Genomic DNA, 57671 nt, shown 5'->3' on the forward strand with positions numbered 1-57671 from the left:
GAGGATGCGAAACATGGCGAGAACGGTTGGAATGGATGCGTTGGAACAAAAGATTGAAAAGGCCCAATTGGATGTGGTAAAGGCAAAGGCGAAGTACGATGCGGCGCTTGCAACATTAAAAGATTTGATGGACAAACGCGATGGGTTAAAGCGTGATGAACTTATCGCTGCTATTATGAAAAGTGATAAATCCTACGACCAAATCCTTCAATTTATACAACCAACTGATCAAGAAAAAGGATAGGCTGGAAACAACAAAAAACTCCTGCATCGAGACCTGTGCAGGAGTTTTAGTCACATTTTTTCTGGAAGTTGACATTTATCCATTTTCTTTTTGTTGTTCAACTTAAACTGTTTCTACCATAAAATAGGAGGTGAGAATAATGTGGATGGAAATAATTGGAAATTTGTTGTCGCTTGATACTATAATTGGTATGTTTGTTGGCGTCATTGGTGGCATAGTGATAGGTGCATTACCAGGTTTAAATGCAACAATGGCTGTTTCACTTCTATTACCAATTACATTTGCAATGAAACCATATGCTGGATTCGTTATGCTGATGGCCATTTATACTTCGGCTTTCTATGGTGGATCCATATCAGCGATATTACTTCATACGCCCGGGACACCTGCTTCTGCTGCTACCGCAATGGATGGTTATGAGCTTACATTGCAGGGAAGAGGACTAGAAGCAATAGGTATGGCCACTGTTGCTTCTATGTTCGGTGGTGCGTTAAGCGGAGTCGCGCTGTTAACAATATCACCTCTTTTATCTAAAGTATCTTTACTTTTTAGTGCACCGGAATATTTTTTAATAGCTATATTTGGACTAACAGTCATAGGCGGATTATCAGGAGGTTCGATGATTAAAGGATTCCTGATGGGTGCATTTGGCTTGTTTTTAGGAACAATAGGCATTGATACCATAACGGGTCAATTACGTTTCACCTATGGAAGCGATGCACTCTCAATGGGAATTTCATTAGTACCAGCTATGATTGGCCTTTTCTCAATATCACAAGTTATGATTCAAAGTGAAGACTATAAGAATACAATTAACCGTGTGAAAAAGTCTGATGTTAATGTAAATTTGAAAGGAAAATTTCTTCCTACCTTTAGAGAATTCGTTCATCTGCTACCTAATATGATTCGTTCATCCATTATTGGTATATTTGTAGGTATATTGCCTGGGGCAGGTGGTGATATTGGTGCTTGGTTAAGCTATAGTGAAGCAAAAAAAGCATCAAAAAATTCTGATTTATTTGGGAAGGGTTCATTGGAAGCGATTTGTGCTTCTGAGGCTGGTAACAATGCAGTTACAGGAGGAAGTGTTATTCCGTTGCTTACGCTGGGAATTCCAGGAAGCGCGGTTGCTTCTGTCCTATTAGGAGGTTTCTTAGTACATGGAATGGTTCCTGGAAATCAAATGTTTACAAGAATGGCTAGTGTAACATATACAATAATTGTAGGCTTCATTATCGCAAATATATTAATGGGAATAGTCGGAATTTTGATAGCTAAACATGTAGTTAAAGTTACTAAATTGTCAACTTCTCTGCTATCTCCTCTTATTGTCGTATTATCAACAATCGGAGCTTATGCAATAAATGGTAGTATTTTTGATGTGTATACAATGCTCGTGTTTGGCTTTATTGGTTATTTAATGAGGAAATTTGACTTACCATCAGCTCCAGCAATACTTGGATTATTACTTGGTCCAATTGCTGAAAATGGTTTTATGAATTCAATTGCAATGGCTAAAGGGAATGTATTAATGTACTATTTAAGTAGACCAGTAAGCTTAATACTTATCGCTATGACGGTATTTGCAATAATTTGGCCGTGGGTTAGCTTATTAATAAAAGGCAAAAAAATGCTTCCAGAATTAATCGAAAATTAACTTGAAAGCTCACTCAAACACTAATAACTAGATGAAACCCAAAATATGCTTAAAAAGCTCAGAATGATTCCAGTTTACCACCAGAATCCATTTTGAGCTTTTTAATGCTTTCAATTAGTAAGCGTCAATCATAGAACACATATTTTGAGAAAATAGATTTTGATGTTATCAATCTTGAAAGGGGTTGGTTACTATCAGCAGAAATGAGAATCAACAGATTTGGAAAAACGAGTCTCTGAACAGGGTTTCAGCGTCCTAACACAGCAATGTTGTGAAGAGAACAATGTTAATCTCCTTGAAGTTTGCCACGATAGAATTTCAATTAGTCATCCCCTGTATAAGCCACTAGCCAGTCATCTTGACAAAACTAGTGGCTCTTTTATTTACCCCTCAACCTCCGTCCCATCCTTAAAACAAAACCTCAATTCTCCATCCTGCTTAACTACCACCTTCTCAAGTATCAAAGTCCAGAGCCTCTCATCAAACTCATCAAGTACCCCATCACAGCCCTCAAGATCCCGAATAAACCCTTTTAGCGTATGGCTCCGGCTCTGCCTCTCACTTTTCTGTTCTTCTAATTCCCTAACCCTTTCGCTAGCCTTCACATGCCGCGCAACGTAAGCCTCATGCTGCTTTTCCCACTCGTCTTGACTCATGGCTTTATGAGCATTTTCGTAAATCGCTTTATTCGATTCTTCAACGACGACTGCAATCTCGTCATGCAGTTTATCGATTTCCTCGTCGATCTTACTGTTGTCGGCAAGATGTTCAATCGCGATTTCACAGTTCCTGATGAGTTCTTCCTTAACGCCGAAGAGGGTGTTAAAGGCTTTCACAAATTTTTCTTTAACTTCATCTTCTGTCACATATGGGGTAGAGCACCTTTCTACCCCTTTATACTTATCATTACACTGCCAGATGACCTTACGGTGCGTGGTATTCGAGGCCCAGACCTTAGGGCCATAGTAACCACCACACTCAGAGCAGACAAGCTTAGCAGAAAGTGGGTTTTGACAGCCGTTTGGCCTGCCAAGCTTCTTGCGTCTTTGGAGCTCAACCTGCACTGCTTCAAACTCATCCGGTGAGATGATGGCAGGGTGGCTGTTCTGGACGTAGTACTGGGGGACTTCGCCTTCGTTGATTTTGATTTTTTTGGTAAGAAAGTCCACCGTTATTTTTTTCTGGAAACATCCACAACAATTGATAAAATGCACCCTCCCATCCTAATGTTCAACGATTTGAAGGAAGGGGAGGGTGCAATTTTGATTTGAGGGGTGCAAAATGGGAATTGCGCCCAGTTGGGCTTTTTTTTGATTTTTATGGTCGAAATTCTGGCTTTAGTCGACTGTTCGTGTCCTAACTAATTACATTATTCTATATTATGCTCAAAATCTGGACGATTATAGGCTTAAGTTCCATATAACTTGACTTATTACCTTACCTGAGCGATTACTACGTGTAGCGGTATGGTAATTTTTTATGCTTACAAGGAGGTGAAATGTCGTGAAGAAACCTGTTGTCACAGAGATTACTAAAAAGAAAATGCCATTGCCGCTTCCGAGCCTGACTAGGGTTTGTGCATATGTACGAGTTTCAACACCGAGTGAAGAACAGTTAGATTCTTTGCGCAATCAGACAGAGTATTACCATCGAAGGTTTGCTAATTCACAATTCTATTCATTTGTAGGCGTTTACTCTGACGCTGGCATTTCAGGCGGTAATGTCAATCGCCCAGGTTTTCAAGAAATGCTCACAAAGGCGAGAACAGGAGAGATCGATCTCATCTTCACGAAATCCATATCGCGGTTTGCGCGAAATACACTGGTGCTGCTTGAGGCCGTTCGTGAGCTTAAAGACATTGGCGTTGGTGTAATTTTCGAAGAACAAAACATCAACACTCTCAGTTCAGAAGGGGAGATGATGCTAACTATCATTGGCGCATTTGCTGAAGAAGAGCTCAAATCGACAATTCAGAACAATAAATTGTCATGGAGAAATAGATTTAAGCGCGGAAATGTAAAAATAAGTGCAAATCGACTCGTAGGGTATCGCAATAATGATAAAGGTCAGCTCGAAATTGATGAACATCAAGCATGGATAATCCGTGAAGTGTATGAAAGATATTTATGTGGTAAATCAATTAACGACATTGTGAGAGAATTTCGCGAAGAAGGGATTCCTACCTTTAGTAAAAACATTTGGGGGAAAGACAAAATTAAAAGAATACTATCCAATGAAAAGTATTGTGGTGATCTTTTAATGCAAAAGTCATTCATTAATGAGAATGGAAAGGAAGTAAAGAATAAAGGACAACTCCCCAAGTACTTTGTGAAGGACCATCATCCAGCAATCATATCCAGGGAGGACTGGGAAAAGGTTCAGGAGATGAGAAAAGCGCGAAGCAACCGGTATCCATTCTCAAAACTCCTCAAATGCCCGCATTGTGGGTTTTCTCTCTACCATACGACAAATCACAGGGGATTAGTTTACTGGAGCTGTGGCAGGTTTCGAGATTATACAAAATCCGCTTGCATTGGTATTAATGTACCAGAGAAAAAAATACTTGAGATTCACAAGGTAACGCCAATTACAGAACCCATGGTTATTATGGAGGTGAAATCACAAGATGGTTCAAAAGGTAAGTCCAAAAAAAATTACTGTCTTATACCCGTTAACGAATATAGAAAGGAAGAAGGAGAGCGTCAAGAAACGCGTAGCTGCATATTGTAGAGTTTCGTCACATAGTGACGAACAACTAGATAGCTACTTCGCTCAGATATCTTATTACGAGTCTATGATAAAAAGCAATTCGGCATACGACTTTGCAGGGATTTATGCCGATGAGGGGATTTCCGGCACGAGTATCAAGAATAGAGATTCTTTTATGCGGATGCTCCAGGATGCAAGAGATGGTCAAATTGACATGATCATTACCAAAAACATTTCGAGGTTTGGAAGAAATACAATAGACTGTTTAAAGTGTATAAGGGAGCTAAGAAGTCTCAATGTGGATGTCTATTTCGAGAAAGAGAATCTGCATTCTTTAGCAAAAGAAGGCGAACTGCTCCTTTCGCTTCTGGCAGCACTCGCGCAGCAGGAAATCATTTCTCACTCGGAGAACGTCAAATGGGGTAAACGTAGAAAGTTTGAAAAGGGAGATATCGGATCAATTGCATGGGACAATATAACTGGGTACTCAAAGAACAAATCAGGAGAGGTTATCATTGTTGAAGACCAAGCAGTAATTATACGAAGAATCTATAAAGAATTTCTTGCAGGAAATGGCACCAATAGAATTGCTGATAAGCTTAATGAAGAAAAAATACCGCTGATACGAGGTAAAAAATGGATGACGTCACATATTCAAGTGCTGCTGACTCATGAGAAGTATTCAGGTGATACTTTATTTCAGCGCCAAATAACACCTGATCCTATGAATAAAAGGCAAGTGAAGAATCAGGGCCAGGTACCTCAATATTATTGTAAAGACAGTCATCCTGCTATTGTCGATAAAGAAATTTGGGATTGTGTACAATTAGAAATTGAGTTGCGCAAAAGATATTGTGAAGAGCATTCTGTGAACCGATATCAAAGTTTCAAATACAAAGATACACTACCACTTACAGGGAAAATAATATGTGGACATTGCAATCATTCATTTGTTATCAAGGTTTCAAATCGATTGATAGATAAAGGAACAGCTTATTATGAGTGTTCAATGAATAGAACCGGATATCGTCAGCCGAAGAAAGCAGGGTGCGACTGTATTAATCAAACTAGACTAAACCGTGATGATCCAAAGCAAATCTTCATAGATGCCTGGAACCATCTCGTAGAAAATAAAGAGCTGTATGAGGCCGAATGGCTAGGGGTTATTGAACGGAGTGATATTTTAAAGGCTTATCGAGCCAAAGAGCTTATGAGGCTGGTAGGGGAGATAGGGATTATTGACATGATGTCCTACGAATTAATGATTCAAACTTTAAGTCATATTGAGATTGAGACAGATGGTAGACTGAGGGTGGTTTTCCTCTGTGGAACCAAAATCTGCTCCTGATTCTGGCTGATTTATTATATTTTGCCATAGTGTGACATCAAAATTCTAATGCACAAGCTATTATTTAGATTCCAACAATTATTGATTCTCTTATTTATTGGATAAGTTACACGATCATTATTCGCGTTTTATAATACTTTAAATCTGCCATCTGCTGAGATATAAACGCAGTCAGCTTGACAAGGCGTTAATAAACGATGCCATATTTTTTTATTCTATATTGCAAACTCTGTCTTTTAATGCCTAAAGAACATGACGTTTTAGTAATATTGAAGCCGTGAAGCTCCAGTGCTTTTCGTGTTATGTAGCTTTCATATTCATCCAATAAAACTTGCAATGGTGTGTGAAGTAGTACAGAGTCACTTAATGTAAAAGTAACATGATCACTTTCTTCGTTTGTATAAACCGGAAAATTATTAAATGCTTCTCTAAAATTTTGTGGCAAATGATTTATCTCAATTGTTTTTTCGTCAACTACATTTAACACATAATCAAGTATGTGGAAAAGTTCTCGAATGTTACCAGGCCATTTGTAATGTTTGAACATGTTTAGTACATCAGGTGAAATTTCTTTGATAGGTTTGGCATAGTGTGTTGATTGCTGGTTGATATAATATCGTACTAACTCTTCGACGTCTTCGCTGTGTTCTCGTAACGGAGGTAAATTGATAACGACTGTTGACAAACGATAAAATAAATCCTTTCGTAATGTACTTGTGTTAAGTAATCTAAAAGGGTCCTGATTACAGGAGGAAATGATTCGTACATTAGTTGATTGGTCAGTATTACTACCCAATTTTCTAAAAGTCCCTTCTTGTATTACACGTAAAATTTTTGACTGCATTCCGATGCTCATTGAATTAAGTTCATCCAAGAACAACGTACCGCCATTTGCTTGCTCAAAGTATCCGATTTGCTCAGTACCGTCAGTATATGCCCCTTTTTTTGCTCCGAAGAGCAGACTTTCAATTAAGGTTTCCGGAATAGCAGCGCAATTAATGGCTAATAGTTTGTTGTGATTTCGATTACTAGCATTGTGTATACTTTGAGCAAATATTTCTTTTCCGGTTCCTGTTTCTCCAACAAGCATGATATTACAATCTTGTTGTGCCACTTTTTTTGCTAACTCAACAGCATCAGTAATTTTTTTGCCCTTCCCGATAATACTCATGAATGATTGAGTGTTTTTTTTCGTTTGTGAAGAATTTTCAATGGTGTTTCTCGGTGCGGATCGCATAAGAGTTAGGGCTTCTTCAAGCTTTTTAATTGAAGCAATTATATGTTGATAATCATATTCAATAGTGACTGAACCAATTAATTCATTTTGATGAAACACTGGATAAGCAGTATTAATTGTCGTAATGTTTATACCAGATTTTGTTTTAAAGTTATAAAAGCGATTAATAACCGGTGCAGCATTTTTCAAACAAGTCATAACAGTGCTCAATTCAGGTGAATAATCATAAAGATCAAGAAGATGCAAACCTTCAGTCTGGAGATCTTCGGGTATTTCGGAAATTTTTCTGCTTTCAATATTGAAATAAACTGAACATGCATTTTTATCGTAAATTTGCACTCCGTAGTTAATACGATCAAGAGCGCCTTTTAAAAGGGATAAATGATCATTATCTTGCTTCAATAAGAGATTAATACTATCACGAGAAGTTTTTATCTTTTGAAATTTAAAACGTTCGCTTTTCCAATATAAATATGTTGTGTCCTTTTGTAAACGAAATTCAAAAATATCATGTAGTGAATGGTTAATATATTCCATCCAGTAAGATGAATAGAGTTTTTCAAGGTATTTGTTTTCCCATTGAAAATCTAAAATTTTTTCATTCTCATTCATAATTATATTTAGATCAAATAGCAACTTGAACACCACCCGTTTGATTTAACAATCATTTTGATTCTAACATAGTAATATATATTAATCAAAAATAATGCAAAATGATTTTGCAATGCGCATAATCATTTTGCGGTAAAAGCATTTGTTGTCTCTGGAACAACAGAATTAATATGATCCAAAATTGAGAAAATTCTAATTTATAACAAATATAAGGTTAGTAAGAAGTTTGGCACGAAGATTGCTTATATAATTTACGTGTCCGGACTTCAAAAATTTTCATATACTTAAGTGATCCTGACGAGGGTCAAAAATTTACAAGTTTTAAAGTTATCTTAAGCTATTGATCAATGTCAAAGAACATTAAAAATTTGTTAAGTTGAAGTTACTAAAACAGAAGATAATCAAAATGAGTGGAGGTATGAAAAAATGTTCAAATTCACTGAAAAATATCGAATAGGAGTAATCGCCGCCCCCGTAATCCTATTTACTACTCTTATAATAATTGGACTATTTAATCAAGAATTATTTATTAGTACTTTGTGGGGAATATTTGCATACGTAATGAATAACTTTGGATTCACATTAAACATAGGTTGTTTAATTTTTGTATTGTTTCTACTTGGAATTTGTTTTCATCCAGTAAGTAAGATCAGATTTGGGGGCAAAGAAGCTAAACCTGAGTTAACTAGATGGAATTATTGGGCGATAGCATTATGTGCAGGAATTGGAACTGGCATTATGTTTTATGGGGCCGTCGAACCACTTATGCATACATATTCAGTTCCTCAAGGTATAGTCGCTGTTCCGGGATCAGATGAGGCAATAATGTTTGCAATAACAAGATCATTTTATCATTGGTCTATTACACCTTATGCAATTTATGCCATAGCAGGATTGGCAATTAGTTATGCAGTTTACAATATGAATAAACCGTTTAAAGTTAGTTCAGGACTTTATCCGTTACTTGGAGAAAGAGCAATGTCTCCACTTGTAGCAGGTACAGTCGACGCACTTACATTGATAGCAATTGTAGGTGGTGTTTCAGGCGCGCTGGGAGCAGGTATCATGCAGATAGGCAAAGGTCTACAGTATACTATTGGGCTTCAACCTAGTTACACTGTTTGGGCAGTTATAGCGATTGTAATAATTGTAAGTTATACCATATCAAGTGCATCGGGTTTGAATAAAGGAATCAAATGGCTGAGTGATAAGAATGCGTGGATATTTATTGGACTTTTATTAATAGTAATTGCTTTTGGACCCACAAAGTATATTTCGGACCTAACATTGCAAGGATTTGGGAAGTTTGTCGATGAATTTATTAGTATTTCGACATTTACATCACCTAGGAATACTGATATGTGGCCTCAATGGTGGGATATGTATTTTCTTGCAGATTGGTTAGCGTTCGGACCTATTGTGGGATTGTTTTTAGCTAGAATTAGCTATGGTAGAACGATTAGAGAATTCATTTTGATAAACCTCATCCTACCTGCTGGATTTGGGATCATATGGTTTGGCGCGTTCGGTGGATTCGTCTTAGATCTTCAGTTAACAGGTGTGTTTGATGCATACACCTTCCTAAACACAGAAGGAATGGAAAGTATCATGTTAAAAATATTTGAATTTCTTCCTATGGCAGCATTGTTACGACCAATAATAATTTTAACAATAGCATTATCATTTGTTACATTAGCTGACTCAATGACATCTTCTGTTGCATTAATGTCTTTAAAAGATGGTACCGGAGTCAAAGAAGCACCCTTATCGATCAAAGTTTTTTGGGGTGTATTTATTGGATTGACAGCATATATTTTTATACTTAATGGCGGTATTGACGGAACAAAGGTCGTTATGGCTTTATCAGGATTCCCAATACTAATTATTGAATTTTTGATGATGACTGGTATAATTTATAAATTAATTTATAAGTCTGATTATGATAAGTCAGAATTTGAAAAAGAAAACGTGCTTTCGTGTAATGAAGTGGAAAAAGTGGGATGAATATCTTTGGAATATTTAAAACATACAATGAGCACTACTAAAAAAACATACATTAGGAGGAAATTGTGAGAGAGTTAGAAAGCGAAGTAGAAACATTGATTTTAGACGGAAAAATTAATATTGAAGCTTTTCTTGATGTTTGCAGGAGGAATAAGAAAGTTGAATTTTCAAATAATTATTGTGAGCGCGTAAATAAAGCCAGTAGTCTAGTCGAAAAATGGACCGAGGAAGAACGTGTAATTTATGGAACCACTACAGGATTTGGGATTCTTTGCAAAGAGGCAATATCAAAAGAAAATGCTTCAGAACTTTCTAAAAGAGTTGTTTTAAGTTGTGCTACATCGGTTGGTGATCCCTTAACTATTGAACAAGTTAGAGGAATTATGCTTATGGTTTTGCTGAATGTTGGTACAGGATATACAGGAGCAAGATTAAGTACAATTGATATGTATCGTAAGTTTTTGAATATTCATCTAACACCTTATGTTCCAAAAGAAGGTTCAGTAGGCTATTTAACTGTAGAAGCTCATCTAGCTCTAAATTTAATTGGAGAAGGTAAAACTTATTACAAGGGTAAATTAATGAGTGCAAAGAGAGCATTAAAACTGGCAGGGTTAAAACCTATAAAACTTTCCGCTAAAGAAGGATTGGTTTTAACATCATCAACAACTGCTGTTACAGCATTAGGCCTGATTGCGTTGTACGACATGATTAATTCAGCCAAAGCAGCTATTGTAATTAGTTCAATGTCTCTTGAAGTATTAAAAGGAACAACAAGAGCATTCGATGAGAGATTAATGAGTGTTCGTCCCCATGAAGAGCAAGAAAAAGTAGCTAAAAATATAAGAAAGATTCTTGAGGATTCGCAAATATGTAGGAAGTATGTTGATTACAGAATTCAAGATGCTCTTTCTTTGAGAAGCATTTCACAGCTTCATGGATCAGTGATAAAAACTTTAAAAGATGCACATAGAACTTTAAATGTAGAAATGAATTCATGCTGTGATAACCCAATAATTTGGCCTGAGGGAGACGATGGAGAATCTATTTCAGGGTGTAATTGTGATTCATCCTATGTTGGACTTGAACTGGATTCGGCAAGTATAGGGGCGACCATGATTGCAAAAATGTCAGAAAGAAGAAGTTACAGATTGCTTGATAGTAATCTTTCTGAATTTCCATGGTTTTTAATAAAAAATCCAGGACTTAATTGTGGAATGATGATGACACAATATACACAAGCTGGTTTGTTGAATGATATGAAAATGATGTGTCAGCCATCCTGTATTGATAATATTCCAACATGTGGCGGTCAAGAAGACTATGTTGCGATGGGATATAATTCATCAAAAAAAGCTTTAAAAATTTCTGAATTTCTTGATTATATATTAGCTATTGAATTACTATCAGTTTATCAAGCACATCAATTTATGGATATTGAGGTAGAACCTGGAACTGTGTCAAAGACAATCTTATTAGAGCTTGGAAAAGTGGTTCCGATAATTGATGAAGATACATTCTTAAATCCATACATTGAAGAAATTAAAAAGATTATCAACTCTGGTAAGCTAGTTGAAATTGTTGAAAGTGTTGTTGGAACATTAGAATTTTAGTTGCTAAGTGTTTATTCTTGATTTTTTAAAAGGGCTTGCTGAATGAAGTTGTAACTATTTGAAAAACTAACTTTGAGGCAAGTTTTGATTAATAAATACTGACTTTAGGACTTAGAACACGGTTTTTCCATTATGAAACCTCCATCAATTGTGACCTTTCAATCTGATGGAGGTTTTTTTTGAAATAGATATTTTCTATACGTCCTCTAATGATCAGTTATTTATATCTCGTTATCTGCATGTCAGAAAACACCAATTGTATTTAAATCCATTTGAGGTATAATTTTCAGATAAATTCTTGGATCAAACCCCGTCCATTCAATCATTTTAAGGATTCTTGGATTAATGTTGGCTGGAAAATATCAGCCCTGTGGTGTGATCATGACAAGGACATCTTCGAGGATCTCAAAGATACGTTTTATCGACGGTCTGGTATTTTTCTTGTTTCCGGGATCGAGCACATATTCGTTTTTCTCTTCCAAGGCCTTTCTCACGCGAAACTGTAAATAGCAGGCGATCATCAGCACTAAAATGAAGACATAGCCCATTGCCTCAACCCGTTCTCTTCGGTTGAGAAGAGTCTGTCCCAGATAAACGGGACTTTTAAGAAATCTAAAGGCTTCCTCTACACTGTTCTGATGTTTGTATTCCCTTAGAACTTCAACATTCGAAAGCACCTTTTCATCAAGCACGGATGTAATCAGAACAAACGTTGAATCTTCTTTTAGCTTCTGCTGGTACAAGGCTTCGTCAGGCCCTAAAATCTCAATGACGGCATGGTAGGTCACTTCCACCGAGCCCTCGTCGGTTTGCTCTGGACGGCCTCGTTTTGAATAGGACTTGAACTTACGCGTTTCAACATGACCACCACACTTAAAGCCCTTATTTTCAACCTCGCGCTTGAGTGCCTGAAGGGCACCAAGTGCATCTGGTTCGCAGGCAAACGGTTCTTTCTCAAGCTTTGCAGTTTTCTTGGTCATCGAAGTTAGAGCTTTTTCAATACTGCGCTTTTGTGTATTCTCTTTTCGTGTTTCAAGAGCACTTGAGTGAACGACAATAAATCGATAGGTGTAACCATCGAACTCCCTGACAAACCCGGCAACCTGATAGTCTGCTGAAGTTTCTTTGGCAGCCATTTTAACGGCACTCAAAAAGCTATTTTTCTCAAAAGCTTCTCTTTTGAGCTCTTCAGCAATTCCGAAAGTTTCAGGCAATCTCGAAATAAATTTGAGACCTGCAAGTTGTTTTAAGCTTTCATAAGAGGCGACTGTAGCGCTATCTCCAATAAATGTTACCTCGCGATAGCCTTTCCCCTAAAAAAACTACTCATTAACTTGATGGCGCTTGGATTCCATTGGTTGTCAGAATGATTGCCGGCTATGATGTCGCCCATAACCACCAGTCCGTTTTGTTGATCGGCACAGCCAATCTTATATTGTTTTAAATCTGGCTGTTTGTCTTTGGAATAACCATAGGTGATATGAAAGTTGCCTTCCGCGTCATCTTCATAAACACCTTGAACGGATTTTGAGGTAGTATCGAGGTGAACACTTTCAAGGCTCAGATCATGCATTTTGAGCATCTCCATGGAGATCTTGCTGACGAGATGGCCCATTCTAATGTCGCTAAATTTGTCATGGGCTCGAGCGTACGCATCATCACTTAGCCATTTTTCTTCCAAGCCTAACTCGGGATAAATGAAATCAAGATCATCCTGAGTCCAGAATTCGTGCATCTTCTACAGGGGCTTTCTGCATGACAAGGTACTGATGACCAGCGATTCGATTAAGAACCCTGGCGAAACCTTTGTATTTTCAAGCCTCCAGTTGACTTCAGCGTTGACTGTTTCCATGATTTTTGCCATTCGGCAGAGTTTATATATGATGGGTAAATTGGACATGTTGACCGCTGTAATCTGTTGGTTCAGCAGCATGGGCTCACGCTCCTAAAATGGTTTTACCAACAGAATCAATCGGCACCATCCAGAACCTTTCGTCAAACTCAATTAATCCCCCTTGTTTAAGTCTCAAAATCTCAAATAAATTCTATAAGTGTATAACTTCAACTTTGTCTGTCTCGCCTCAATTTTTCAGTTTGAATAGGGATAGCACGATTTGATGCCTTTGTATGCTTTTCAATTTAAAATTAAGGTAAATATTTCCATTGTAATTGACTCATAGCGTTAGTGCGTTTTTTGAGATTGTATTTCGTCAAGCTTCGACAACTGATGAAATTCTTGATGAAGATCATCTGTATCGGTATCTATTTTAGTGCAATCATTAAGTTGTTCAAATGCTATCTAACAGTTCTGTATGATCACTTCTCTAACTCCAAAAAAGGCTTAAATGCAATTACAAATTTTTCATTACCTTCATCCTCCGACACCTGTAGTGTAGAGCATCAGCTTTATCCTGTTTACCTATCATTACATTACCAGACGAATTTTCGGTAGTTGGTTTGTAACTATAGGAGTTAGAGCAAAATTGACACTTCACTCATCGCATATGAAATTTGCAACAAATGGACTTTGGGAATGTAAATTATAGCAATTATAGAAAATCCAAACTTACCTATTTATTAAGTTCATTTAACAAGTTCTTTAATATTGAAAATTAATGAGTTAGATGTGTGTATGATTTTTGTACATGGTGTAGAAAATTTTACGGATATTTTCATATTGTTTGGATAGCAAGGTGTAATAAAATTATACATTACACCGCTTTTCATTTTTAACTGCATTTTTACTATAGAATAATATAAAATACTTCATCAGTAATTTCAACACTTTCAAGAATATTAGCTAATTAAGTTCAAAGTTGGCACCTCTCTTGCTTATATAGTTAGGTAGGCAATACAAGCATCTTAAAATATATATGATTAAACAAAGGAGGAACTTTCAATGGCAAATACAGAAATTCTTTTTTCGGTAAAGGCACAGCGCGGGGATACGCTTCGTTGCAAAGGCTGGAAGCAGGAAACTATACTCAGAATGCTTGAAAACAATATGGAGAACGCTGAAATTCCTGAGCTTCTCGTCATTTACGGCGGAAACGGCAAGTGCGCGAGAAACTGGGAGTCCTATCATGCGATCGTCCAGTCTCTCAAAGAGTTGGAGGACAATGAAACTTTAGTCGTTCAGTCCGGAATGCCGGTTGCGATCTTTAAAACGCACAAGCTTGCGCCGCGCGTCGTTATGGCGACCACCAATATCATGAAAGCCACTTGGGAAACTTTTTACGACCTTCAGGACAAAAACCTCACCATGTTTGCTAACTATACGGCGGCTCCTTGGGAATACATCGGGACACAAGGGGTTATTCAGGGGACCTTTGAGACCTTGTCCGCCATTGCAATTAAGCGATTCGACAATGATCTCGTCGGAAGGATTTATCTAACAGCCGGCGCGGGCGGCATGGGCGGAAACCAAAGCTGGGCCATGAAGATGCACGGCGGCGTCGCGATCATAGTCGACGCAGACGAGCGCGTCATTCAGCGAAGAATAGACAAGAACTACATGGATATAATGGTGCATTCCTTTGATGAGGCGAGAAAAATCGCGGAAGAGCATGCCGCGGCTAAGAAGCCGTTATCGATTGGTGTCGTGGGCAATGCGGCGGAGATCTTCTGGGAGGCCTATGAAAAGGGCTTCCAGCCGGACATTGTCAGCGAAATGTGCCCGTGCCATGATCCAATTTCCTATATCCCGTCCGGTTATACGGGTGAGCAAGCAGACGAGTATCGTGCCCGCGACAGAAAAGCTTACCTCGCGGATGCTCGGGCGTCCATGCAAAAGCAGCTGCGCGCTATGATCGCGTTCTCCAAGAAGGGCGTCGAAGTTTTCGAGTATGGCACCAGCATCCGCAAGGAGTGTATGGATGCAGGCATGTCGTCTGAGGAAGCGAAGCAGATTCCGGGCTTTGTCTCTGAATACATTCGCCCGCTCTTCTGCGAAGGCCGCGGTCCGTTTCGATGGATCTGCACCTCCGGTGAAGCCTCCGACCTCGCCCGCCTCGACGACCTTGCCCTTGAAATTTGCGCCGGCGATCCTCTCGTAGAGCGCTGGATCAAGCTGGCCAGAAAGAACTTGCCTATTGAAGCGCTCCCTGCAAGAATCTGCTACATGGGCTTCGGTCAGCGTAAACGCTTTGGACTTGCAGTCAACGACCTCATCAAGAAAGACGAAGTCAAGGGTCCTGTGGCGTTCTCCAGAGATAACCTCGATTCAGGATCCATTGTAAACCCTACCTTTGAGTCAGAAAATATGCTGGACGGCGGTGATCTGATCTCCGATTGGCCTTACCTAAACGGCCTCCTCAACTGCGCGGCGGGCTGCGACCTCATCGCCATCCAGGCGAACTACTCCATGGGTGAAGCGGTTCACACCGGCGTCACCATGATTGCAGATGGCACGGAAGAGGCAGACCTCCGTCTTGAGGCTTCCTTAACAGTCGACTCAGGAATAGGTGTCATTCGTCACGCTCAGGCGGGTTATCAGACTGCTAAGGACGTTTGCAGTGGCAGAGGCAAGTTGACCACGGACAGCATTAAAGTGCCACTCTGGTGGGAACCAGCGGACAAAGTTACATTTGGTCCGTCTGGGATGCCGCCGAGATAGTCTGAATAAAGCAACTTAAACAATGATATGCTGATCTCGTTGGTTCATTAATCATGACCGACGATGTGCATGCATCGTCGGTCTATTTATTGAAATGCAATGATACATGTAGCCATAAATAAATATATATAACAAAAAATGACATAATTTAAGATGGTTAGAAATGAGCAATCAAATTGAAACATGTAGATAAGCAAGTCAGATTTTTGAAAATTGCTACTCAAATAATGACCTGCGCAGGTAGCAGCCTAAGCTTCCTTGATGTGCTAACAAATGGTTTGAACGTCATCGTAAATGATCAGTTCGCAGGTGTGGGTAGGGGTAGCGATTGCCAGGAGGCATTTGAATTTATCAGCGGGTAGGACTGCTAATATGTGGTTAAACGATCTGTCTGGAAAAGTCCTAGCACATGGCTTTGTCAACTGCTAAATATATTAGGCTCCTGGTGTTTAACGTATTGATAAGTAAGTCACCAACCTCCGTTGAGATATAGTATCATTGGCATGTCTTAGAATTCTATTAGGCCTTGAAAGTCTGTGGACATAGTCATGCGAGTCTTTGAAGCTATCCTTGTGGAAATTGCTGGACTGCATCTGAAGCGTCTTCTTGGGTTTGGTGTCACATCAGCAAAAATCAAAATCTTTTTTGGTTTCTCAAATGAATATGATCTCAAGCAGCTCAGGGTCATCAGAAAACAAAGTGGGATTCAACTAGTCGTTTCCACGCGGCGTTTCAAGCAACTTATTGATGGCAATTGGATACGACTAAAACGGTTAACGAGGAGATTTTACATTGAGATAGGTCGATCCGGCCTCCAGCAGCTTGCGACGTCTGGTGTGAAGAGGCTTATTATACAATTTCGGAATCAGTATAATCTTTAGAAGCGAAATGGATCACAGTATGAAATCTAAATCTACACTTATGCTTACTCCCTCTTTGGCGGCTCTAAGCTGACTGTTAATATGACATGTATTCTGTAGTACTCATGAATCACACCACCTTCGATATCATCGATATTGTGCAGTAATTAGTTATCCTATGTGTGTTGCATCATTGAATGGACTTCATCGTTCAACATACTATGCTCATGGATCAAGGTCAGATGATGAAGACAGGATACTTGCGATGGAGATCATCACATTCAGGCAAATATATTGAGTCTACAGATTGGAGATTTGTACTCGATTGTTGCTGTCATGGCATGACGCCGGAGGAAGGGATTTTGGCCGTAACTATAGGCTGAGCTATCGCACTTGGGCTCAAAAAAGGAGGACTTTGTAGCATTGAAGTGGGCTAACGCGCTAGACTTTCAAATCTGGAGATTGTGTCGTTACAAAGATAATATCTACCGTCAGGGTGACAATTTTATTGAGAAGTTGATCAAAAACGGTCAATCGATGGTTAGTCGAATGAAAACAGAAAGGTGAGACAACACTGAATCAGAACGAAATACATAAATATTGAGCTCTGGAGTTAATCCTTGATGCGATATACGTCACTGTTGGCAGCGGTTCTGTATACCCTATTTAAGTAGCCGTAGCAATAGGACTTACTGGTATAGTGGCCAGACTTTAGAAGCAAAAGGACTTCGAGTTCAGCTCAGAGGAAAACTTGGAAGTGGCCGAGCGCTGTGCCCGTCATACAGAGGTCTTTGGAAAATATGGGAGCGTTCGCCATGATCAAAGAGGCATATGGGGTGCCAATAGGCTCTGTTGGGGAAAAGAAGGTCCACGCTAAATAAATCAATGATGTGGCGGTTCAGGTGGCACTGACACACTATGAAATCGCTTTCAGGTTCTGCCGCTTTTCATAGACACTGAACGTATAAAGCGGCAAGAGTTAAATTATCCAGTTGAACTGCAAATCATTAGAATAGTATAGGAGGTCATATCCCGTGAAAGTACTTTTAGCAGAAGTTAATGTAAGTGAAGGAAGAAACCTCGCTCTTATTAGAGAAATGAAGTCTGCATTGATGGAGGGGGCAGTGCTTCGAATTATGGAAATTAATTCAGACAAAGATCACAACCGGACTGTCTTTACGTTCAGTGGTGAGCCTGAAGAAGTACTTGAGGGAACCAAACGTCTGGCGAAGAAAGCGATTGAATTGATTGACATGTCAAATCACACTGGCGCGCATCCGAGAATGGGGGCTGTGGACGTGGTGCCATTCATTCCGGCACGAGATATCACCCAGGAAGAGGCTCTGGAAGTCGCGAAGGCGTTTGGCGCGTTTCTGGGCGGATTGGGTGTGCCGGTGTATTACTATGAAGACGCCGCAACAAAGCCAGAGCGCAAAAGCCTGGTGGACATTCGCCGTGGCGAATACGAATCCTTCGCTGTAAAAATGACAAAAGAAGAGTGGCGTCCAGATGAAGGACCATTCGAATTTGTGGCAAAGAGCGGCGCTACAGTTACAGGTGTGAGATTCCCTCTCGTAGCACTTAATATCAACCTCAGAACGGATGATTTGTCGGTAGGCAAACAGATTGTTAAAGCGGTCCGGGCGGTAACTGGCGGCTATCAGAATGTCAGAGCCATCGCGCTGGAAATTCCTGATAAGAAGATGGTTCAGATTTCTATGAACTTGACACAATATCAGAAGACACCAATACACCGCGTCTTTGAAACAATAAAATCCGAGACGGAAAGTAGGGGCATTTTAATCGCGGATACAGAGATAGTAGGACCGGTTCCGGTCATGGCACTGGAAGACCTGATGAAATTCTATCTCAGATGTTACAGTTTCAACATGGAGCAGCTATATTAGATTAATAATTCGGTTGGATGTCAGGAAAGAATATGGCTTAATAAAATGTGGATGGTAATTACGTCAATTTTGAAGATGTCGATTATATCACCTAATTTAGCTGAAGATGTCAAAGGGATAATTTTAAGTATTGTGAATTTGTCGAGTAATTTATCACGCATAGTTAGGCCAATTATGTTCTGAAGAATGTGCAGAACTATGTGGACTTGTACAACCGAGTCACCGGAGTGTCCATCAACAGGTATTAGCTGATTCGGCAATCAGATCGGGTGTATATCCTCCAACGAGTCTTCAACATCTACATGGACAAACCCCTGATGTCATGCCGTACTGGTCTGTGTTGAATGAGTCTGAAGGGAAGATAGTGAAGGTGATGATCACCATTGTCAGGGAGGAGCAGCGGGATTAAAACGAAAAGCTGATTGATGCAGTGTAAAAGTGCCAGGGATAGATGTCTGAAGGCGTGCCAATGATGAAGATCTCATGGAGATTGGCATGGATCTTCCTGAAGTGCTTCAATTTGTCTTGGTTATTATAAATACTATAAACTCAAATGAATCGATCGTATTTTGAATAAATACATAATTGGGGGCTTGGCAAAGGCATCACTCCTAAATCTCCTTTGAGCAACTATTGATTATGATTGAGATCGATGTAATTATTTGCTTAAGATATTTTGTCAATAATTCTATTGTTTGTCAGTAAATCGACCTAATTTAAATCAAGTAGTCATCCCCTTTTAAGCCATTAGTCGGTCAAAATGAAAAGATAAAGGAGGAATGAGCAGTACAATTTATAATCAAGCTGATCTAATGGCTTTTTTTCTTTACCCCTCAACCTCCGTCCCATCCTTAAAACAAAATCTCAACCCCCCATCCTCCTTTACCACCACCTTCTCAAGTATCAAAGTCCATAACCTCTCATCAAACTCATCAAGTACCCTACCACAGCTTTCAATATCCCTAATAAACCCTTTTAGCGTATGGCTCCGGCTCTGCCTCTCACTCTTCATTTCTTCAAGTTCCGTAACCCTCTCAGTCGCCTTCTCATGGCGCACTACATAACCCTCGTGCTGCTTTTTCCACTCGTCTTGACTCATGGCTTTATGAGCATTTTCGTAAACCGCTTTATTTGATTCTTCGACTACGACAGCGATCTCGTCATGCAGTTTATCGATTTCCTCGTCGATCTTCGTATTGTCGGAGAGAACTTCAATCGCAATTTCGCAGTTCCTGATGAGTTCTTCTTTGACTCCGAAGAGGGTGTTAAAGGCCGTTACAAATTTTTCTTTCACTTCATCTTCCGTCACATGCGGGGTAGAGCACCTTTCTACCCCTTTATACTTGTCATTACAACGCCAGATGACCTTACGATGCTTGGTGTTCGAGGCCCAGACCTTTGGGCCGTAGTAGCCACCACATTCAGAGCAGACGAGCTTAGCAGAGAGCGGGTTTTGACATCCGTTTGGCCGGCCTAGCTTCTTTCGCCTCTGGAGTTCAACCTGCACTGCTTCAAACTCATCTGGTGAGATGATGGCAGGATGGCTGTTCTGGACGTAGTACTGTGGTACTTCACCTTCGTTGATTTTGATCTTTTTGGTTAAAAAGTCAATAGTTACCTTTTTCTGTAAAAGGGCATCGCCAGAATACTTCTCATTGGTTAGGATGGACTCAACCGTTCCAACTTGCCATCTTTTCTTGCCAGCAGGGGAGAGGATCTCTTTGGCAGTCAGGTGACGTGCGATGTAGGAACACGTTTTTCCTTCTATAAATAAGCGGTAGATCATCCGCACTACTACCGCCTGGCTTTCTACAATTTTAGGTGTACCGTCTTCGCCTTTTTCATAGCCGAGGAAATGTTTATAAGGCATGCTGACTTTACCATCGGCGAAACGCTTGCGGTGGCCCCATGCCACGTTCTCACTTAAATTTTTTGATTCTTCTTGGAAACACCCACAACAATTGATAAAATGCACCCTCCCATCCTAATGTTCAACGATTTGAAGGAAGTGGAGGGTGCATTTTTGTTTTCAGGGGTGCAAAATGGGAATTGTGCCCAGTTGGGCTTAATTTTGATTTTTATGGCCGAAATTCAGTCTTTAGTCGATGATTCGTGTCCTAACTAATTACATTATTCTATATCATGCTCAAAATCTGGACGATTACGGGCTTAAGTTCCATATAACTTGACTTATTACCTTACCTGAGCGATTACTACGTGTAGCGGTATGGTAATTTTTTATTTTTGAGGGAGGTGAGAAGTCGTGAGGAAACCTATCATCACAGAGATTACTAAAAAGAAAATGCCATTGCCGCTTCTGAGCCTGACTAGGGTTTGTGCTTATGTACGTGTATCCACCGGACATGATCCGCAGCTTAAGTCACTTGAGAACCAGACTGAATATTATCAAAACAAATTCTTGAACTCGCCGTACTATTCCTTTGTTGGAGTGTTTTCTGATGCTGGCATTTCAGGAAGCAAATCGAGCCGTCCGGGTTTTCAGGAAATGCTCACTCGGGCAAGAGCTGGCGAGATTGATCTGATCTTTACAAAATCCATTTCGCGATTTGCTCGAAGTACGCTGATGCTGCTTGAAGTAGTACGTGAACTGAGAGATATCGGTGTTGGTGTTATCTTCGAAGAACAAAACATTAATACTCTCAGTTCAGAAGGGGAAATGATGCTGACGATCCTTGTTGCCATCGCAGAAGAAGAAAGGAAGGCCGTACGATCAAATGTTGCATGGGCCATGCAGAATAAATTTAAGCGTGGTGAGGTCCTGGTCGATACCAATCGTCTACTTGGTTATGACAAGGATGAAAATGGGCGGCTCATTATCAACGAAGATGAAGCTGAGATTGTGAGGCTGATCTTTAAACTCTACCTTCAGGGCTTATCCGGCCTTAAAATTGCAAAAATGCTAAACGATGCAGACATTCCAAGTTACCTAGGGAATCCGTGGATAAACGGTAGAATATTAAGCATCGTCGGCAACGAAAAATATGTCGGAGATATGCTGCAGCAAAAGGGCTATGTCAAAGAGTCGGGTCTTCAGGTACTTAACTGGGGCGAGATGCCAAAGTACTTTGTGAAGGATTCCCATCCTGGCATCATCTCCCGAGAAGATTGGGATAAGGTTCAGGAAGCAAGGAAGAGGCGAAGACGAAAGGAATATCCTCTAACCAGTATGATCAAATGTCCATACTGCGGGGCATCACTGACGCACTGCACGGATTATAAGAAGCGGCCACTTTGGCACTGCCATAACTACTTAAGTAAAGGAAAATCATTTTGTAAAGGCACTAACATCTGGGACTCAGATCTTCAGGAACTGACAAAAGATTTAAGTTTAACTGAGCCATTAGTGCTCCTGGAGGTGGATTATGAAGAAGGTAGAAATATCAGTGCCAAAAAAGATTTCCGTCTTGTACCCACTTCAGAGTATCGCAGGTCCCACGGATTATAAGAAAAAAACGATCAGAGTCGTAGCCTACTGCCGCGTATCGACGGGAAGTGAGGTCCAGCTGGTCAGCTACCGGGCGCAGGTTAAGTACTACGAGTCCTACATTCGTGAAAGACCGGAATACATCTTTTCTGGGATTTATGCCGATGAAGGGATATCAGGAACGGATCTTAACAAGCGCGATGAATTTAAACAAATGATGCAGGACGCAAGGGATAGAAAATTTGACATGATCATCACAAAAAGCCTATCACGTTTTGGGCGCAATACCCTGGACTGCCTAAACTGTCTTCGTGAACTGAAGAGCCTCGGCATTGATGTGTTCTTTGAAAGCGAGAATTTTCGCCTACTTGGGACAAATAGTGAACTGCTCATTTCTCTCATGTCTGCTTTTCATCAGGCAGAAAGTGAAAACCTCTCAGAGAATATCAAATGGGGGCTTCATAAGAAATATGCTGCAGGTCATATAAGGAGCATCCCAAGTGGAAAATTTCTCGGATACGATAAGGATAAACATGGCGATCTTGTGATTAACGAAGATCAGGCAGAACTGGTCAAACGAATTTATCAGGAGTTTCTTGATGGCTACAGTCCTTACCATATTGCTAAACGCTTTACGAATGAGTCACTTCTAATGGCTTACGGTGGTAAGCAGTGGTGCGTGAGTCATATCACTAAGGTACTAAAAAATGAAAAGTTCAAGGGGGACACCATGTTTCAGAAGACCTTTAATACCTGCTACTTAACAAAAAAACGCGCGAAGAATAAGGGAGAACTGAATAAGTATTACCTTGAAAATTCCCATCCGGCCATTATTGATAAAGAGACCTGGGAACTGGTGCAGATGGAGTTTGCTCGGCGTGATGAATTTCTGAAAGCACATAATTTTAAGAATTATCATAGTCAGGGCTTAAATCCTTTTGAGAACAAGATTTTCTGCGGGACATGTGGCTCAGCGTTTTGTCGATATGAATCTAAAAGGGTAGGTGAAGATAATAGACCATACCTAAGGTGTAAGAGTTTTAACGGGAGGAAGTGGACCGACATTGAAGGGCGGATGTTCACACCTAAGCCTCTGCACCGAAAATCACGGGAGGCTTATAACATTAATCGAAGAAAAGATCCATTGCCACGACAGATGTACTGTACAGATATTCAGATTGATGTCGATAGTCCAGAAACAGCATTCATTACCGCCTGGAACTACATGGTGGAGAATAAAGTGAGTTTCGAAGATGAATGGAAAAGTATCGTGGAATGGGGAGATAAGCTACTTGCATACCGAGCTAAGGAGTTGATGAGACTGGTAGAGGAAGTTGGATTAATTGAAGAGGCTGCATATGAACTTGTGATTAAGACCCTTTCGCATATGGAGGTAGGTGTTGATGGTGAGATTAACGTGATATTTTTCTCGGGAATTGGATTAGAGGTAGTGACTAAATAAACTAGGAAGGATATGGTGATGGTAACTTTAAAGCCGTTTATAAATACCTTGATTAACGAATTTGAATGTTTAAAACCACAAATAAAAGGTGAGGAGAATTGTTATGAAAGCGACTGCTAATGTAAGGAAAATTCATGAACCTATCAGTGAGACCCTTAAAGTTTATGATAATGAGCGAAAGGATGGAGTTGAGCTTATCCCCGAGGGAGATACTATTATCATACGAAGGTTCACTCAAACATGCGCACTTTGTAACGCGACTAGGGACATTAAGCCTTTTAGTGGGAAATTGATTTGTCAGGACTGTATTGACGTGATTAAGGAGATAGCAGGCCAATGAGGTATGCTTAATATGAGACTCATTAAAATTGAAAATGATAAATGCACCGCTATGTGATATCCACTCTTGCTTAAGAGAAATTGCATAGTGGTGCTTTTCTGTTTTAGATTACATTGTGAAACTGACAAAATTAATGCAAATGTGACTTATCCTATCTCAACAAGAGATCGCACCTTGGTATTTTTTGATTTTTATATCAATTACAGTAATACCGAGAATTGAAAAATTACAAAAAATAAATGTAAATGTTGATGATCCTGACCATTATCTGCGAGCAAAGAAAGAATAAAAATTCGGTCTAAATCTATATTCACCGATATCAACAAAAGAATTTCTCAGGTGGTCTTCATTTGAGCTTCTTCAGAATATGAGATTATAAAAGTGTACAATGTTATTTCCGATTCTGTCGAATGGCACTGACTAGTTTTGCGTATTAAGAGATTAAATATTCAGAAACCATTGGAGTAGTTAATCATCGTTTAATTGCGAAGGGATAGATAACAAAAATTAAAAACGTAATAATTCCGTGTTATAATCGTTAGTACAGTCCAGCTGATACATTTTGGAACACCAATGATTGCTATTCTGACGCAGGAGGTATTTAATTGAAAGAAAATGATATAGAGATAAATGGTTTAAACCTTAATGCTACGATGATTTCATTACTGGATTTGTTGGATGATTGCATATACATAGCGGATAAGTATGGAATAATTGTTTTCTATAACAGGGCAAGCGAAGAGTTGGACAATCTTAGAAAAGATTTTGTTATAGGCAGGCATATTACAGAATGCTTTAAATTAGATGAGTATTCAAGTTTGATTCTGAAGGTAATTCGAAAAAAACGACCGTTTGAAAATGTATACCAGGACTATACTACTGTTTCAGGTAACCGTGTCACAACTGTCAGTAATGCGTATCCTTTATTAGAAAACAATGAATTAATCGGTGTATTAGCGGTTACCAAGAATATATCGAAGTTTAATAATTTGTACAGCATTATGGAAAGGAATAAACATGAAGACTATAAAATTGACGATTTTGCTCCACTTTTTACATTTGACCAAATTATTGGTCATAGTAAAGCCATAATGGATTGCAAAAATACCGCATTAAAATCAGCAAATTCGAATGCTTCGATTTTGATTTATGGTGATACAGGAACAGGAAAAGAGCTGCTTGCACAAAGCATTCATAACGCAAGCAACAACAAAGGATCATTTGTTTCGATTAATTGCGCGGCTATACCTGAAAATTTACTAGAAGGAATTTTGTTTGGCACAGCAAAAGGAGCTTTTACTGGTTCAATAGATCAATCTGGTCTTTTTGAAGAGGCATCTGGAGGAACCCTTTTTTTAGATGAGCTCAATTCAATGGGATTAAACCTGCAGGCAAAATTACTAAGAGTTTTGGAAACACATAAAATCAGACGGGTTGGAGAAGTAAAAGAAAGAAGTGTGCATCCCAGAATCATTAGCGCATTGAATATTTCGCCCATAAGGGCTATCAAAAATGAGATTCTAAGACAAGATCTTTTTTATCGATTGGGTGTTGTAAGTATAAGAATCCCATCCTTAGCGGAACGTATGAATGATATAGAAGAACTAATTGATCATTTTATCAAGAAATTTAACCATAGTTTTATACGAAATGTTAAAGGTGTTTCACCTGAAGTTATGGAATTATTTAAGAGGTATAATTGGCCGGGCAATGTACGTGAGCTTGAGCATACTATTGAATATGCCATGACATTATTTGGACAAGAAAATGAGATTACAATAGAATGTTTACCCTGTACCATATTTGAACAATTAGACGGTGAGATCAATGAAGAACCGCATTACTACAAGGATGGGAATAACTCATACAGAAAAGATTACTCAAAAAAAGATCTAAAGATGATTTTAGAAGATAAAGAGAAAGAGATAATCCTAAAATGCTTAAAAGACTCTGAAGGCAATGTCAGTGCAGCTGCAAAAGAACTAGGACTTAACAGACAAAGTTTGGATTATAAAATCAAAAAATACAATGTAAACTTGAATCATAAAACTGTTGATAAATAGTGCTTGCTGAACGGATCTCAGCTCACTTCCGGCAGTTGGGGATTTTGCTTGAGTTACAAAAAAATACTTAATCAAAATTAGATACAAAAGGACTTAAGCCTATGCGCAAAGTTCATTATCAGAAACACCTCTGTAGTATCTGCTGTTTGAATAAAAATTGGATAAGTTAAATTTAGTTTTCTTTAGGAAGTGATCTATAATAAATAGGGCTTGCTGAATTATGCTTGTAAACTTTAGGATTACTGATTTAGAGGCGAATTTGCGATATGATATTAGAACAGAATAATAATTTTATGTAGTTTGGTATGATGGCAGTAAGGGCATACAGGGATATTGATTGTGTTATTGCATTATATTAGGACGTGACCGTTATGGGGGAGAAAAAAAATACCCCTTAAGTTCCATCTATTATTTGGGAAATATTTGAAAGCAAAATATCTGGACGAAATATCCAGAAATTTTGCTTTTTTTAATTTGTTAATAACAGTATATTTCATTATATAAAAGTTGAAATTGAGTCTATTGAATGGTCACGGCGTATTTCTGTGATTGAGATTTGTTTGGCATGAGTTTTGCGTAGATATACAATAGGTGAGACATGGCCTAGAAATATTTCATTAAACTAATAAAGGAGAGGAAAAACCAATGATGTTTACTAAGGAAGAATATCAAAACAGATTTCAACGAATCAAGGATGAATTAAAGAATTACGAACACGATGCAGTCATAATCAGTAATGAAGATAATATTTACTGGTTAAGTGGATTTTTTGGCTTTGCTACCTTCAGGCCATTGTTCTTAGTTGTACACAAGGATATTGATGAGCCCTTCTTCATTACACCAAAACTGGAGTATGAAGCAGCTTTGGAGAGTACATGGATAAGTGATATTTCATTTTATATTGAATGGAAAGAAAAGGGAGCATTTTTAGATATTATCTCTTTATTGAAAAGCAAGATTGAGGAAAAAAAATTATCTTTTAGTAAAATTTTTGTCGAAACAGCAACAATGCCAGCATATCTTTATAACTCACTTAAACAAAACTTCAAAGGAATAGAAATGGATAATGATCTTATTTTGAGAAAGATTAGGATGATTAAATCACCTGAAGAGATTATGATTATGAGAAAAGTAGCTCAAGTGGTCATAGCGGAAGTAGAGGCTGCAACTAAAATTGCAAGAATAGGTGTGGAAGAGTGGCAAATAAGCATGGCAGCTCAAAATGCAGGATATGAAAAAGCTGCTGAACTGTTACAAAATTATCCATTAATGACTCCGCTTTTCGCAGGGGTTCAAATGCTCCAGAGTGGTAGCAGATCTCATATAGTGCATGGAAGAGCCACAACTAAGAAAATCCAAGAAAACGATGTTATAATGATGTGTTTTTGTGAATATGCTCAATTTGCTGGATATCGTATGGGGTTTACGCGCCAGTTAATTGCAGGAATACCAACACCTGAATTTACAGATGTGTTTAATATTGCAAAACAATCACATGATGCCGCATTAACACAAATTAAACCGGGTGTAACCGGTGCAGAGTTAGATATCATAGCACGAAAAGTTATAGTAGAGGCAGGTTATGGAGAATATATCACACATCGTACAGGAAGGGGGGTAGGGGCTTCTTATGTAGAAGGGCCAGAGGTAAAAGAAGGTGATGCTATTGCATTGCAACCAGGAATGATTATAACAGTTGAGCCAGGCATATACGTACCGGGAGTCGGGGGTGCGCGAATTGAAGATACGGTGTTGATTACGGAAAATGGTTATGAGATTCTTACGAAATTTCCTGATGAATTAAAAAGAATTTAAGTAATTTATGATCTGATATTTGCATCAAATGAATATGTTATTACTTGAAATGACTAATGCACTAAATTTTAAAGGCGGTTTTTCAGATCAAACCTCGTTCTTTCATTCATTTCAAGAATTTTTAGATTGATATTTACTGAAGATATCAACCTTTTATCAAGACGCAGGAGAATGACACATTCTATAGAAAATAAAGTTATTATGAGAGCATATGAACATACATCTATTCGAACCAGAAAAGATAGATATGATGAAAATGGAGTGTGATATATGTTTTATAATATGCTATAAAGATTGGAACCGGTATAGGCCGCCATTATGAGAAAAGCCGATACTTGATTGAAATTTTTAAAATGTGCAAAATTACACTTGTTTAAATTGAAGGAATCTTAAGTAATTAAATTTTGTTTTGAGAGGAGACAGTATATTGATCAAAGTAAAAGATTTGAAGCAGTATGAAACTGATATGATCACTTGGCGCAGAGACTTTCATATGCATCCAGAAAAAGGATTTGATGAAGTTAGAACATCAGGGATTGTAGCTGACTTATTGGAGAGCTGGGGTCTTGAAGTTGTAAAAAATTTTTGTATGACGGCCGTCATTGGCATCCTGGACACAAAAAAACCAGGAAAAGTTATTGGAATAAGAGCAGATATGGATGCATTAAGCATGCAAGATCAAAAGGATGTTTCTTATAGATCAATAAATGCTGGGTTATGCCATTCTTGTGGACATGATGGACATACATCGATTTTACTTGGGATAGCGAAATATTTATCTGAACATCAAGAAGGGCTCACGGGCAAGGTAAAGTTTGTTTTTCAACCAGCAGAAGAAGGTCCACCACCTGGGGGAGCAAAACTCATCATGCAAAATGGAATCTTGGACGATGTGGATATTATGATTGGTTCACATATTCACCCAAGTTACAAAACAGGAAAGATTATCGTCAAATATGATGAGATGTTAGCAAGCGGAGATTTTTTTGATGTTATCATTACTGGAAAAGGGGGACATGGTGCTTATCCTCATGAGTGCAACGATGTAATTAGTACGGCTTTGTTGGTAATAACGGCTTTAAACAATATTATAAGCAGAGAAATAGATACGGTAAAACCAGGTGTCCTATCAGTATGTAATATCCAGGCAGGTGAAGCAAAGGCCAACAATGTAATACCTCAGTCGATATCTTTTGGAGGGACATTTAGGACTCTTGATGAGGGGGTTAGAGAGCATATAATAGACAAGATAGACAAGATTTTGAAAAATATTTGCTCAATGAACAATTGCACTTATGAATTCAACAATCAATTTATGTTTCCAATTTTAAGAAATAGCAATGAAGTGGTTGAAATAGTTAAAAACGTTGCAATTGATACGATTGGCTCGGATAATGTAGAAGTGATGGAGAATGTTGATATGGGATGTGAAGATTTTGCATATTACTCAACTAAAATTCCATCATGCTATTTCTATTTTGGAGTAAGGAATGAAGCAAAGAATTGTACCGCTACATTTCATCACCCTGATTTTAATATGGATGAAGATAGTATGATTATTGTACAAGCTGTTATTATCAACACACTGTTAAAATTAATAGAATAATAATTGGTTGGGGAGGCTTAAAATGAGTTTTTTACAGATCGCTAATAGTCCCATATTGTGGGGGATTACCTTTATTGCTGTGACATTAGTTTTGTTTCAAGCAACAATTTTTCTCAAGAAAAGTTATAAAGCTGGTAAAGAACTTGGATTCACAAAAGAACAATTAAATCTTGCATTTCGGACTGGAATAATTGCGTCGATAGGTCCTTCAATGGTTATTGTGGTAGGCATGGTTGCACTTTTAGTTACAGTAGGGGGACCAACAGCACTAATGCGGCTTGCTTATATTGGCAGTGTATCTTATGAACTGATGTCTGTCGGATTTGCAGCAGATGCTTATGGTGTTGGGCGAACTGCCGCAGAAATGACTCCGCAAGTTTTTGTTACTGCTCTATGGTGTATGGCAATTGGCTGTATTGGTTGGGTATTGGTTACCGTTCTTTTTACCGATAAAATGGAGATTATTAGAGATAAGATGGCAGGCGGAGAGTCAAAACTTATCCCAGTTATCTCCTCGGCAGCTATGCTTGGTGCGTATGGCTATTTCAATGCTGGTTATGTTATAAGTATGAACAACAATACTATTGCTATCATGACTGGTTTTTTTACAATGTTAGGGATCACACTTTTATATCGGAAGACGAAAAATAGAATACTCAACGAATGGGGATTGACAATAGCAATGCTGTTAGGTATGGCTTTTGCAGTAATATTTTAGAGAGGAGAAAAAAATGGTTGAAACTGAAATGAAAAGCGTCGGAACTAATGTCGTAACTAATGATGAATATTATAAAAATATATACTTACCTCAAATCAGCAAACTGGGGAAAAAAACCGGCTGGCTTGGAGTATTATTAATATTTGCTCCTGTCTTAGCTGTAACATTTTTCTTTAGAATAGTCCCAGAAATGGATTTGTTAATCATAGCTATAACCGCTCAATTGTCAGTTAATGCAATATGGTGGATTATTGAACCAATCTCGTTTTATCCAATTTTAGGTGTGCCGGGTACATATATGGCCTTTTTATCTGGAAATATCTCGAATTTGAGGATACCTTGTGCGGCAGCCGCTCAAAGAGCCCTTAACATCGAACCAGGTTCTGAAAAGGCAACGATTGTATCTACAATTGGAGTTGCTGCTTCCGTATATGTTAATGTCATATTACTTATTATTGCTGTTGTAATTGGTAGCAGCATATTAGAGCAAATGCCAGATGCTGTAAAAATCAGTCTTAACTTTCTCTTACCGGCTTTGTTTGGAGCAATCTTTGCGCAATTTGCGATTGATGACAAAAAGACGGGTGCTTTCGCTATGATAATTGCGATTGGATCCCTACTTATGTATAACCAGGGAATGTTTGATTGGTTGCCTTTAGATCCATTTATTGCAGTTATCTTGACTCCGATATTTGGCACGATTCTGGTGGCCAGAATTATGTACAAAAGAAGTCAATAAACAATTTATTAGGCTCAATACATTGTCTGGATTTAAAAAAGTTTTAGTAACTGAAATTAAGGGTCATGAATTTTTTTAACAGTTATACCAAAGACGTCAATACATTAATGATGAATAACAATAAACATAATTTACAACCGAAGGAAGATTTTAATATGAATAGAAAAAAAGTATTAATTATCAATAATGAGAGGGATCCAGATGATTTTGGCTGGATTCCTAGATTAAAAAGTGCTATTGAGGCTATAGAATCCGTACACTTTATAATGCAGCATTTCTCAAGTGTTTCTATTGATAATATTGAAATAATAGAACCCGACTGCATCATTATTTACGGAAGAGTGACACATCACTGGGATTTAGAAGAAATCATGCAATCGTACCTTTCAGAATTAGAAATGATTCAAGCGTTACAAAAGCCGACCCTAGGAATTTGTGCAGGGTTGGAGTTAATGGCAATAGCGTTTGGCGGAGAAATCGGTCGAATGTCAGAAAATGGTATGGGGGATGTTCTTGAGGAAGGGTATATTCGGAAGACAATATTAAAGAAAAATCCGTTATTTGAAGGATTGGAAGGAACTTTTTGCTGTAGAGAATTACACAGAGAAGAGGTGAAAGTATTACCAGCAGAATTTGAGTTGTTAGCTACTAGTGAAATGTGTAGAGTGCAAGGAATTAAGCACAAAGACAAACCAATGTATGGTGTTCAATTCCATCCGGAATGGTATAATTCTGATTATCCGGATGGTAGCATAATATTGCACAACTTCTTAAAAATTTGCCATGTAGTTTAAACAAGCATGATACAAAGGGAATTATTGCCATTGCACAAAAAAACAATTCGAAATCACACTTGGAACACCACCGACAGTTAAAATAAATTATGGGTATCATTTTAGTGAACGGTTAAAGTAAGACTCCCATTGGTGCATTAAGCCCGCTATTTAGACCGACTTCAGATCTCTTCTGAACCACAGATTGAGATCCTCTTTACACAGAAGCTCGTAGGGTAGAAAAGCCTTTTTAGAGAGCTGCGCCGTATCTTACACCATCGATGGGAACATGATGGATGTCTTGTACGAGCGTTGTTGTAGGTTGGATGTCCATAAAGACAGTATTGAGCTTGTGTTCTTTTGGGTCAATAATTGCATGGATTTAAAATAGTACTTCGCCATGAGACAATAGGTTTAAACAAAGTGGCGCGCACTTATCAATTAACATAAATGAAACCGTTTGAGCGTCAAGTCTTTGTTTGAGGATCAGGGTATTCGAAAAGTGCAGTGCTACTATTGGTTAAAAATCATTCGTGAGGAATCACTTGACCAATGGGCCACGCTGGCCATCAACCTTAGTTAGACTATCAATTGGTCAACCCCATTTAGCCATTAGTAAGTCATCTTGATGAAGCTAATGGCTTTTTTTCTACCCCTCAACCTCCGTCCCATCCTTAAAACAAAACCTCAAGCCCCCATCCTCCAGCACCATAACCTTCTGAGTCGTCAAAGTCCAGAGCCTTTCATCAAACTCATCAAGTACCCGACCACAGCCTTCAATATCCCGAATAAATCCTTTAAGCGTATGGCTCCGGCTCTGCCTCTCACTTTTTATTTCTTCTAACGCCGTAACCCTCTCAGTCGCCTTCTCATGGCGCGCCACGTATCCGTCATGCTGCTTTTCCCACTCAACTTGACTTATGGCTTTATGGGCATTTTCGTAAATAGCTTTTTTAGATTCATCAACGACGGCCGCGATTTCCTCATGTAGTTTATCAATTTCCTCGTCGATCTTCGTGTTGTCGGCAAGGTGTTCGATCGCGATTTCGCAGTTCTTGATAAGCTCTTCCTTAACTTCGAAGAGGGTGTTAAAGGCTATAACAAATTTTTCTTTAACTTCATCTTCTGTGACATACGGGGTAGAGCATGTGTCTACCCCTTTATATTTGTCATTACACTGCCAGATGACCTTACGATGCTTGGTGTTCGAAGCCCAGACCTTTGGGCCGAAGTACCCACCACATTCAAAGCAGACTAGCTTAGCAGAAAGTGGGTTTTGACAGCCGTTTGGCCTGCCGAGCTTTTTTCGCCTCTGGAGTTCAACCTGCACGGCTTCAAACTCATCTGGTGAGATGATGGCGGGGTGGCTGTTCTGGACGTAGTATCGTGGGGCTTCGCCTTCATTGATTTTGACTTTTTTGGTAAGAAAGTCCACCGTTATTTTTTTCTGAAGTATGGCATCTCCAGAATACTTCTCATTGGTTAGAATAGACTCAACCGTTCCAACCTGCCATCTTTTCTTGCCAGCGGGGGAGAGGATCTCCTGAGCTGTCAGGTGGCGTGCAATGTAGGAGCATGTTTTTCCTTCTATAAATAAGCGGTAGATCATCCGCACTACTACCGCCTGGCTTTCTACAATTTTAGGTGTACCGTCTTCGCCTTTTTCATAGCCCAGGAAATGTTTATAAGGCATGCTGACTTTACCATCGGCGAAACGCTTGCGGTGGCCCCATGCCACGTTTTCACTTAAATTTTTTGATTCTTCTTGGGCCAAACTGGAAAATATGGATAATAATAACTCTCCTTTGCTATCAAAGGTGTAAATGTTCTCTTTTTCAAAATAAACCTCAACGCCTTTATCTTTGAGTTTACGTATCGTTGATAAGCTGTCTACAGTGTTTCGAGCAAATCGGCTAATGGATTTAGTGATGATGAGATCGATCTTTCCTGCGACGGCGTCATCAACCATTCTATTAAATCCTGCTCTACCTTTTGTACTAACACCGCTGATACCTTCATCCGTATAAATGTCGATAAACTCAAGATCTGGCCGCTTATCGATGTATTCATTGTAATAATCCACCTGGGCTCGATAGGAGTTGAGCTGTTCTTCGCTATCAGTAGAGACTCTGGCGTATGCTGCGGTTCGTCTTTTTGATGGGTTGTTTAAAGGGTTTGCAGTATTCTTATGAATCGTTGCAGGATAAATGATAACACTCGATGCCACATTAATGCCTCCTTGCTTTTATGCGCGCAGCTTCACGCATCTGGGTTGTCCAGCTTTCGCTTCGGGATTTTTTGTGCCAGATCTTCTCTACCTCATGGTCATCCCGAAAGATAAAGACTAACCTTTGATCTGTATGGACCCGGATCTCGGATATTTCATCTTTGAAACGCTTCTCATCAAAATCCGTTTGGTTTAAGACCTCAGCACTCATCTCGTAGAGTACGGAATCCGGTATTTGCCGAGCCGGGCAGACGTCTTTACCCTTATTCAAATAGGTTGAGCATTTCCAGACGACGCTGCCATGGAGTGCTTTTCTTTTATACTTTTTACCACAGTGACCACAGATGATCATACCGCTAAAGGGGTATCGATTGCGGTTGCCGGTGATCACCCTTGAAAGGCTGCGCCTAATGTCTAGTATTTCTTTAGCCATTTCAAAAGTGGCTTCATCGATAATGGCAGGGTGGGTATCGCGAGCGACATACTTTGGAAGTTCACCTTTGTTGATGACGAGCTTCTTCTCAAGATGGTCTTTTACGAACTTTTTCATGAGCACGGCATGCCCCGTGTATTTTTCGTTTTTGATGATAGCCATGACACTATCAGCTGTCCACTTATCACTGCGAAGAGGGGGGATACCCATTTTCGTCAGTTTCTTTGCGATCGTGCCGCCACCCATGCCGTTAATGTAATCATCAAAAATCATGCGTACCGTTGTGGCTTGTTCAGGATCAATCTCGACGTTACCATTTGAAATCTGGTATCCGTACATAAACCTTAGACCTGCCAGTTCACCTTTTTCGAACTTCTTTCGAATCCGCCATTTGCAGTTTTCACTCACAGAAAAACTCTCGGCTTCAGCATAAGCTCCGAAAATGGTCAGAACGAGTTCTCCATCGTCACTTAGCGTATTGATATTCTGCTCTTCAAAGAAGACGCCAACGCCGATGTCTTTAAGTCCTCTGATTATCGTAAGTAGGTCCACTGTGTTGCGTGCAAGGCGAGAGGCGCTTTTTATCATGACAAGATCAATTCTACCAGCCCTACAATCGTCAAGAAGCCGATTTAGTTCAGGTCGGTTCTGCTTTGTCCCAGTCATGGCTTCATCTGCATAGACCCCAGCGTAAACCCAGCCAGGCTCATTTTGAATGTAATCACTGTAATGACTTACCTGCGCAGCAAGTGAATGCAGCATGGCATCTTTACCTGAGGACACTCTGGCATAGGCCGCTACCCTTTTGAACTCTGGTAGTTTAGGTAGAGGTCTATCTGTTCTGGTGATGATAGGTTCCATCGTTTTTCCCTCCTTCTGGTTACATATATCACTCGTAAAGTTACTAATAGCAAGGATTACAGGCGATAAATGCTGTCTTTTGGAAGGTTATATTTGTCTGCCATGATAGCAGAAAGCGCCTTAAATTCATCATCCGTAATGAGACAATCATCAAGCCATTTTCTAAAAGTAAGCATGGCGGTATAGTAGTGAATGATGTCTGTAGTATTAGTCATCTTCTGATCACCTTAGATAAGCCATAACAGGCACGAGAGCAGTATTTGCGTTCCCGTTTTCCATAGCCAATAAAATCACGTCCACAGGTCTGGCAGCTAAATGTCCGGCCGTTTTTTCTTTTTATGGTTTCAGGATGTGCGTTCCACCAAGTGTGGCGGCACTGATCTGAGCAGAAGTGCTTTTTCTTTTTTCCGGTGGTCTGTATCAGAGGGGCGCTGCACTCACGGCAAAGTGTGACATTTATAGTTTCAGGCTCTGGTGAAATCGCGCTGGCTAACTGATTTCTTTGGCAGAAGGATTTCACGGTGTTTTGAGAGAGGCCAAGTTGACCTGCAATTTCTAAGTAGCTCCTGCCAGCGCCGCGTAGCTTCTTAATGGCTTCTTTTTGCTTGTGGTTCAACTGAAAACCCTCCTTCATATGTCTTGAGTCCATCAGGAATAGGTCAGGGTAGAATAAGATGGAAAAGAAAAAGACCCATAGAGGCGCACTCTACAGGTCTTAAGTTTTGGCTAACTCATTTTGGTAGTTTCAGCTTTTGTCCAATGTGAATCACATCGGAAGTGAGACCATTTAACACTTTGATCTCGCGGTGACGTTTACTATCACCCAGTTTTTTCTTAGCAATCTTCCAGAGAGAATCGCCTTTGACGACTGTATAAATCTCGTAAGTTGGGTCGTGACTTCCGATGTATATTTTTATGCCACTTTCGTCAAAGACGGAATACCCAGGATTCTCATCAGCGCATTGAATAGCAAAAGTTAGTTTTCTAAAGGCACCCTTTTGCGACTTAGCCTCATTCCAGGATTTACGAACTCGGTAAAGAGGTTTAATAGAAGATAGGGTAGAGATCCTTAGTTTCTTTCTGACATCTACTCTGAAGTGATCCATATTTTTGCCATGCTTCACAAACCAGTGCATCACATCCGCATGATTTGATGCGATGCCCATACTACTTCCTTCAGAGTGACAGAGGATGTCCTTTTCAGTAAGACCATATTTTCTGCAAAGAAAGACGCAAAGATCTACGGCGTTTTGCCATACGTTATTAAAGTAGACCTGATTCCTTTTTTTATCATACCCCACCATCTGAAAACCGCCGGAATAAGAAAAGCCACCTGGTTCACAGAGTTCAAGACCGATGTGGGTATTATTGGCGGATCCGCCTGCATGCCATCCACGGTGATCCCAGGGCAGATACTGCCACACTTCTTTATCGTCGAGAAACGCATGGACACAGACCTGACGGTTAATTTCTCCTGCCTTATAGGACTTGTTCCAGCGGCTAAACCAGTCCCTTGCCATCACTCCTGGTGCGGCGGTTGAATGAATCATGATACCTTTTGGGGTAATTTTTCTATTAGCAGCAAAGCAATCATTTCTGATCATATACCGAGTAATAATCTTATTAGGCATCATCGCCATCACCTTTTTCTGAGAACTGCTCAAGGACCTCTTTAAGTTTCTGTGGTACTGGCAGCCCAATTCTCACACAGTTTTCAAGGATACTGATACCTTCATTAGAGAGATAAAAGAAAATTGCGGCTGTACGAATAACACTTCCGTTTTTAACGAGAAAGACATCAAGGATATTGGCAATCGCTACAATAAAAAAGATCAAGATTTTCTTGAAGATGCCACGAAAACCGACTTCACTAGATAACTTCCTTTCAAGAATGGCGACCATCACCCCTGAGATGTAGTCGAACACAACAAAGGCAATGAGGGCATAAATAAAGCCATCGTAGCCGCCAAGAACGTAGCCAAGATAGCCTCCAAGTCCCGTAAGGACGAGTTGTATAGAATTCAATATATTCTTCATGGAAACCTCCTATTCAAGACCAGTCTTGATTTCACGCTTAAAAAAAGCCAAAGTTATTGCCCCAGCATATCTTTGGCCCTTTGGGGCAGCACTGATATTGTCGCGACGTCAAGTGCCGCGATAATCTCAGCGATCACTTTATTTCTTTCCTTCCTTGTCAAATAGTCGAGCCGACTGGATTCCTTATTATGAATCTTCAGATCCTCCTGCATGGCCTTATAAGCTTCGGCCGTGATTTTAAGCTCGGCATCTCCACCAATAAGTTCTTCCCCCTGCAGGTCGTCCCGTAGGATCAAAAAACCGGTGTCGCCCTGATCAGAATGATATGGCTGACCTTTCTGAAATCGTATTCCGCCGCGATATGGCTTCCGAGCTCTTCTCGGAGCCGGCCAAGTGCACCGCGCTCGACTTCAGACTCAGGATTGTAAATGTAAATAATTTTCATACCCAGAGCCCTCCTTTAAGTCGGATAGTTTCCGGTAATGGTCCATCCGCCAGTACCGTCTTCCCAATAATATTTTGCCGGGCTCCCCCAGATGTTATAGGCCAAGGTATTACTAGACATATAGGTATCCGGCAGGAGGCATCTAAAGTCGTAGGTGGCCGCCCCAGTCGAAGTGTTGTGATGTATGTTGATATAGCTCAGATCGTAATAATAATCGCCCATATACCCGACTTCGATGTCTATCGAGGTATTACAGTCGATTATCTCGTTATTATGGATCTCGATATTATAGACAGAATAGACGGCGTCCTCGTTACCGATCTCAATCCCGTTAACGGTGTAGTCGTTCCCGTCACAGTAGTTGTGGTGTATTTCAATGTCGTGGGTATCGTGAGCCGCATAGCCCGCATCAATATAAATGCAGTCCGGACCCGCCGCGGCCGTGATAGTGTTGTAGGATATGACGCCATTGACACAGCCGCCCTTGCAGTCAATATTCTCTTTGCCATTGTACCTAAGCGTATTGTTGTAAATGAGGAAAGTGTCGACATTGTTCAGGGTGAGGGCTTCCTGATTGGTTCCGTATTGGTTCGCATATTCGACCGTACAGTTTTGAATGGTGATATCCGCGCCGCCATAAATTCCGATGCCATTCGTCCCGGTATAACGCGTCGTGCATCCGTCAATGACAATGTGTTTACATCCGGTCAGGGGTGTCGCGGTCCACCAGACTTGCCCGATCCCGCAATAATACCCGCTTGCACCATTAAGACCGCCCGCGTGCTGGACGGTGATCCCGTTGAGTTCGATATACTCTTGTCCGTTAAAATCAAACGCCGAGTAGCTGTCATCATATGACGTAATCCCTCGCGCGTCGATGATCGGCGTCTCGCTTGGGTAGGCTTTGAAAGTGATAAAACTTCCCGCAGTGCCGGAATTTTGGCAAAGGATCGGCGCGGTGATTTCATAAGTCCCGCCTTTAATATAAACAGTCTCCCCCGCCACAGCGGTGCTTGCGGCTTTTCCGATGGTTTTCCACGGGTATTCCGGGGACCCGTCGTTGAGATCGTCGCCGTTGACGCCGTCGACGAGCAGATAATCCCCGACGCCGCCGCCGATCGTCGGCGTGATGGACTGCGTGATAATTGTCCCATTGGCCCCGGGATAACCATCCTCGCCGTCACCGCCCAAAGCCCCAGCTCCGGCTCCGCCCAATCCGCCAGCGCCACCCAAAGCTTGGACGGTCCCATTATTGGTGTAGGTCCCGCCGTAAAATATGGCGATCACGCCGCCACCAGCGCCGCCCCCGCCTCCGCCGCCACCAGCGGATGAAAAATCGGCTTTGGCATCCCCACCATCTCCACCATCAGCGCCATTGGCTTCAATGACGCCACCCGAATTAATGGTCACATTTCCGCGGGCAATGATACACAAAAAGCCTCCGGCATAGCCCCCATAACCGCCTTCATTCCCAATCCGGGTTGTATTGGCGCAGACTCCGCCGCCGCCACCACCACCAGCGCCATCGCAATATCCACCTTGCCCTTGATAGACAGTTATAGCGCCGGAGGTGGCGTCGGCATAGACCGCCCCTTCTCCGCCCGCCCCCATACTTCCATACCCGCTGGCGACGCTGTACATTTCAGACCCCGAAGCGAGATAAAACGTCTGATCGACTTTAGAGGGTGTGGTTGCTCTCGTTCCGGTCCCATTTCCACCGACGCCGCCTATGCCATCAGGCCCCGCCGCGCCGCCGCCGCCCCCATATCCCACGCCCCCATACAGAGTGGCCGCTGTATGGTAGGAAGATGGCGAGCCGCCCCCCGCCGCGATGTGCGTCCCATCATAACCGCCGCCAGCGCCACTTCCACCCCCGCCGCCGCCTTTCGCCTTTTGTAAAACGGAGGCAATCTGATAATATTTTGTAATGGTCGGCGGGCCATAAGACATTTGCTTCGTGATAGGGTAGGGCGTGATATGCCCCAAAGTATCATATCCCGCTTTCTTATTCTGGTGAATCGTTCCGGAGACCGTGACATCTCCCGTACAATAAATAATGAGCCCCAAATTTGGATAAACATCGCCGGACAGGGTATGGCCGGCGTTAACCGTGAGGCTCGTATACTGCTTTATAAGAATAGAGCCTCGCGTACTGTCCACATATGGAATGACGACATCCCCCGTTGTGGATAATGCGCCGTCGGAGCCATCTCCGAAAAAGAGGTCGAGCCCCCCGGCGCTACACGCCAAAAAATCCGTACCATCATAAATGAAAAAATACATCTGCCCCGCCGCGAGCTCGCCTGCATTAAAGGCGTTTTTGTAATGGTCCTTTAGGGCCTTTGCGCCCAATCCGTTAACGCTGAGGGTCGGGGCCGCGACGCAGTCGGTGTGGGGTTTGATGGTGATAGAAAAGCCATCGTAATAGCTTGAAGGCCCGGGCGATATTGTGGCAGTGTAGGCTGAGGACGACCCGCTCGTCACGGCGTAAGGCAGGCCGCTTGGGTCGGTCCATTCGAGATCCGTCGCGCTTGAATTCATTGCGAGGACTTGGCTTGCGCTCCCTTTTGCGAGTCTTTTCACGGCGTTCGCGCCGGTTCCGACGACGACATCAGCCGCCGCTGATACGACGGCCGGCGCGGTCGCCAGAAGATTGTCCCTAATGTGTGTATTCATATGAGACGCGGTAACGACTTCACCGGTTGTCCATGTTCTGGGCGCTGTCCATGCCATCAGATTTCACCCTTTCTTTCTTCGTTTTCTTTAATAAGTTGGTCGAGACGTTCCCCCGGGGCCCAGTTCTGGTTTGCTTCATTTTTGCGATCCCTGAGCTCGGCCTCAATCTCTCGATAGTTGTCGGGGATAAGGACGGGCAGAAGATCGCCGTCGTTTTTTATATTGAGACATGAGAGGCAATAAAAAACCGGGTCATGGGTGCTGATGACCTCTGCGCCGGCACAAAACGGACATTTTACGATCCACCGGCCGTGATTGACTTCCGCGGGTACGGGTGTGCCGCTTATCCTTCTTTTTACATACACCCCGTATCTTTTCATAAAATTACGAACGAAAGTTAAATGACTCATTCCCATTACATCCTCGGCATTTTTCATAAATCTGGCCCCCTCAAATTAAAAAGCGAGTTTGGTGGTAGTGCCTAATAAACTTGTGCCTATGATCCAGTATTCAGCCGCGCCGGCGCTTGACAGGGTCAATTCTATTTCGTGTAATTGGCCGCCGTTACTTATCCGGTGTGCGATGGCTTCGACAAAAAAATCATTTGATATCCCCAGTTCTGTTAGCGCTCCAGTTGCTGTGACGGTCACCCGGTCTGATATTTCGCGCTCCAAGGCGTCGAGTAAACTGGTAGAATTTTTATTGGCGATATATCTAAGGCTTATTTTAGGCGAAGGATCTTTATAGTCCCCTATAATGTACGCCGCATAATCCTCAGCCGCTAACGTCGATTGGAGCCATTTTGACGGTAATTTATAGGTGCGTGTCCCATATTTGCTGATGCTGTCCGCGTCTGCGTTTTGAATGGTGACTGCCGTATTTTTAGTTATTTTGATCCCCCGAGCTCTGACCAAGGTGAAAGTCACGGTGACGGCTGAATTGTTTGTAATCGCTATTTTCATTGAGTTGGCGAATTTCGTCGCCACGACGTCTAAATCGCTATAGCTTGTATCGGATTGAACAAGGTCGACCCCCTTCACGGGCGTTGTCCATGTGTCGACGAGGGCGCCGCTATTCGTATCCACGGCGACATTTGGGTATTCGGCCCATATTGTGGAAGTGTATCCCGCCTTGACGGTCAATGTCTCCCCGTCGAGGGTCCACAGGGTGGTGACGGCACTCCCGATGGTGTAGCTCTGGACCCCGACGATGACCTCGTTATATATCTCGTCTAAGGCGTCGATCTGTTCTATGCTTGTATAGGACATTGACGCCGCGGGCGCGTCGGAATAGGTTTGTTGACTTATGATATGGCTCCCGGTCAAACGATGATGCCGGTCCTCAAAAACAAAATATCCGCTTTTGTCCTCATAAATGAAACCAAGCTCGGTTTCTTCAATCTCTCGGAGGGCCCCAAAAGCGTTGATGTTATTTTCGTACCAGACGTCGATACTCATTTCTCCGGTATCGATAGAGCGCTCTCCGGCGGGCCACCCCGCCTGATCCAGTATCTCATCCATTATGGCGCCCGTCGTTTGACTTAAAAGTTTTATCGCTGATATGCTTTTATAGTTGAGCCTTGCCAAAGGCCCGATGGCCTCCAACTGGACGGTGGGCACGCCGAAATTAGACCCTGTCGGGGTTATCCGGGAAAGGACCCCTGTCCACAAGGTCGACGCCACCGGGGCCGTCGTTCTGAGCCGGACTTTTCGGCCCGGTAAAATAGACCCATAAAGCGGCGATAAGGTGTTATACGACGAGTAAAGCCCTGACGGGTTTTTCAGTACAGCGATGAGGCGCCCCGGGGAGGTCCGCCCGGTCAATTGGCTTGCGTAATCACGGCCTCGGCGGGTCTCGATCGAAATAACATTTGTCGTGACCGCCTCATAGACGTCTGAGAAGTCGTCGTCGTTGTTCCAGTCAATTTCGAGAACGTACGTCGCATTGGCCATCTATAGGACCCCCCGGAAGGCGCCGTTGACGGCCGCCTCTTTGACTATTTGTTTGACTTGTTTTTCGAAGTCCAGTAGGCCATAGACCGGCGCATAGAAGTTAACGCTGATCCCGCCGGCTGCGCCGATGGTCAGCGGGTTTTTGGCCAGATCGGTTGGGGATGGCAGACGTCGATCGAGATCCCCGGCTCCAGGTAGGTTGCCGAAATGGATCACCGGATCCACTTTAATTTTTTCGATCCCAAGTTGTAGACCTTTGGAGATGTTTTCCCCATATTCCACCATGAGTTTTGACGGCGATCCGATCTTGAAAAAGCTCTTGACCTTGTCCCCGATGGCGTTCGCCAGTTTCCTTGCGGCGTCCTTGAGTGCCTTCGTTTTTTTCTGGAATCCGTCAATAATACCTGAAACGATATCGGAGCCCCATGAGATGGCGCTCTTTGCGAGTCCGGTGAAAAATCCCGAGATATTGTTTTTCAATAGGTTAAAGGCCCCCACCAAGGTATTCCACGCGCCGAGGAGGACGACTTTAATCATGATCCATAATCCAGACCATATCGAGGTCAGACCGTCTTTCATCCGGGACCAGTCCCCCGTGAAAAGGCCGATAAATACCTCGAGGACCCCTCTAATAATTTTGAGCGCGCCGTCAAAGATCCCCTTGATAGTATTAGATAATGTCGAGGTGATCCCCGTCGTCGTGTCCCCGAATTTCTGCCAGATCCCGGTTGCAAGGGTGACAAAAGCTTCAATAATGGCCCCGATGACTTCAAAGGTCGTCTTGATGAATCCGGATATAAAATCAAAGACGGTTTGTAGGGCCTCAGAGAATAGATTTGCGATTGCTGTTATTCTTTCGCCGTACTCCTCCCAGATCTTTGTGGCCCATCCAACAAAAACATCGATAATCGCCGATATCGCCTCGAAGGTTATTTTTACGACTTCACCTACGGCGGTGAATACGATTTCGCCGACCTCACGGATTTTTTCCCAAATGCCGAGAACGATATCCCGGAAGGTTTCGTTGGTCTTGTAGAGGTTAACGAATATTGCAATGAGACCGCCAATGGCAAGGACGACGAGCCCGATCGGAGAAAGCATCATAGATATAAGCGGGATGAGGCTTGCGATCCCGGTAGAAATTTTACCGATAATAATCAGAAGCGGCCCGATCGCCGCCGCGGCGGCAAGGACTGAGACGATAGTCGTTTGAATACTCGGGTCGAGATTTGTAAACCATTGAACAAGGCCAGTGATCTTATCAATGAGCCCGGCGATCGCCGGCATCGCGGCGTCAAGAGCGGTGACGAGTTGGGTCCCGAGCGGCTCGAGAGCTGTGAGAAGGTTATTTTTCATGATCGCCATATTTTCGGAGAAGCTCCGGGTGTCCTCAGTGGCTTTATTAATGGTCTCCGTGGATGAGGTGAGCGTCGAGACGAGACCCTCGATTTCAAAACGCCCCTCGCGGATCGCTGCAGCCATATCCGGACCGACTTTGGCGCCGAATAGATCGAGGGCGATGGCGTTCGCCTCGCCGGTGGACCCGGCCTCTTTGATTCGCTGAGTGACTTCCGTCAGGGCCGCTTTGGTGTCGGTGATCCCTTCCCGGCTCATCTTGCCGAGAGCGACTCTTAGACCGCCAAGGACCAGTTCCGTGTTGACGCCCTCTTTTTCGAATTTTCCCATCAACGCCGCAGACGTCTCAAAATCAAAGCCCATTTGCCGGAGCGGCGCGCCGAATTTGACGAGGTTATCAGATAACGTGGAAAAGCCGATTCCCGTCGATTGAGAAACCTTGAAAAGGTAATCCATCGATGCGCCTGAATCCTCCGCGGCAATGGACCAGTCCCCGAACACCCGGGTTCCGGATCCGATGGCCGTCGTTAAATCCTCCCCGGTGATTTTCGCGAGGTTAAGAAACTGGACCGCTAAGTCCTCGAGCGCCTCTCCGGAGAGCCCGGTCCTTGTATTGAGATCCGCGATTGCGGTCGATACTTCGTCCATGCTGTTTGGGACTTGTTTCATAACGGTCTTGAAACTGTCCTGTAAATCGAGAAGGGCGTCTCCGGTGGCGCCAGTCCCGACGCGGATTTTATCAAAAGCCTTGTCAAAATCGTTCCCGATTTTACCAAGGACGACGGTCATCCCGGCGATTGGGGCAGTGACGGATTTCGTCAGGGTTTGCCCGGCGGAGGTCATGTCCCGGCCGAATTTTGAAATGTGTTTCTTTGCGTCATTCAGTCCGGTTTGTAGTTTGGTAAGATCCGCACCGATCTTAACGGTGAGAGATCGAATCACTGCCATAACGCTGCACCCCCTTTACCACTTGCCTATGGCGTCATTGATAGCCTTTTCAATTTCGTCGGCGGCCGTCGATTTATACATATCCGCCGCGGGCCGTAAAAAGCCGGTAGGCGCCGGCGCCGGTTTGACTTGTCCTTTGCTTTGGCCGTGCACAAAGAGTTTGTGGCCGAGCTCGACGGGGACGCCATAGGCCGCCCCGGCGCCAAAGCCCACGGTTGAAAAAACTTGCGCTTTGGCCTTTTGTTTTTCGGTTGGTTTTTTCATCCTGATTTTTTCCTCGAGGTTGCCGGCCGGGTGGGCCCACTTGCCGGTTTTTCGGCCTGTAGGACCTGGCACCTTAGCCTTTGCGGCAGTCATGACGCGTCCCGCGAGAGATACGGTCGTCTTTTCTATCTCATCAAAGGCCGCAGTTCCGACCTCATCGAAGCCGCGAAGGACGTCGTTGATCCCTTCTATTTTTTCAAATTTAATCATGATTAGCCCTTCCCCTGTCGTTTGAGGCTTAAGTCGAAAGACTGGATAATAGAAAACATTTGCTCCGGCGTCTGGTCCTCCTCGACCTTTGCGTTATCCTCGAGTGGTGCGATGACCTCCTCGAAATCCGGGAAGTCTTCGACGCGTCCGAGCTTAGCACATAGATACGCGCCGTATATCGTGCGGCGATAAGCTGTAATCTCGAGGTCATGGGCCCCCCGATTATATGCCGCGAATTCCGCGGGTGTCAGGTCCCAGAATTCGACGGGCTTGAGGCCGACCCTCGCGGCGTGCTGGAGAAGGTCGTCGAAATCGAGCTCCCCCGGGTCCTCCGGCGCGCCGTCTATGCGTTTTTTTCCGTCGTGCCAAAGCTCGCGTCGATGGCTTTCCCAAGGATCTCCACGGCCTCTTTAATACTGAGGTGTTCGTCGATCAGGTCCATGACGTCATCCGGTGTAAGAACCGGGTCCTCATGCGCGAGACCCGCCCATAGAAAAACGGCGAGATCCTTCATCCCGACGTCGGAAAGATCAAATTTTGAAATCTTAATATTGAGGTTGTCCTCAATGTTAGCGATGGCCCGCATTCCGAAACGAAGGTTGCGGATCTTGTCGAGCTTGATTGGTATGGATGGTCTTGCCATACATAAAACCCCCAATAATCAAAATCAGGCGGCTGGATAAGCCGCCCGTGTTCCGTTTTGAATTATGTCGTTCTGGTTGCGATGATGGTATAGACTTTTGGAATCTTGCCGCTCTCCCAGACGATGATGTCGAGCTTTTTCGAGGACTGTGTTCCGAAGGTACCGATGGATGCCGACACGGCGCCGCTCGTCAGGGCCTCTGTAAACACCCCATCCACGTATAGGTGGATGGTATGGCTCGCGGCGGTAACGGTGACGGTCGTAGAGGTTGTACTTGTCCAAGTGCAGTAATAATTGAGCGTCCCCGTCGCAAAGGTTGGAGCTGGGGTCCCGGCTGAAAGCGCGAGGGCTGAGATGCCGGTTGACGCCGTCAGTCCAAGTTCCGCGGCGCCGGTACATCTGAGAATGATCTCCGATTGAAGGACGTCGTTTCCGACTTCCGGACCCGGAGCCTCAAGAACGAGCGCCTGGAAAACATAGGTCGCGCCCAGACTTGACGGGAACGTAATTGTGTAAGTGTCGGTTGTTTGATTGGCGAAAGCGGTCCGGATGGCGGTCTGGCCGGCATCTCCGGGATACCAGTTGACGGTGACGGTGACGGATCCATAATCGGCCATCCCGAGGATAAATTCCTTTGCGGCGCTTGATAGTGTGGTGACATCGATTTCATCTCGTTTGGAACCAAGGGGTGATATTTTCTTGACCTCTCCTACAACTGTGGCACCGATCATAAGGGTGGTGCCATTGCCTGCTTTAGCTAATGTCGTCATGGATGATCTCCCTTCATAAGGTATAGAAGTATTCGATTTCAATTAGGCCAGTGCTGATCTGGGTCCCTGTATCAAATCCGTCCATTTCGTTGAGGATGTCAATAGACTGAATATAAGGTGCACCTGACATGTATTCGCCAGTACTATCCTCAAAAACCAATCTGATGGTATCGCGTAGTTCTCTCATCTCGGTGTAATTGGCTGCCAGGATATCAAACTGAAAGGTAGTGTAGTATTGCCCCTGACTCTTTAGGGTTGGATCCCTTCGGGTGCTAATGCGTTTATACGCTATGGCCGGAAGGGGTGCACCTTGATCAATGGTCACGGGATAGATACGACCGTTAAGGCTTGGTATTTCGCTATTTAGTCTATGCCAGATGGCATCTTCGATGGTCACTCTACACCACCTCCCGACACCCGAGGGCGAGTTCACCCTGGTCTTTACTTGTGTCATTCATAAAGAGAATTTCAAAGACTCTTGTCTTGTATCTAATTCTCATTTTGACGTTAACATCAGAGCGATACCTGATGCGAAATAGGGCGCTGACTTCGGCATTAAAACGCTGCGCAGAGAAGAATTCACGTCCGCTCTTTGCCTGATAGTCCGCCCAAACAGAAACGACGGCAACCCAGTTTTCTACACGGGTTCCGTCGCTACTTGTGATAGGCTTGTTTTGTTCAATTGTGATTCTGTAATTTAGATCCCCGGCATTTAACATATGAATCACCGTTCCTTTAAAACCAAATGTTTCGGTGCATGTCATAGAGTCTTTTCACGGTGGTCATGGCGCCCTCAGGGATCTCGGCATCGCGATATTGATAAAGTAGCCCCACATGAAGTAGTAGCCCTGCCTTTAGGCTATAGGGCACCTTGTTCGTGGTGTTATTGTAGCCGGCCTCATACCTGATTCTGATTGGCGCCACAGGATGTAACTCAATTCCTGGCCAGGACTTGTTGTAAGGCAGGACGATGCGCGCGGGGATCCTGTCAAGGTCCAGAAGGTAATCCGTTCCTAGAACCATCGTGGTCTCGACAGCGAAAACGTCTGTCAGCTTAAAGGAAGTCACGGACTGAACCGGCGATCTTGGCAGGTCAATAAAGTTAGCACTTGGTAAGGCATCCAGCATCAGCTCCAGGACTTGAGTCGCCAGGCTTAGCCTGGTGTAGTGCTCTGCGTAGTCTCTAACGGCAAAGATGAGATCAGCCAGGTAATCATCTTCCTCAGCGGTGTCAATCCGCAGCTGATCTTTGACGTCATCAACGGTGATGGGTTCAGCAGAAACCGGGGTGATGACTTTGATGCGTCCTTCCACTAAACCCACCTCCGCTCGATGGTCGATCTGGCAAGAATGGTTGAACCCTCAAGAATGCCACTCATTTCAAAGATGAGGGGGTCCGAATAGCTGCTTGGGATGAGGTACTCGTAGTAATAGACACCGGTCGATTCTTTCGTAGGTATCCCGGCTATGATCTGATTTCTTTTGCCGTCATAGATGACGACCTCTGGCGACGTGACATCGGCCAGAATGTCAGTCCAGTTGTAAAACCTGCCATAAAGTCGTATGGTGTCGCCGGTGTAGGCCATGGCGAGTGGGTCTCCTTCCTGATCTCTGATAGATAGAATTAAAGCGCGATTAGTAGTCGATAGGGTGGCGGTTCTTATCACCGTCTCAGCGTGGCACTTAGCGCTTTCTCGGGAACTGGCAGCGGATATTAACGCCATGAGGATCCGACTTATATGGCGCTTAATGGCTACCGCCGCATTGGTGGCTGCAGTGAGGGTCTTGTAATAGACCATGACCACGATTCTATGGATGTCAGAGCCTATCGTTGATGCCGATACAGCAGCCCTAACATCCCGCGCAGTAATTCTGAATGTAGATTCGATCGCATCAAGGTCTGAACGAATCTCTCTCGCAATCACTCGAGTGATCTGCGCTGTGGTAGATGCCACGTCAGAAATGAGCTTAAAAGTCTGACGGCAGATGGATCCGGCAATATTAGCCCCTGCGAGGGCCGTTTTGATTGTGACCCTTCTGGCCGCGGATGCAGTGCGTGTCGTCGCGATATAGGTCCGCATGATCACGGATGAGTGCGCAACACTTACGAGTATATGGACCGAAACCTCAAGAAGTTTTTCAATCTGCCTCAGGACCATAGACAAAATGATTAGTGCAGATGTGAATGATCGGGCGATCTCTTTTTGTATTGTTGAAACGGTAGATAAGGCCAATACGATAGTGCGCATCATCATTCGCTTGGATAATCCCAATGTCGTGATGCTGACTATCAGGTCCTTTACGGAGACTTTTATCCGAGTCATCGTCGAGGTGACGTTCATGGATGAGGTGAGCCTTTTAATAGATTGACTCAGGATCTTGTCAAGGGTGCTGATTGCCGCTGCGAAAGTTCGGGCCGTCAATAGACGAGCCATATTTACGGCATTAACAGCAGAGGTTAAGGTTCTGATGATCTCCGTTCGGATGATTACAGTCGTCATTATGCTTGCAATCAAGGTTTTGAGAGCGACTTTCATCCGAACGATCGTTAAGGTGACAGTTGCTGATCCGGTGATTCTTTTATTGTTCTGACGTATGATTTCGCTAAAAGCGCTAATCGTCACCCTAAAGAGTCGAGATGTATGCCGACCGGTCGCGCTTACGGTATCTATGACAGGTTTTAAGGACCTGATAATGCGCCTCCGGACGGATATTGTTGAGTTGATTTGCGTAGTCATAGACTTAAGGGCGGCTTTCATCCGGCTGGTTATCGAGAAGATCGTCACGGACCCGGTAAGCCTTTTTGCAATATGTCGTAGATTCTGAACGGTAGCGGGTATATTCACGACAATCATTTTAATCGTCGTAAGGCTCTGGGCGGTGGCGCTGCTAATCGTGATTGATGAGGCAAGGCTCTGGGTGGTTTGACGGATCAGAATCTCCACCGATGATATTGTGGCTGTAATTGCCTTGAGGACAGCTTTCAAACGATTAATCGTTGAGGTGACGATCATGGATCCTAAGAACCCCTTCATGGTTCGCCGAAGGATCTGACCGGTTGTGTCCAAACTTGTGGCAATCATCTTAAAAGTCGTAAAGCTCCGAGTCATGATGCCGTTGATCGCACCCGATGTGATAAAGCTGCGCAAGGTTTGCCGGGTAAGACCCGGTGCTATTACTATGATGGTCTCGATCATTTTGAGAACAGTTTCAATTCGATGGATCATTGAGGTGACGATTGCTAAGCTGATGAGTCGCTTCATGTTTTCCCGGAGGATCTGGCCACCAGTCCTTGATGCGGTTACCAAGTAGCGGACTATTGAATGAAAGAGGGTAGCCGTAAGACCCACAGATCCAATTTTGATCGCTTTTGTAGTACGCTGCACAATTTGTGTTATGTCAACCATTTGCATCAACGTCCGGCCGGTCTGCCGATGAGCGGCCATGGTGATCGTGATCCCTGCAGACAGACTTTTCAGAGTGGCCGCCGTTTCCTCATAAAAATAGGATTCGATGTTTGACCAGTCAGAATCTGAAAGAATAAGGCTGACGCGCTTGATGCGGTAATAATAGGTTATTCCGCCGACGAGATTGTAGCAGTCTGTATAACCAGACGTCCCTGCGCTTACGCGAGTGAGGATAAACCATTCCCCATCGCCATCTTTACGCTCGATGACATAGCCGTTAAATCGGGTTAGGTAATTCCCAGTAGCTTTGACTATCCCAGAAATCCCACGGCTTGATGCTTTGATAGACATTCCAATAATATCGGTTACGGTGGTTATGGACCGATTGACAACTCGGCGAACTGAAGCGGCCAAAGACGTTGACGCAGTCAGTACGTTTTGTGTTTGACGCCGGGCAGTGGCCGATAAAAACGATGTGGTCGTAGCCGTTTTATAATTTATGGTTGCGGTAGTATAATCCACCTCGACATAGACATCATCGAGATAATGGATCGTTTGAGAGGTGGTGTTTTTTCGATCACTATCAAACCTGACTTGCATCGTCCCGGCACTTAGTTCCGAGACCGTCCACGTGCCGCCGTCTGTGCTGAAGGCAGTATCTGTCGTCGGGAACGTCGTATCATTATACTGCGTTCCACGGAGCGTGCCGGAATTGGAAGCTTGAGCATAGGCATAATCAATGAGAGACGACGCGCCGCTTGACCACTTTCGCTCGACATAGACTGTAACAGAATTGATCGTCGCCCCTGCCGGAATATCAAAAGCGGCAATTCCAAGGATGAGCTGCGCGGTCTGGTTTCGGGAGGTCGATGTCCAGGTCGCATAGGCATCGTTACTCGTATACGTGTTCGCACCACCCGTGTAAAAGGTGGCGCTGACGACGCTCGACGCAGCTCTCGTTTGAATGGTCATCCAGTCCGCCCCCCTTTTACGTCCACTTCAAATAGAGGCAGGCCCCGACTTTTGAGATCGCGTCGAGGACCGGCGGCGGCAGCGCATAAAGGAGCGATGCTGTGGCGCTTAATGAAACCGATAACATCTGACTAATCTGTCTTCGCGCTGTTATGGTTGTCGATATTGATGCGATTAGCGCTTTAGGCGTGATCGGCGTCTCCTCGTTACCAAGTGAGTGCAGTAATTGTCGTATACTATAGGATTCGGCCTTAATCCATGCGGCTGAGCGCTTTATCGTGGAAAGCCGGAGGTCTCCAAATGTCCCCGAAAATGGACTGACCACGCCGACATCGGAGCCGAAGTATAACGTCTCGGTGCCCAAATTGCCCGTTGTATCGGCCTGATAATCTCCGTGCTGCGTTCGACTTCCCGTCGCCACGCCGTTAATATACGAATAATTTGTCGTTGTCCCGCCGCCCGATCGGTCCATCGTAAAAGTGAGCGTCCTAAGCGTGCCATCGCTGCAGTCCGTCGCGTCATAGATGATGTTGATATTTGAGCCGTCGCATTCGCCGAAGGTTGGGTACCCGTCCCCGTAGTTATTGAGATAGATCGCGAAAGCGCTGTTCTCATAGAACGCGTCGGAATATTCGATTGGGATAAAAGTCCCCGAACCGGTCCACGCCATGACGATTGTAACCGTGACCTCGTCGTTAGATGCAAGACTCGCCATCGCCAAATCGGTCCCGAAGCTGTGACTCGATAGCGTCAGGTATCGGCCCCATAACGTGTCCGTTACAGAAGGTGTTGATCCAGACAAGAGCGAGGCATCGTAGGTTCCGAGGGCGTCCTCGTAGCTCGTGTCCCCGAGATGCCAGACGCCAGCATAACTTTCAGACCATACTGTATACCCCGACGACGCGTGATCCGTATCGCTCGCCTTGCCGTAGTACATATAAAGCTCGGTGTCGGTTGTATCACTGACGCTTGAAACTTTGATGTGGAATCGCGCCTTGCTGTTTGTGCTGTCGTAGTACTCCCGTGTGAACGGTAGCGCCGTCTCGCCGTCACTTGCGGTGAAAACGACGTCATATCCGTCGGATCGGGCTCTGGAGAATGTAAAACTACCTGATGCCAGGACGACATCGAGTACAAAATTTGATAAAGAGGCGTCGACATAGCCGCTCTCAATCGTGATTTTTTTACGGTATGAATATCCCGAAAGCCACGCCATGACCTCACCTCGTTTTTACTGACGAGGACCGGGGAGTCCGGCCCTCACTATATTATGCCTGATCGAATACTGATTTAATGGTGAACTGGATCGAGTCGCCGGAGGAGACGTTGATGGCGGAAAAAGTCCCGTGAAGGTACATCGTCGCGCCGGAAAGGGTGGCTTGATTAAAGATGCCGACTTCCGTAATCGCGAGGGCCCCGCCGGCCGTGATCGTGGCCACCACTTGATAGGTGTCGTTTGTCGTAGTGGTCGTTTGCTGAGACTGTGATCCTGTGGCTGCGGTGACGTTAGTTGGAGCTGCAGCCGTTTCAAGGGCAGCATCCGTGACGGTCGCTGCCGCTACACCTGTGCCCCAAGCCACATATTTGTGATTTGAGGATGCGAGGGCAGCGGTTATGAGCCCCAGCCCGTTATTGACAACATAGACGGTATCAGCCATTTGATTTCACCTTCCCTTTAAGAATTTCTAGGATGCCTTTCTTTTTTTCTGTGTCGACGATGGTGCCGAGGTCTACCTTTGAGCCATCTGCCTTTATGAGAGTGGCCTCAATAGTAGTTTTTTTGACTTTACCTTTTGTCTGCATATGATCCTCCATCATTCACTGAGCATTAGCCCAGCGGCTCTTAGTTTGGCAAGTAGGGCATTAAGGTCCACCACAACTCCTGCCACGGTGGACGCCACACTGTCATCCTGAGCAGCAGCGGGGGTAAGGGCGGCACCATTAAACGTCAGGCTTCCGGTACTTTCGATCTCAAGGGTTCCACCAATGACCGTTCTTTCGCCGCCCTGTTCAGTATAGTTTTTTACGTTACTCATCACTCATCACCTACGCATGCTGCTGAAGCACTTTGATCGCTTCAGAGAGGATTAGTTTACCGTCGACGCGCTGAGTTGCTTTAAAACCGACCTGCCCCGTCACGGCATAGAGTTCATTGAGTCGCTGGAAGGACCGACCTTGACGATCAGCGATCCAGTAGTAGGAGTAGTCCCCAAAGGCGACGGTTTTAGCACTGGCGGCAATCGTCGGAACGAAGTAAGAGGTCTTCACTGGTTTATTGAGAATAGTATCTGGTTCACCGATTCTCACTGATGGCTGCCAGAGATAGAGGCCATTACCGTCTTTAAGCTTTCTGATTTCTTTGATGGTCGCATCATTGGTGACAAACATCGCATTCTTCCGATACGGCGATTTCAGTGAGTAGTAGAGGTCAATGAGTTCATCGAACTTAATCGAAGCTGCAAGGGCGCTTGTGACGCCCACGTCGGCCCCACCTGTGGCGTTAAAGATGCCTACTGGCTTACCGGTACCATTGCCGATAAAGAAGGCTTCTTCTTCCTTGGTGCCGATTCTGCGGGCAAATTCCTTTGCGATATAAGCCTGCAGATTAAAAATGCTGTCATTCAGCAGTTCTTCCGAGACCTTGATGATGGTTCCGAGCTTATGGGCTCCCAGAGAGACCTGACCAAAGGCATCATCGGACTCTGGAATTGGGGCTTCTTCATCGACCCAGGACGCAGTGCCTTTTGACGCCACCACTGGAATCTTTCGGTCGCCAGAGGAAGTGCGGATAACTGTCGATAGACTCCTAAAGATATTTTCTTCAAGGAGCGCTTCAATCAGCGTCGCTTCGAATTCATCTGGTACGAGGTAGCCGCCTTCAGAGTCGGTGCCGACCTGGAGAGCGTTTTGAACATCGAAGCTATTCTTATCCTTCATCGCACGCCAGAAAGCCGACTTATATTCATCACTGGCACGACCCGTTTTTTCTTTCAACTGCCGTTCTGGTCGAGAGGTGATCGGATCACTAACAGGTTTCGAAAGTTCCATTTCGATCATCTGTTGGCGCTCAAGTCGCTCGATTTCTTTACCGAGGTTTACAACGTCGGCTTCCATCTTTTCATAGACGATCGAATCCTCCTTCGAAATCTGGCTGGACTCATCGCGCTTTGAGTCGAGGAAAACCTTCGCTTCTTCCCAGATTTTTGCCCGCTTTTCTCTCAGTTCTAAAATTTTATTCATGCACATGTCCTCCTAAGGTTTAATAAGGTTCAGTCGCTTTTCGAGTGACTCGACGGCAATGGTTTCTGGTAGTTTGATTTCTACTCCAGGCTTTTTTTCTTCACGAGGAAGTTGCCTGATGAGTGAATTGATCGCAGTCATTTTACTGAAGATCATACCTTCATCTGGCATCATTTCGGTTTCGGATTCATAGAGCATGCCATCGGCAAAACCCAGTTCGATGGCTTTCCTTGCGTTAAACCAGCTCTCTGCATCCATAAGGTGGGAGATTTTTGTCCTTGAAAGTCCAGTTTTGATCTCGTAAGCGTTCAAAATGCTCTCTTTGACTTCACTCAGCATCCCGATGGCCTTTTGCATTTCCTCGGTGTCCCCAAAAGCTAAAGTCATCGGATTGTGAATCATCATTAATGCTACCGGTGACATGAGGACCTCTGAGCCTGCCATCGCGATGACCGAGGCGGCGCTTGCAGCAATGCCATCAATCTTGACCGTGATATGGCCTTTATAATCCATCAGCATATTGTAGATTTGACTTGCCGCAAAGACACAGCCGCCAGGGGAATTAATCCAGATGGTAATATCGCCTTCATCACTGAGTAGTTCTGCCCTGAACTGTTTAGGCGTCACTTCATCGCCATACCAGGTTTCTTCGGCGATAGGACCATCTAAAAAGAGAGTTCTATCGTTTTCATTTCTCACCCAGTTCCAAAACTTCTTTTTCACTCAATTCACCTTCCGTTTCGAAATTTTTGCTGAAGAGCCCCGCGTCCTGGAGCTTCGTCATATTGCCGTTGATGAGATAGAGATCTCCGCCTAAGTTTTCTGGGATACGGTTAAGATCTTCAAGTTCTCTGATGTCGTTGGCTGAGAGCCAGCCGTTTTGCCTTCCAACAGCGTAGCCGTTCATCCGACTTTGATAATCGCCACGAAGTAGTCCATCCACATTTAGTTTGATGAAATATTCCTGTTTTTCAGGTTCGGTCAGTAAAGCCCTTTGCAGCGACATCTCCCAGCGAACGACCCAAGGATCCAGAGTGTACTTCACGTATTCCAGGGACTGCTGCTCTATATTAGAAAAGCTAGACTTCTCAAGGTCCCCGATCATATGAGGAGGGATCCTAAAAATTCTAGCGATTTCATTGAGTTGATATTTTCTTGTGGCGATGAACTGTGCCTGCTCGGGCGGAATGCTGATGGGCTGAAACTTCATGCCTTCTTCAAGTACTGCTATTCGGTGGGCATTTGCTGACCCTTGATACACGTCATTCCAACTGTCTCTAATGCGTTTTGGATCCTTGACGACGCCGGGATGTTCAAGGACGCCGCCAGGACTTGCTCCATTAGCGAAGAACCTAGCACCATATTCTTCCGTGGCTATGGCCATACCGATGGCATTCTTGGCCATAGCGATGGGTGAATAACCAATGAGACCATCAAAACCAAGTCCTGGGATGTGAAGGACCTCTTCTTTTCTGAGGACCACACTACCAGACTCCTTATGGTATTCGTAGAAAAGTTCGCCCTTTGAGTTTCGGTCCACCGTCATTCGGTCTGGTAGCAGGGGATAGAGCGAAACGACGTTACCCCTTCCATCTCTGATGATCTGAGCATAGGCATTGCCCCATAATAAAAGATGACTCATAAGTGTCTCTCTAAACACAAATGAAGTCATCTCGGAGTTTGGCTCGTCATGAAGGAGTCTGTAGAGCCGGTGCTGAATCGCTTTTTCTTTACCGTTTTCAGAATGGCGGTAGATGTGGAGGGGAAGGCTCGCGATGGTCTCAGATAGGATTCTGACGCATGCATAGACAGCAGTCGTTTGCATGGCCGTTTTTTCATTGACGTTTTTCCCACTGGTGGTACTGCCAAATAGAAATGAAAACCCGCTAATTAGATAGTTCTTTGGCTTATCCCTAGAATGAAATAGGCTTTTCAATAAGTTCATATGGTGCACCCTCCTAGACTAAAAAAATTTTATTGACACCAAGGACGTAAAATGATAACTTTGAAATGTAAGACGACATATTACGTCCTTTAAGGAGGAATCTTTATGAATTTCGATGACTTTGTAAAAACTCATCCGACATGTAATGTGGTAAAAGACAGCCAATCAGCACGAATCATCTATGAAACAATTATCTGGAATGATCAAAATCGCATCAAAATGGCTGAGTTGTCCGATTCTGAAATACCTGCATTAGTTGCTGTTGCGAATGATATTATTGATTACTGTGCAACAGCTCATCAGTGTGACCTTGATATCACAAATGATACCGTTAAGCAGGTAATCGGTCGCATGATTTCAACTGCGATTGCCCCTTTAGGATATGAACCGGCTAAGAAAAAGCGTCTTCCGAAATCGACTGTTCAAACTGTATTTAAAAATGCGACGGTATTTGCTAATACTGGAATAGCAATTGAGCGTATAGAAAAACAAATTGTACCTATCATAAAATAATAAGACCTCTTTCATTGTAGACAGATTCACTATTGATATTTCCGCATCGAAGAGCCCTATCAAGCGCCATAATTGTTGCCACAGCACCGTCAATTTTCTCGGTGCTTTTTTCTTTGTCTGGCTTAACATTTCCCGCTGGATCCGTCTTGATGAAAATGTTGTCCATCATCCAGCGGAGGACAGGGTGGCCACCGTGAGCGATCTTTTCCTCAAGGGTTAGTTTCATCAGTTCTTTAGTCGGTGGGGACATATCCTTAAAGCCCTGGCCAAAAGGGACAACAGTAAAGCCAAGTCCTTCAAGGTTCTGCACCATCTGCACCGCGCCCCAGCGGTCAAAAGCTATCTCGCGAATGTTGTACCGCTCGCCAAGGCCTTCAATAAACTTCTCAATGAATCCATAGTGGACCACATTGCCTTCAGTGGTCAGGAGAAACCCTAGCTTTTCCCAGAGATCATACTGTACGTGGTCCCGGCGCACCCTAAGGTTGATGTTATCTTCCGGCATCCAGAAGAAGGGGAGAATCTGAAATTTATCGTTCTCATCCAGCGGAGGGAAGACGAGCACAAAGGCAGTGATGTCTGTGGTTGAGGACAGGTCAAGACCTCCATAACAGATGCGTCCCTCCAGATCATCAGGAGATACAGGGAATGAGCAGGCATCCCACCTGGCCATTGGCATCCATCGCACAGCTTGCTTGACCCATTGATTAAGTCTCAGCTGGCGGAAGCTATTTTCTTCAGACGGAGTTTGCTTAGCAGATTCGCAGGCAGCTCTTACTTTATCGATGCCGACTGTAATTCCTAAACTGGGATTGGCTTTTTTCCATACCTTAGGGTCGGTCCAGTCCTCATCTTCTTTCGCACCATAAATGACAGGATAGAAGGTGGGATCGCGTTTACGGCCTTCCAGGATGTCGATAGCTTTTTGGTGTGTTTCGTAGCAGATGCTCTGGGTGTCTGTTCCAGCTGTAGTGATTAAAAAGTAAAGGGGTTGTGTCCGTGCAT

50 protein-coding genes (1 of these 50 running past the window's edge) are annotated in these 57671 nt (G+C 43.3%); 17 read left to right on the forward strand and 33 right to left on the reverse strand.

What is annotated here, in order from left to right; genetic code table 11:
* Together BLP63_RS10890 and BLP63_RS10895 are read left to right on the forward strand one after the other, a co-directional pair.
* A partial coding sequence (locus tag BLP63_RS10890) for a hypothetical protein (RefSeq protein ID WP_242870883.1) occupies positions 1-244 on the forward strand: 244 nt, incomplete at its 5' end.
* 139 nt (positions 245-383) lie between these two features.
* The gene (locus tag BLP63_RS10895; RefSeq protein WP_242870884.1) at positions 384-1901 is read left to right on the forward strand and encodes a tripartite tricarboxylate transporter permease; all 1518 of its coding nucleotides are present in this window, start codon (positions 384-386) and stop codon (positions 1899-1901) included.
* A 383-nt stretch (positions 1902-2284) separates the two neighbouring features.
* Here BLP63_RS10895 and BLP63_RS10900 read toward each other — a convergent pair whose 3' ends face one another.
* On the reverse strand, positions 2285-3115 hold the full coding sequence (locus tag BLP63_RS10900) for a recombinase zinc beta ribbon domain-containing protein (protein WP_092591469.1): 831 nt from the start codon (positions 3113-3115) through the stop codon (positions 2285-2287).
* Between the two features lie 289 nt (positions 3116-3404).
* On the opposite strand from BLP63_RS10900, the gene BLP63_RS10905 reads away from it, so the two are divergent.
* Positions 3405-4631 (forward strand): recombinase family protein, encoded by a 1227-nt coding sequence (locus BLP63_RS10905; protein ID WP_092591471.1) that lies wholly within the window; start codon positions 3405-3407, stop codon positions 4629-4631.
* Entirely contained in the window at positions 4528-5958 is a 1431-nt protein-coding gene (locus BLP63_RS10910; RefSeq protein ID WP_092591473.1) for a recombinase family protein, read from the forward strand. The genes BLP63_RS10905 and BLP63_RS10910 overlap by 104 nt, the downstream gene beginning before the upstream one ends.
* Positions 5959-6145: 187 nt before the next feature.
* On the opposite strand, the gene BLP63_RS10915 is transcribed toward BLP63_RS10910, so the two are convergent.
* A complete protein-coding gene (locus tag BLP63_RS10915) occupies positions 6146-7831 on the reverse strand; it encodes a sigma-54 interaction domain-containing protein (protein ID WP_242870885.1) in 1686 nt (561 codons plus the stop codon).
* A gap of 402 nt (positions 7832-8233) precedes the next feature.
* Between BLP63_RS10915 and BLP63_RS10920 the strand changes: the two genes are divergently transcribed.
* On the forward strand, positions 8234-9811 hold the full coding sequence (locus BLP63_RS10920) for a BCCT family transporter (RefSeq protein ID WP_092591475.1): 1578 nt from the start codon (positions 8234-8236) through the stop codon (positions 9809-9811).
* A gap of 65 nt (positions 9812-9876) precedes the next feature.
* Positions 9877-11424, forward strand: a complete 1548-nt coding sequence (locus BLP63_RS10925) for an HAL/PAL/TAL family ammonia-lyase (protein WP_170829417.1) — start codon at positions 9877-9879, stop codon at positions 11422-11424.
* A 362-nt stretch (positions 11425-11786) separates the two neighbouring features.
* Here BLP63_RS10925 and BLP63_RS10930 read toward each other — a convergent pair whose 3' ends face one another.
* Genes BLP63_RS10930 through BLP63_RS10940 form a run of 3 tightly spaced genes read right to left on the reverse strand, consistent with a single transcriptional unit; the run spans position 11787 to position 13357 of the window.
* A complete protein-coding gene (locus BLP63_RS10930) occupies positions 11787-12710 on the reverse strand; it encodes an IS1634 family transposase (protein ID WP_139159812.1) in 924 nt (307 codons plus the stop codon).
* 5 nt (positions 12711-12715) lie between these two features.
* The gene (locus tag BLP63_RS10935; protein WP_092591479.1) at positions 12716-13159 is read right to left on the reverse strand and encodes a hypothetical protein; all 444 of its coding nucleotides are present in this window, start codon (positions 13157-13159) and stop codon (positions 12716-12718) included.
* A gap of 3 nt (positions 13160-13162) precedes the next feature.
* Complete coding sequence (locus tag BLP63_RS10940; RefSeq protein WP_092591481.1) at positions 13163-13357, reverse strand: hypothetical protein; 195 nt, start codon at positions 13355-13357, stop codon at positions 13163-13165.
* Positions 13358-14323: 966 nt separating this feature from the next.
* Between BLP63_RS10940 and BLP63_RS10945 the strand changes: the two genes are divergently transcribed.
* Both BLP63_RS10945 and ftcD read left to right on the forward strand, forming a co-directional pair.
* Positions 14324-16039: a urocanate hydratase gene (locus BLP63_RS10945; RefSeq protein ID WP_092591483.1), complete on the forward strand. Its 1716-nt coding sequence runs from the start codon at positions 14324-14326 to the stop codon at positions 16037-16039.
* 1894 nt (positions 16040-17933) lie between these two features.
* Positions 17934-18806 (forward strand): glutamate formimidoyltransferase, encoded by an 873-nt coding sequence (gene ftcD / locus BLP63_RS10960; protein ID WP_092591489.1) that lies wholly within the window; start codon positions 17934-17936, stop codon positions 18804-18806.
* Positions 18807-19632: 826 nt separating this feature from the next.
* Here ftcD and BLP63_RS10970 read toward each other — a convergent pair.
* Entirely contained in the window at positions 19633-20781 is a 1149-nt protein-coding gene (locus BLP63_RS10970; RefSeq protein ID WP_242870886.1) for a recombinase family protein, read from the reverse strand.
* A 288-nt stretch (positions 20782-21069) separates the two neighbouring features.
* Here BLP63_RS10970 and BLP63_RS10975 point away from each other — a divergent pair, with 288 nt between their 5' ends.
* The 8 genes from BLP63_RS10975 to BLP63_RS11015 all read left to right on the forward strand — a co-directional run bounded on the left by BLP63_RS10975 (position 21070) and on the right by BLP63_RS11015 (position 31788).
* Positions 21070-22272, forward strand: coding sequence for a recombinase family protein (locus tag BLP63_RS10975; protein WP_092591493.1), 1203 nt, complete (start codon positions 21070-21072; stop codon positions 22270-22272).
* On the forward strand, positions 22190-23713 hold the full coding sequence (locus BLP63_RS10980; protein WP_092591495.1) for a recombinase family protein: 1524 nt from the start codon (positions 22190-22192) through the stop codon (positions 23711-23713). The genes BLP63_RS10975 and BLP63_RS10980 overlap by 83 nt, the downstream gene beginning before the upstream one ends.
* Before the next feature lie 945 nt (positions 23714-24658).
* Positions 24659-26116, forward strand: coding sequence for a sigma-54 interaction domain-containing protein (locus tag BLP63_RS10990; RefSeq protein WP_092591499.1), 1458 nt, complete (start codon positions 24659-24661; stop codon positions 26114-26116).
* A gap of 645 nt (positions 26117-26761) precedes the next feature.
* Positions 26762-27931 (forward strand): M24 family metallopeptidase, encoded by a 1170-nt coding sequence (locus BLP63_RS10995; RefSeq protein ID WP_092591501.1) that lies wholly within the window; start codon positions 26762-26764, stop codon positions 27929-27931.
* A gap of 427 nt (positions 27932-28358) precedes the next feature.
* Positions 28359-29537 (forward strand): M20 metallopeptidase family protein, encoded by a 1179-nt coding sequence (locus BLP63_RS11000; protein ID WP_092591503.1) that lies wholly within the window; start codon positions 28359-28361, stop codon positions 29535-29537.
* A 22-nt stretch (positions 29538-29559) separates the two neighbouring features.
* Positions 29560-30255 (forward strand): DUF5058 family protein, encoded by a 696-nt coding sequence (locus tag BLP63_RS11005; RefSeq protein WP_092591505.1) that lies wholly within the window; start codon positions 29560-29562, stop codon positions 30253-30255.
* A 13-nt stretch (positions 30256-30268) separates the two neighbouring features.
* The gene (locus BLP63_RS11010) at positions 30269-30994 is read left to right on the forward strand and encodes a hypothetical protein (protein WP_092591506.1); all 726 of its coding nucleotides are present in this window, start codon (positions 30269-30271) and stop codon (positions 30992-30994) included.
* 155 nt (positions 30995-31149) lie between these two features.
* Complete coding sequence (locus BLP63_RS11015; protein WP_170829418.1) at positions 31150-31788, forward strand: glutamine amidotransferase-related protein; 639 nt, start codon at positions 31150-31152, stop codon at positions 31786-31788.
* Positions 31789-32416: 628 nt separating this feature from the next.
* Here BLP63_RS11015 and BLP63_RS11020 read toward each other — a convergent pair.
* From BLP63_RS11020 to BLP63_RS11130, 26 genes are all read right to left on the reverse strand, one after another.
* Positions 32417-33994 carry a recombinase family protein gene (locus tag BLP63_RS11020; RefSeq protein WP_242870887.1) on the reverse strand — a complete coding sequence of 526 codons (1578 nt, stop codon included), beginning with the start codon at positions 33992-33994 and terminating at the stop codon, positions 32417-32419.
* A 1-nt stretch (position 33995) separates the two neighbouring features.
* On the reverse strand, positions 33996-35288 hold the full coding sequence (locus BLP63_RS11025) for a recombinase family protein (RefSeq protein WP_092591512.1): 1293 nt from the start codon (positions 35286-35288) through the stop codon (positions 33996-33998).
* A 56-nt stretch (positions 35289-35344) separates the two neighbouring features.
* Positions 35345-35503 (reverse strand): SHOCT domain-containing protein, encoded by a 159-nt coding sequence (locus BLP63_RS16880; RefSeq protein ID WP_170829419.1) that lies wholly within the window; start codon positions 35501-35503, stop codon positions 35345-35347.
* Positions 35500-35904: a sigma-70 RNA polymerase sigma factor region 4 domain-containing protein gene (locus tag BLP63_RS11030; RefSeq protein WP_092591514.1), complete on the reverse strand. Its 405-nt coding sequence runs from the start codon at positions 35902-35904 to the stop codon at positions 35500-35502. The genes BLP63_RS16880 and BLP63_RS11030 overlap by 4 nt, the downstream gene beginning before the upstream one ends.
* Before the next feature lie 115 nt (positions 35905-36019).
* Complete coding sequence (locus BLP63_RS11035) at positions 36020-36919, reverse strand: N-acetylmuramoyl-L-alanine amidase (RefSeq protein WP_092591516.1); 900 nt, start codon at positions 36917-36919, stop codon at positions 36020-36022.
* Positions 36912-37325: a phage holin family protein gene (locus BLP63_RS11040; protein ID WP_092591518.1), complete on the reverse strand. Its 414-nt coding sequence runs from the start codon at positions 37323-37325 to the stop codon at positions 36912-36914. The genes BLP63_RS11035 and BLP63_RS11040 overlap by 8 nt, the downstream gene beginning before the upstream one ends.
* 53 nt (positions 37326-37378) lie before the next feature.
* Positions 37379-37621 (reverse strand): hypothetical protein, encoded by a 243-nt coding sequence (locus BLP63_RS11045; RefSeq protein ID WP_092591520.1) that lies wholly within the window; start codon positions 37619-37621, stop codon positions 37379-37381.
* A complete protein-coding gene (locus BLP63_RS16885) occupies positions 37618-37770 on the reverse strand; it encodes a hypothetical protein (protein ID WP_170829420.1) in 153 nt (50 codons plus the stop codon). The genes BLP63_RS11045 and BLP63_RS16885 overlap by 4 nt, the downstream gene beginning before the upstream one ends.
* A 15-nt stretch (positions 37771-37785) precedes the next feature.
* Positions 37786-40503 carry a right-handed parallel beta-helix repeat-containing protein gene (locus BLP63_RS17205; protein WP_092591522.1) on the reverse strand — a complete coding sequence of 906 codons (2718 nt, stop codon included), beginning with the start codon at positions 40501-40503 and terminating at the stop codon, positions 37786-37788.
* Positions 40503-40883 (reverse strand): hypothetical protein, encoded by a 381-nt coding sequence (locus BLP63_RS11055; RefSeq protein ID WP_092591524.1) that lies wholly within the window; start codon positions 40881-40883, stop codon positions 40503-40505. Before BLP63_RS11055 ends, BLP63_RS17205 begins: the two co-directional genes overlap by 1 nt.
* Before the next feature lie 18 nt (positions 40884-40901).
* Positions 40902-42398 carry a hypothetical protein gene (locus BLP63_RS11060; protein WP_092591526.1) on the reverse strand — a complete coding sequence of 499 codons (1497 nt, stop codon included), beginning with the start codon at positions 42396-42398 and terminating at the stop codon, positions 40902-40904.
* A complete protein-coding gene (locus BLP63_RS11065) occupies positions 42399-44702 on the reverse strand; it encodes a phage tail tape measure protein (protein ID WP_092591528.1) in 2304 nt (767 codons plus the stop codon).
* 15 nt (positions 44703-44717) lie between these two features.
* Positions 44718-45176: a hypothetical protein gene (locus BLP63_RS11070; protein ID WP_092591530.1), complete on the reverse strand. Its 459-nt coding sequence runs from the start codon at positions 45174-45176 to the stop codon at positions 44718-44720.
* A gap of 343 nt (positions 45177-45519) precedes the next feature.
* Positions 45520-45819 (reverse strand): hypothetical protein, encoded by a 300-nt coding sequence (locus tag BLP63_RS11075; RefSeq protein WP_092591532.1) that lies wholly within the window; start codon positions 45817-45819, stop codon positions 45520-45522.
* A 62-nt stretch (positions 45820-45881) separates the two neighbouring features.
* The gene (locus tag BLP63_RS11080; protein ID WP_092591534.1) at positions 45882-46589 is read right to left on the reverse strand and encodes a phage tail tube protein; all 708 of its coding nucleotides are present in this window, start codon (positions 46587-46589) and stop codon (positions 45882-45884) included.
* Between the two features lie 13 nt (positions 46590-46602).
* A complete protein-coding gene (locus tag BLP63_RS11085) occupies positions 46603-46986 on the reverse strand; it encodes a DUF3168 domain-containing protein (RefSeq protein ID WP_092591536.1) in 384 nt (127 codons plus the stop codon).
* A gap of 1 nt (position 46987) precedes the next feature.
* Positions 46988-47353, reverse strand: coding sequence for a phage head closure protein (locus tag BLP63_RS11090; RefSeq protein ID WP_092591538.1), 366 nt, complete (start codon positions 47351-47353; stop codon positions 46988-46990).
* Positions 47325-47903 carry a head-tail connector protein gene (locus BLP63_RS11095; protein ID WP_170829421.1) on the reverse strand — a complete coding sequence of 193 codons (579 nt, stop codon included), beginning with the start codon at positions 47901-47903 and terminating at the stop codon, positions 47325-47327. Before BLP63_RS11095 ends, BLP63_RS11090 begins: the two co-directional genes overlap by 29 nt.
* Positions 47903-50347 (reverse strand): hypothetical protein, encoded by a 2445-nt coding sequence (locus BLP63_RS11100; RefSeq protein WP_139159814.1) that lies wholly within the window; start codon positions 50345-50347, stop codon positions 47903-47905. The genes BLP63_RS11095 and BLP63_RS11100 overlap by 1 nt, the downstream gene beginning before the upstream one ends.
* Before the next feature lie 637 nt (positions 50348-50984).
* Positions 50985-52184: a DUF2341 domain-containing protein gene (locus BLP63_RS11105; protein ID WP_092591544.1), complete on the reverse strand. Its 1200-nt coding sequence runs from the start codon at positions 52182-52184 to the stop codon at positions 50985-50987.
* A 52-nt stretch (positions 52185-52236) separates the two neighbouring features.
* Positions 52237-52626: a hypothetical protein gene (locus BLP63_RS11110; RefSeq protein ID WP_092591546.1), complete on the reverse strand. Its 390-nt coding sequence runs from the start codon at positions 52624-52626 to the stop codon at positions 52237-52239.
* Positions 52619-52771 (reverse strand): hypothetical protein, encoded by a 153-nt coding sequence (locus BLP63_RS16890; protein ID WP_170829422.1) that lies wholly within the window; start codon positions 52769-52771, stop codon positions 52619-52621. Before BLP63_RS16890 ends, BLP63_RS11110 begins: the two co-directional genes overlap by 8 nt.
* Before the next feature lie 11 nt (positions 52772-52782).
* The gene (locus BLP63_RS11115) at positions 52783-53004 is read right to left on the reverse strand and encodes a Head fiber protein (protein WP_330387142.1); all 222 of its coding nucleotides are present in this window, start codon (positions 53002-53004) and stop codon (positions 52783-52785) included.
* Positions 53005-53014: 10 nt separating this feature from the next.
* On the reverse strand, positions 53015-54208 hold the full coding sequence (locus tag BLP63_RS11120; RefSeq protein ID WP_092591550.1) for a phage major capsid protein: 1194 nt from the start codon (positions 54206-54208) through the stop codon (positions 53015-53017).
* Positions 54209-54220: 12 nt separating this feature from the next.
* Positions 54221-54931 (reverse strand): head maturation protease, ClpP-related, encoded by a 711-nt coding sequence (locus BLP63_RS11125; RefSeq protein WP_092591552.1) that lies wholly within the window; start codon positions 54929-54931, stop codon positions 54221-54223.
* Positions 54897-56153, reverse strand: coding sequence for a phage portal protein (locus BLP63_RS11130; RefSeq protein ID WP_092591554.1), 1257 nt, complete (start codon positions 56151-56153; stop codon positions 54897-54899). The genes BLP63_RS11125 and BLP63_RS11130 overlap by 35 nt, the downstream gene beginning before the upstream one ends.
* A gap of 105 nt (positions 56154-56258) precedes the next feature.
* On the opposite strand from BLP63_RS11130, the gene BLP63_RS11135 reads away from it, so the two are divergent.
* Entirely contained in the window at positions 56259-56666 is a 408-nt protein-coding gene (locus BLP63_RS11135; RefSeq protein WP_092591556.1) for a hypothetical protein, read from the forward strand.
* On the opposite strand, the gene BLP63_RS11140 is transcribed toward BLP63_RS11135, so the two are convergent.
* Positions 56656-57671, reverse strand: the 3' portion of a protein-coding gene (locus BLP63_RS11140; protein WP_092591558.1) for a terminase TerL endonuclease subunit. Its footprint extends 1612 nt past the window's final position; 1016 of the gene's 2628 nt are visible here — the last part of the coding sequence; its start codon lies beyond the right edge, outside the window; its stop codon occupies positions 56656-56658. The genes BLP63_RS11135 and BLP63_RS11140 overlap by 11 nt on opposite strands.

It is taken from the genome of Acidaminobacter hydrogenoformans DSM 2784, assembly GCF_900103005.1.
GTDB classification, from domain to species: domain Bacteria; phylum Bacillota; class Clostridia; order Peptostreptococcales; family Acidaminobacteraceae; genus Acidaminobacter; species Acidaminobacter hydrogenoformans.

Bases quoted from the DNA above. Each gene is read 5' to 3' on its own strand.
- BLP63_RS11065 (WP_092591528.1), bottom strand. From the start codon at position 44,702: ATGGCAGTGATTCGATCTCTCACCGTTAAGATCGGTGCGGATCTTACC.
- BLP63_RS11055 (WP_092591524.1), bottom strand. From the start codon at position 40,883: ATGAAAAATGCCGAGGATGTAATGGGAATGAGTCATTTAACTTTCGTT.
- BLP63_RS10895 (WP_242870884.1), top strand. From the start codon at position 384: ATGTGGATGGAAATAATTGGAAATTTGTTGTCGCTTGATACTATAATT.
- BLP63_RS11100 (WP_139159814.1), bottom strand. From the start codon at position 50,347: ATGTCTATCAAAGCATCAAGCCGTGGGATTTCTGGGATAGTCAAAGCT.
- BLP63_RS11090 (WP_092591538.1), bottom strand. From the start codon at position 47,353: ATGACATGCACCGAAACATTTGGTTTTAAAGGAACGGTGATTCATATG.
- BLP63_RS10945 (WP_092591483.1), top strand. From the start codon at position 14,324: ATGGCAAATACAGAAATTCTTTTTTCGGTAAAGGCACAGCGCGGGGAT.
- BLP63_RS11025 (WP_092591512.1), bottom strand. From the start codon at position 35,288: ATGGAACCTATCATCACCAGAACAGATAGACCTCTACCTAAACTACCA.
- BLP63_RS16885 (WP_170829420.1), bottom strand. From the start codon at position 37,770: ATGAAAATTATTTACATTTACAATCCTGAGTCTGAAGTCGAGCGCGGT.
- BLP63_RS11110 (WP_092591546.1), bottom strand. From the start codon at position 52,626: ATGGCTGATACCGTCTATGTTGTCAATAACGGGCTGGGGCTCATAACC.
- BLP63_RS11035 (WP_092591516.1), bottom strand. From the start codon at position 36,919: ATGCCTAATAAGATTATTACTCGGTATATGATCAGAAATGATTGCTTT.
- BLP63_RS17205 (WP_092591522.1), bottom strand. From the start codon at position 40,503: ATGGCATGGACAGCGCCCAGAACATGGACAACCGGTGAAGTCGTTACC.
- BLP63_RS11040 (WP_092591518.1), bottom strand. From the start codon at position 37,325: ATGAAGAATATATTGAATTCTATACAACTCGTCCTTACGGGACTTGGA.
- BLP63_RS11075 (WP_092591532.1), bottom strand. From the start codon at position 45,819: ATGGCAAGACCATCCATACCAATCAAGCTCGACAAGATCCGCAACCTT.
- BLP63_RS10920 (WP_092591475.1), top strand. From the start codon at position 8,234: ATGTTCAAATTCACTGAAAAATATCGAATAGGAGTAATCGCCGCCCCC.
- BLP63_RS11080 (WP_092591534.1), bottom strand. From the start codon at position 46,589: ATGACGACATTAGCTAAAGCAGGCAATGGCACCACCCTTATGATCGGT.
- BLP63_RS11130 (WP_092591554.1), bottom strand. From the start codon at position 56,153: ATGAACTTATTGAAAAGCCTATTTCATTCTAGGGATAAGCCAAAGAAC.
- BLP63_RS10910 (WP_092591473.1), top strand. From the start codon at position 4,528: ATGGTTCAAAAGGTAAGTCCAAAAAAAATTACTGTCTTATACCCGTTA.
- BLP63_RS11115 (WP_330387142.1), bottom strand. From the start codon at position 53,004: ATGAGTAACGTAAAAAACTATACTGAACAGGGCGGCGAAAGAACGGTC.
- BLP63_RS11135 (WP_092591556.1), top strand. From the start codon at position 56,259: ATGAATTTCGATGACTTTGTAAAAACTCATCCGACATGTAATGTGGTA.
- BLP63_RS16890 (WP_170829422.1), bottom strand. From the start codon at position 52,771: ATGCAGACAAAAGGTAAAGTCAAAAAAACTACTATTGAGGCCACTCTC.
- BLP63_RS11105 (WP_092591544.1), bottom strand. From the start codon at position 52,184: ATGGCGTGGCTTTCGGGATATTCATACCGTAAAAAAATCACGATTGAG.
- BLP63_RS10935 (WP_092591479.1), bottom strand. From the start codon at position 13,159: ATGCACGAATTCTGGACTCAGGATGATCTTGATTTCATTTATCCCGAG.
- BLP63_RS16880 (WP_170829419.1), bottom strand. From the start codon at position 35,503: ATGACTAATACTACAGACATCATTCACTACTATACCGCCATGCTTACT.
- BLP63_RS11010 (WP_092591506.1), top strand. From the start codon at position 30,269: ATGGTTGAAACTGAAATGAAAAGCGTCGGAACTAATGTCGTAACTAAT.
- BLP63_RS11015 (WP_170829418.1), top strand. From the start codon at position 31,150: ATGAATAGAAAAAAAGTATTAATTATCAATAATGAGAGGGATCCAGAT.
- BLP63_RS10980 (WP_092591495.1), top strand. From the start codon at position 22,190: ATGAAGAAGGTAGAAATATCAGTGCCAAAAAAGATTTCCGTCTTGTAC.
- BLP63_RS11060 (WP_092591526.1), bottom strand. From the start codon at position 42,398: ATGGCCAATGCGACGTACGTTCTCGAAATTGACTGGAACAACGACGAC.
- BLP63_RS11070 (WP_092591530.1), bottom strand. From the start codon at position 45,176: ATGATTAAATTTGAAAAAATAGAAGGGATCAACGACGTCCTTCGCGGC.
- BLP63_RS10940 (WP_092591481.1), bottom strand. From the start codon at position 13,357: ATGCTGCTGAACCAACAGATTACAGCGGTCAACATGTCCAATTTACCC.
- BLP63_RS11005 (WP_092591505.1), top strand. From the start codon at position 29,560: ATGAGTTTTTTACAGATCGCTAATAGTCCCATATTGTGGGGGATTACC.
- BLP63_RS10995 (WP_092591501.1), top strand. From the start codon at position 26,762: ATGATGTTTACTAAGGAAGAATATCAAAACAGATTTCAACGAATCAAG.
- BLP63_RS11120 (WP_092591550.1), bottom strand. From the start codon at position 54,208: ATGAATAAAATTTTAGAACTGAGAGAAAAGCGGGCAAAAATCTGGGAA.